Here is a 50240-nt window from a genome sequence, read left to right on the forward strand (position 1 = left end):
CCACGCGTTACTCACCCGTGCGCCACTCTACTCAGGGCCGAAGCCCCTTTCGCGTTCGACTTGCATGTGTTAAGCACGCCGCCAGCGTTCAATCTGAGCCAGAATCAAACTCTCCAGTTCAAATCTGTACTTAGATTCCCGCTTTCGCAGAAATCAGAATCTCAAAGACTCTTTCTTCCCACTCGCTATTCACTTGTCAATGAACCACCGGGGGGGGCTCCCCCCTGCCGCTTTCCAGCGGCGCGGTGCAGACTTATGCACCATCCACAACAAGCTGTCAACACATTTTTTTCTCAGGCGGAAAAATTTTTTTCCCGACCAGGGCTGTGTGGAAACTCGTTTGTCGCGAAGATGTAACATAGACATTTCAGCCCCTCTTGTCAACTCCCGCCCGCACTTTTTTGAATTTTATGCCCAACAGCTTTATATTATATGATAATTTTTCCAGAGCGTTTGGCTGATTTCATGAGCAAAATGCTCTAATCCAGGTTCACGACCAGGGTGGTTCCGGCCCGCAGACTTTTTTCATCGACCTTGTTCCAGCGCTTGAGATCATCCACGCTTACATTGTGTTTGCGCGCGATATTCCAAAGACTGTCCTTGTGCTGCACTGTATAGGTGGTTTGCCGCGCAGCCCCGGCCTTGCCCGCGCGACCGCCGGAACTTCCGGCAGCCGGTTCGCCTGAGGCGACGGCCCGGCCCGGAATGCGCAGAAGGCAGCCCGCGCGCACTTTATCCGGATTGTCGATCTGGTTGCATTCCTGCAATTCCCTGAGGCTGACCTTGTATTTACGGGCCACGGCATAGAGGGTCTCATCAGGCTGGAGCTTGTGACTGCGGCTGGCTGCAACGGCGGTTTCGTGCAGAGGAGCAGTCCGCGCATTGCCGGCTTTCAAGTGTGCTTTTCGGGACGCATGGCTCTGGCCGCGCCCTGCATTATGGGCATCCAGAGCGGCCACGGCTGTGGCGGACATGTTCGCCGCGCGCGGCACCAGCACGGTTGCTCCGGCAACAAGCTTGTGCCTGCCGGGATTGGCCGCCTTCAACTGAGCCACAGGCACGTTGCAGCGACGGCTGATTTTCTCCCAGGAATCCGCGCTGCTGGTCACCCTGGCCGGGCGCCAGTTCGCGTAGGCATTGGCTTGCGGGGAGCGCAAAAAGGCCATGGCCTGCCGCTCATACCGCGCGGGCACATAGACAAAGCAGGATCGCTCGGTGGAGCTGACCGGGCGCTTGTGGTGCTGGTTGTAGGCGGAAAATTCCTCCCAGCTCAGGCCGCAGGCCCGGGAAAAGGCCACTAAGTCCGTGCCCGGCCGGACCGTGAAACGCAGCACGCCGGGCGCTTTGTCGGGGTGAATGGGTTCAAAGCCCAACTGGGGCAGATTGCGCATGATCTTGGTCACAGCCAGAAAACGCGGCACATATTGTTTGGTTTCTTCCCGCAATTGGGCCTTGCTGTCCAGAACATGATTACGGGCCTTGACCTCGAAGAAATTCCGGCCTCCTGTGCCCTCCTTGGCCCGGCTCATTTTGCCTTCGCCCGCATTATACGCGGCAATGGCCGTGGACCAGTCCCTGAAATCGCCGTAAAGTTTTTGCAGGTAATCGGCCGCGGCTTCCGTGGCCTTGTAGGGATCCAGGCGCTCATCCATCCACCAGTCCTGATTCAAGCCGTACTTCATGCCTGTATAGGGCATGAATTGCCAGGCCCCGGCCGCGCCGGCCGGAGATTTGGCGTCAGGCTTGTAGCCGCTTTCCACAATGGCCAGATAGGCCAGTTCCTCAGGCATGCCGCGCGAGCGAAAGACCTTGCGGGAATAGGCCAGGTAGTGCTCGGCCCGCTTGGAGAACACGCTCATGGTATTGCGGCCCTTGCGCAGAAAATATTTGTATTGGCGGGCCACGTCCGGCATGGCCTCGGCGGGCAGATTTCTGTCGATCTGGCCGGTGGATTTCAGGGCCGCCATTTCCGTGCGGGTCAGAGGCGAGGCGTCGTCCCCGGACACGATCAGCGCAGGCGTGTTGACCTGCGGGCCGCCGCTCTGGCGCGTGCCGCAGCCGCCCGCCAGAGCAAGGCAGAGCATGGCGGCCCCAATGCAGCATCTGAAAAAAAACGGCCGAAGCCGTGGGGACTGTGTTGCCATACGATGGTCACTCCCGTTTGCCGCCCGGCTTGCCATTGGCCGGGAAGATGCGTACACAGGCCGAAACGCGGCGCTGCGTCCTGCAGCGGCCGGATTCCGCCTGCAGCCGCCAGCCAGGGGGCTGTTGAAACCTCGCGCCGGAGACGCCCATGCCTGAACACTCCGACGACGCCCCGCTTTTGCCGGGGCTGAAGCCGGTGCTGGAGTTGCTGCAAAGCGAGCCCCAGCGCATTGATCTTGTTTTCTGCAAAAAGGGCTTGCGCAGCCGCGAAGCTCTTGAGGTGCAGAACCTCTGCCGCCACAACGGCGTGCGCTTCAGCCTGGTGGAACAGGCGGCCCTGGATCGTCTTTGCCGCGACGCGCGTCAGGGGCGCGACGGCGTGGCCCATCAGGGTGTCGTGGCCCGCCTGGCCGTCACCGGCTTTTGCAGGCTGGAAAATCTGCTGACCGCCGTGTCCGGCGCGCCTTTGCCGCTGCTTCTGGCGCTGGATCAGGTGCAGGACCCCGGCAACGTGGGCACGCTCTGCCGCACCCTCTACGCTCTTGGCGGCGCGGGCCTGCTTTTGCCCCGGCACAACAGCGCGTATCTGGGCCCGGCTGCCCGCCGGGCCGCCGCCGGCGCCCTGGAGCATCTGCCTGTGGCCCGGGTGACCAATCTGGCGCATGCTCTGGATGCCGCCGAAGAGGCGGGGCTGACCGTCTACGGGACGGGGGGCGCGGGCGGGGCTCACGACCGCAACAGCCTGGACGCCTTCACGAGCAGCCTGCGCCTGCCTGCCGTGCTGGTGCTCGGCAATGAGGGCAAAGGCCTGCGGCCGGGCGTGGCCAAACGCTGCTCGCAGTTTCTCCGTATTCCTCTGGCCCGACCGTTTGATTCACTCAACGTGGCCCAGGCCGGAGCCGTGCTGCTGGGTTTGGCTGCGGCAGCGCGTGCCCGCGGCACTATTGGGTAGTTCGGCAGAAAGAAAAATAACTATAGAGTGACGATAAAATCAGCCTGCCGCGCTCTTTTTGGGCGTACTGCCACGGCTGAATAACAGAAAAAGGAGGACTTTGCAAAGTCCTCCTTTTCGTTTTTTACTCAATATAAAGTATAAATTCTTTCTAAAATTTATCTAGAATAGATGCGCTTTACCTTTTTACAAAAGTCAATGTTGCCATTTTGCCCAAAAACATTAGAGCATTTTGCTTTTGAAATTATTCAATTTCAAAAGCGGCGCTGCCATCATTTCGCGTCCAGGCTTCAGCCGTTGCGACGAAGGAAGCTACGGATGAAGACAGCAACTGGTTACTGCGGCAGCCAGTCAACGCAACCGCTGTCGCTATCCGTGCTCCAGCCGTTGCGACGAAGGAAGCTACGGATGGAGACAGCAATGAGTTACCACAAAAAACATGCAACGAAACCGCTGTCGCCATCCGTAAGGCTCGCAGACTCGCCAACGGCTGGCGCAAGCAAGCAAAGCTTGCTAACGGCTACCGCAACGCGGTCTGGACGCTCATTCGGCGCGGGCGTCCGCTCCCGCGGCCGCCAGAGCAATTTCAAAGTGAAATTGCTCTAGCGCTGCTGTCGATGCCCGTAGCTCGCTCCGCTCGAACGGGCACAGCCCCTGACGGGGCTGCCATCCGGCATGCCAAAGGCGCACGCCTCCCAGGCCGCAACGCCGCGGCTGCGCGGCAGGGGGAGGGGGCAGGGCCGCCCCGCGGCGGGCTCAGCGCACATAGGTGGGTATATTGATCAGGACTTCCCTGGTAAAGGAGATCATCCGCTCCATGAGCCAGGGCAGGGCCAGAAGCAGGGCAATGAACATGCAGACGATTTTGGGGATGAACGTCAGGGTCATTTCCTGAATCTGGGTGGCCGCCTGGATCACGCTGACCACCACGCCCACGCCCAGGCCCACAGCGAGCATGGGCAAGGCCATCATCAGACAAAGCTCAATGGCCTGACGGCCGAAACCAATCACGAAATCCGGGGACATCGCGCGCCTCCTTGCGGCAATTACAAGAGAAAGCTGTTGACCAGCGAACCCACCAGCAGATTCCACCCGTCCACCATCACAAAAAGCAAAAGCTTGAAGGGCATGGAAACCATCATGGGCGGCAGCATCATCATGCCCATGGCCAGCAGCACGCTGGAAATGACCATATCCAGCACCAGAAAGGGGATGTAGATCAAAAAGCCGATGGTGAAGGCCGTCTTGAGCTCGCTGATCACATAGGCCGCGGCCAGCAGCGTGGTGGGCACTTCTTCCTTGTTCCTGGGCAGTTCCATCTTGGTGATGGCATAAAAAACCGAGAGATCCTTCTCGCGGGTGTGCTTGAACATAAAGGTGCGCAACGGGGCCTGGGCCCGGTCCAGGGCCACTTTATAATCAATCTGCTCGTTGAGATAGGGCTGAAGGGCCTGATCATTGATCTGTTTGCCCACGGGATACATGATCACCACCGTCATAAAAATGGCAAGGCTGGCCAGAATCTGGGTGGGCGGCAGTTGCTGCACGCCCATAGCCTGACGCAAGAAGCTGAAAACAATGATGATCCGGGTGAAGCTGGTGACCGTGAGCATGATGGCCGGGGCCACGGAAAGCACGGTGAGCAGAAAGAGGATTTCCAGAAGCACCGAGACTTTTTCGGGAGCCGGCGCGCCGCCGGAAAGGGTCAGGGAGAGGGCCGGCAGGGTCAAATCCTGCGCGGCGCGGGAAATTTCAGGCAGGGCAAGAATCAGAAGGCTAGCGGCCGCCAGGGCCGCGCCGGGTTTCTTCCATGATCTTTTGAAAATCCGCATGATCCGGCTCATCGTGCGCCTGCTCCTCGGTCAGAAGGGTGATCTGCTGGTCCGTAACCCCCAGCAGCAACCTCCTATTCAAGAAGCGTACCACCATAAGCCCTTTGCGGGGCCCCAGCGGCAATTGGGCCTCCATGAGCAACGCGCCGCGCGGCAGGGCGCCGGGCCGCGGCAGAAAATTGAATCTGCCGTAGCGGCGCACCAGCCAGACCACCAGCCAGAGCGCGGCCAGCAGCAGAAAAAGAATGCCCACGGCCTGCAGGTAGCCGCTCCAGGAAAAGGACGACTGCCCCAGGCTCGAGGCATGGGGCGCCACAGCGGCCCCGGCCGTGTCCGCGGCCTGCCCGGCCCATTCCAGGCCGCGCAGAATCTGCGCCCCGGCAGATGCCACCGTGCCGTCCAGGCCCGCGGGCAACGGCGGGCCTGCCGCGGCAGTGTCCACAACGCCGCGCACTGCCTGCCCGGAAAGGCCGGTCCGGGCCTGCGCGGCCACGGCGATCCATGCGCTAGCCAAGTTGTTTCACCCGTTCAATGGGGCTGATGATGTCCGTGAGGCGCACGCCGAACTTTTCATTGATCACCACGGCCTCGCCACGCGCCACCAGCTTGCCGTTGACATAGACCTCCAGAGGCTCGCCCGCCAGTTTGTTCAACTCGACCACTGATCCCTGGCCCAGTTGCAGGAGCTCGTTGATCAAAAGCCGGGTGCGCCCCAGTTCCGCCGAAACGTCCAGCGGGATGTCCAGAATGAAGTCCAGCTCGCGTTTGAGCTTGTTGTCCCTGGGCTGGCGGGACATTTCGGTCATATCCTTGAAACGGGCGTCCGTGGCCGGGCTGCCGAAGGTTCCGCTGCCGGAGCCGGACGCCGCGCCGCCAAAGGTGGCCGGCCCCTTGTCCTCTTCCTCTTGGGCCAGAGCCTCGGCCCATTGCGCGGCCAGAGCGTCGTCGTCCACAGGCGGCCGCGCCGCGCTTTTGTCTTCGGCAGCGTGGGCGTCAGCGGCATCCACGGCAGCAGCGCCGCCATTGTCCGCTTCGGCCGCGGCGGCCTCTTCCTCCAGCTGTGCCGCCCACTGCGCGGCCAGGGCTTCCTGATCATCCTGCGACATGACGTACCTCGTTAAGCATATCTTGCGGGGCGTTGCCGCCCGCCCCCAGGGCTATTCCACGACAAAATCCGTAAAATAGATCCGGATCACGCGTTGCGCTCCGAAAATCTGGTTGAGCCGCGCCGCCACCTCCGTCTTGAGCAGCACCTTGCCGTCGGGCGTGGCAATGTCGTTGAAGGTCTTGCCCGCCAGCAGCATGATGATGGCGTCGCGGATGCGCGCGCTTTGCGCCTTGAGCTGGGCGGAAACATCCGCATTGACCTCCACTTCCATGCCCAGCTTGAGATAGCGCCGCCCGCCGGGATCGGAAAGATTGACGGTGATGAGGGGCAAGGGCAGCACCTGGCCCGCGCTGCGGGGCAGATCGCTTTGCCGCTCGATGCGGGCCGCGCCCGCGGCGTTCGGGTCAGCCTGGCCGCCCGTATCAGGCCCGCCCGCGCCCACTGCGCCGGAAGCGGGGGCGCCCTGTTCCGTCTGCCCGGAAGCGCCGCTTTTGGCCTGGCCGTCCGCAGTGCTGCCGGGCGCAGGCGCTGTCTGCGCGCTCTCGGGCGCATGCGCCCCGCTGGCCGGCGTGCGCAGAAAGAGCCACCAATACGCGCCCAGGCCCACGCCGCTGAATGTCATCAACAGAATTGCCAAAAGAATGACAATGCGTTTTATCCTGGATTTCTTTCTGGGCTTTTCCGCCTGCCCTTCGGGCAGGGCCGGATTTTCCCTGGCGCTGTCTTTGGCTGCCATAGATCACTCCATATAAACATGGCCTTCCAGAGCGTTTTGCTCATGAAATCAGCCAAACGCTCCGGCAGGGCGAAACCATGCCCGCGCGCGTCAGCCGTTGGCGGCTGTGCCGCCGTGCGGATGACGCAGCAGAAACAGGCGCGGGCGAAATTCTCTTGCAGGATTCGTGCCAAAAATCAGGCTTTAGCCGGGCGCGGCCCGAAAATATCCGTGCCGATGCGCACCAGGGTCGCGCCTTCAGCCACGGCCGCCGCAAAGTCTCCGCTCATGCCCATGGAAAGATCGGGCAGCGGCAGGCCGAGCCGCGCGCGCAGATTCTCACGCAAGGCATACAGGCGCGCGAAATGCGGTCGGGCCGCCTCCCCGGCGTCAAAGACCGGCGGCAGGCACATCAGGCCCCGCAACTCCAGATGCGGGCAGGCCTCAAGAATATAATCGGCCAAAGCGGGCAAATCCTCAGCCATGACCCCGGATTTTTGCGGCTCTGCCGCCACGTTGACTTCCAGGAGCACGCGCTGGCGCGCGCTCCCGGCAGCCTGCTCCTGTTCCGCCGCCGGGCAGGCGAGCCGCCGCTCCAGACCGTCGGCCAGCTTGCGCGAGTCCAGGGTGTGGATCAAGGCAAACGCGCCCGCCACCTGCGCGGCCTTGCGGCTTTGCACATGGCCGATCATATGCCAGCGGATGCCCCGGCAGGCCGGAGCCCGCGCGAGCTCGCCGCGTTTGGCCAGGGCTTCCTGCACATAGTTCTCGCCGAAATCCGTCTGGCCGGCCCCGGCCACGGCCGCCACCGCGGCAGCCGGATGCAGTTTGGACACCGCGATCAGAGTGACCTCTTCTCTGGCGCGTCCCGCGGCGGCGCAGGCCGCGTCAAGCCGCTCCAGAACATTCGCATAGCGCTGCCGCAATTCCATGCCGTTCATGCCGCTACTCCGCCATCAGCCCCAGCTCGCGCAGAAAGCCGGGATCTTCGGACCAATGCTCGCGCACCTTGACCCAGAGTTCCAGGTGCGCCTTGCCGCCCAGCAGTTCCTGAATCTCCTTGCGGGCCTCCATGCCGATCTCCTTGATGCTGCTGCCCGCCCGGCCGATGACCATAGCCTTGTGCATGGGCCGGGCGACGTAAATGACCGCATGGATGATCGTCTGGCCGCGTTCCTCGTCCTCTTCCCAGCTTTCCACGTCCACCGCCACGCCGTAAGGCACTTCCTGGTGCAGATGCAGAAAGAGCTTCTCGCGGATGATCTCGGCGGCCATGAAGCGCAGCGAAGCCGTGGAAATCTGATCCTCCGGGTACTGCGCGGGCCCTTCGGGCAGTTGAGAACGGATCAGGGCCTTCAGCTCCGGCAGGCCGTCCTTGCGCAGGGCCGAAAAGGGGAAGATCTCGGCCCTGGGCCACATTTCGTGCAAGCGGGCAAGCAGGGGCAGCATCCGGCTTTTGTCGCTGAACAGATCCACCTTGTTGGCCACCACGATCATGGGGCGCTCGTCGCTGGCCAGGGCCTCGGCCACGGGGGCAAGATCCCTGTCCAGAAACTCGGGGTGCCGGATGTACAGGTGGGCGTCCAGAACGGGCAGGATCACATCCGCCTGCCCGAGACTCTGCCAGACGGCCTGGATCATGGTTTTGCTCAGCCGCCCGCGCACCTGGGTCAGACCGGGCGTATCCATAAAGATAATCTGGGCTCCGGCATCGGTCAGGATGCCCACAATCTGATTGCGCGTGGTCTGCGGCTTGGGTGTCACAATGGTCACCTTCTGGCCCAGAAGCGCATTCAAAAGCGTCGATTTTCCGGCATTGGGCGGCCCCATCAAAGCCACCCGGCCGCAACGGCAGTCCATATCAGTCATATATGCTCCCCGGCGGCCCTGCCCGCGGCTTGCCGCCGTATCTCCGTGCCGCGCCCTGCAAAAGGCCGCGAGGGCACTGTGCGAAACTGTTGCGCGGCGAAAAACGCCCTAGAGCATTTTCTCTTTAAAAATGCTCTGCTGACGCGAAAGCGGCAGCCGCCGCAACGCGGCGTACATTCAGGCGAAAACCGCGTTTTTCGCCTGAATGCCACCTTTGACTTTCATAAAAAGTCAAAGGTAATCTGCTCTGATCCGCCGCGACCGCCTGGACGAAAACCGGCAGGGATCTGCCCGGCCCGGCCGCAACGGCCTCCCTGCCCGCTACCTCTCCCATATCCCACGGCCCGGGTCAAGGCCGGCCCTTTGCAACAGGGCCGGGTTGCTGTCTTGACGGCGCGCGGCGCAACGCATACTCTGCGCGCCATGTTTTCGCTGATCACCTATATGGCGCTGATTGTGGGCGTCAATTGCGCCTTTGCCGTGACGCCGCCGATCACGCTGCCCAACGGCGACCTTTGGCCGCCGGTCTCGCTGATCGTGGGCTTTGTTTTTGTGGTGCGGGATTTCGCCCAGCGCCGCGTAGGCCATCATGTGCTCTGGGCCATGCTGGCGGGCTGCGTGGCGAGCTGGCACATGGCCTCGCCCGAGCTGGCGCTGGCCAGCGCAGCGGCCTTTGCCGTGGGCGAGCTTGCGGACTGGGCGCTGTTCACCATTACCCGCAAGTCCTTTTCCCGGCGCATCCTGATTTCCAGCCTGCTGGGCGCGCCCCTGGACAGCCTGGTGTTTCTGCTGCTGATCGGCCTTGCCACGCCCTGGTCCGTGCTGACCATGAGCCTCTCCAAGCTGGCCGGTTCCTTCCTGGTCTTTTTTCTGGTGCGCCGCCGTGAACAGCGCGAGGCCGGGGCCGAAGCCGCCTGAGCGCGCCGCCCCTCAGGAGGGGAACCTCCGGCGCTTTCCCGTCTTCCGCAAAACAGACTCAGGCTCCGGCGGCCCTAAGAGCAGATTACCTTTGACTTTTTATAAAAGTCAAAGGTGGCATTCAGGCGAAAAACGCGGTTTTCGCCTGAATGTACGCCGCGTTGCGGCGGCTGCCGCTTTCGCGTCAGCAGAGCATTTTCAAAGAGAAAATGTTCTGGCCGCCTCCTCGGGATAGAGGGACTCTATCCCGGCCAGGAAGGCCGCGAAGCGGTTTTCCAGCACGGCCTGCCGGGCCCGCCGGGCCAGATCCAGAAAATACGTCAGATTGTGAAGAGAGTTGAGCCGGAAAGAAAGCAGCTCCCTGGCGACGTAAAGATGGCGCAGATACGCCCGCGAGAAATTGCGGCAGGCATAGCAGGCGCAGGCCGGGTCCAGCGGCCCGTCATCCTCGGCATATTCCCGCCGTTTGATGTTGATCTTGCCTTGCGAGGTGTAGAGCGTGCCGTTGCGCGCATTGCGCGTGGGCAGCACGCAGTCGAACATATCCACGCCCGCGTTGATCCCGTGAGCGATATCCAGCGGCGTGCCCACGCCCATCAGATAGCGGGGCTTGTGGGGCGGCAGCAAGGGCGCCGTGTGGTAGAGCAGATCGTACATCTCGGCTTTGCTCTCGCCCACAGAAAGGCCGCCGATGGCAAAGCCGTCAAAATCCAGAGCGCAGATTTCCTGCACGGAGCGCGTGCGCAGATCCTTGAAAAAGCCGCCCTGGGTAATCCCGAAAAGCAGATTCCGGGCTGTGCCGCAGGGGTAGGCCGCGCGGGCGCGCGCGGCCCAGCGCGTGGTCAGCTCCAGGGATTTTTCCGTATACGCGTAGTCGGCGCCGTACGGCACGCATTCGTCCAGCACCATCATAATGTCCGAATGGAGGTTGCGCTGGATGTCTATGACTTTTTCGGGCGTGAACAAGTGGCGCGATCCGTCCAGATGCGAACGAAACTCCACGCCCTCCTCGCGGATCTTGCGCAGGGAGCTCAGGCTGAAGACCTGAAAGCCGCCGCTGTCCGTCAGCACCGCGCCCGGCCAGGAAGCAAACTCATGCAGCCCGCCGCGCCGGGCCACCAGCTCGTCTCCGGGCCGCAGGTACAAATGATAGGTATTGCCCAGAATGATCGGCGCGCCGATCTTCTCCAGATCGTCCGGGGCCACGGCCTTTACCGAGCCCACTGTGCCCACCGGCATGAAAATGGGGGTGGCTATGACGCCGTGGGCTGTGCGCAGAAGGCCCGCCCTGGCCGCGCCGTCCGTATGTTGCAGCTCAAAAATGGGTTCACTCATGGCGCGCAGCCTATCTGCAAGAACCGCGTCGCGCAAGGGGCAGGCCGCAAGCTTCATGGGAGAGCGCCCACAACGTCGCAGCGGACGGTGCGGCACGCCGGGGCCGCAGGCATGCGCCGCGGGCTTTTTCTTGTGCCCCGGGCGCAATGCTGCTATGTTCCTTCTCTAAAATTTTTCTAGAGCGTTTTGCTCATGAAATGAGCTAAACGCTCTGGCGGCAGCGTTAGCTGACGCCCGCGCCGAATGAGCGTCCAGACCGCGTTCTGGACACGAAATGATGGCAGCGAAGTGATTGAAAATGGATATTTTCAATCAAAAAATACTCTAAAGCCTGTTGCACCATCGTCCCTGCGGGGCACGTTGAGGATCACCCGGCCGAAAGCCTTTCTTTTCGGTTTGCGACCCGCGTCGCTGCGTTACGGAGCATCTATGAGCGCCTGCCTGTTTACGCCCTCCCAATGCCATATCGACCTCGCCGCGCTGCGGCGCAATTTTGCCCGCCTGGGCGATTGCGCTTCACTCATGCCGGTGATCAAATCAGACGCCTACGGTCATGGTCTTTTGCCCGTGGCCCGCGCTCTGGACGCCTCAGGCGCGCGGCGTTTCGCCGTGGGCACGGTGAGCGAAGGCGTGGCTCTGCGCCAGGCCGGACTCGGTCAGGAAATCGTGCCGCTGATGGGCGCGTTCACGGACGAAGACTGGCGGGCCGCGGCGGCCTGCGATCTCACGGCTTTGATCGCCGATTTTGAAGACCTTGAAAAAGCGGCGGCCTCGTGTGCCGCGGGGCGGCGATTGCAGATTGCGATCAAATGCGACACGGGCATGAGCCGCCTGGGCTTTACAGCCGAAGATCTGCCCTGCCTGCTGGAGCGGCTGCGCGGGCTGCCCGGGCTTGAGCCGCGCCTGATCCTTTCGCATCTGGCCTGCGCCGACATGCCTGAAGAAACGGACTACACCAGCGCGCAGATCGAACGCTTTTCAGCCATGTGCGAGAGCCTGCGCGCGGCTTTTCCCGGCGTTGCGCGCTCCCTGGGCAATTCGGCCGGGGCCCTGGGGCTGCCCGAAACCCGCCTGGAGGCCTGCCGTCCGGGCCTTGCCCTGTACGGCGGCAATCCCTTTGCGGGCACGGCCTGGGAAAAGCGGGGCAGCGGTCTTGAATGGGTCATGAGCGTGAGCTCGCCGATTTTGCAGGTGCGCAGGCTCAAAGCCGGGCAGAGCATTTCTTACGGGCGCATCTATACCGCGCCCGCGCCCATGACCGTGGCCGTGGTGGCGGCTGGCTACGCCACAGGCTATGCCCGTAATCTTTCCAATCGGATTGATGTTCTGATCCACGGGCGACGCGCGCCTCAGGTAGGCCGGATCTGCATGAGCATGCTGATGGCCGATGTCACCGCCCTGCCGGAAACACGCGCCGGGGACACGGCCTGGCTGTTGGGCGGCGCTGCCGCTCCCGGGCAGAGGCCTGTCAGCGCGCAGGAAATGGCCGACGAGCTGGGCACGGTTCCTTACGAGATACTCTGCCTGATGGGCAGCGTAAACCCGCGCGTCTATGCCTGAGGGCGCAAGCCTCCGAATCTTCGCGCGCCGGCCACGCGGCATTTGACAGCCCCCTCCCTGTTCATATATGTTGATGGTAGTGCGCATCTTCGGGTTGCGCGCGTTACGGCGTTGTCCAATCCGCAATACTCCTGTCTCGTGCCTGCCTTAAGGGGAGAGTGCAATGCCCAGATGGGATCTTGTAAAAAAGATTTTTTCACCGGCCTCACCACATCAGCCGCGCACCCTGGCCGTGCTGAACGCCGCTTACAAGCACGACGCAGGAGTGAGCCTTTTTTTTGTGGACAGGCAGCGGCAACTGGAAAATGTCATCTGCTACATCAAGGCCGTTAAAAAAAATACAATCCTGCTCAAGTCCCGCAAGCATTTTCTGCCGGACATTCTCAACAATGAAAAATGCAGCATTTACTTCAAGCTGCCGTATGACATCATCGTCAACAATCTTAAGCTGCCCTCCAACACAGCCCGTTACGGCTTTTTATGCAAAAGCAGGATTATCAGCAATACGCTGAACAAAGAAACCGGCGCGTGTGAAATCCTGATCGAAACGCCGGGCCGATACATCCAGCGCGAACTGCGCCGCTTCGAGCGCGTTTACCCCAGCCTGCAGATGGTCAAGGGGCTGGGCTTCTGGCTGCCCTTCGCCCGCCTGCCCGCGTATCCGCAACAGGCAGGCCCGCCGGATTTTGTCTACACTGGAGAGTTGCCCCCGCAATTGCGCCTGATCAACATTTCCGCCGGCGGCGCCAGAGTGCAGGTGGACAAGGTGGAATTTCTCGAGCAATTCAACAGTCTGGACGGCAAGGAAGTGCTGCTCCTGATTTCGCTGTACATAAGCTCGGGCAGGCACATCAGCGAGCTCACGGTCTGCAAATGCATAGAAAGCACATACAGCATCATCCTGCGAAGGCTTACCCTGCGCCTGCAGTTCAAAAAAATCTGGGGAAACGACCCGGACCAGGCGAGTCAGCTCTGGACGCCGGTAGGCAGCGCGGGCGTGCCTGCCTTTCTGGACTGGGTCAACAACGACTTCAGTATTCTCATGGAAAAAACCGGCGATCAGCTCGTCTGACTGCTCCCGCCTCCATCCCGGTCGTCCCGGTCGTCCAGGGTCAGCCCTCATGACACTGCCGCCCGCGAAAAGCGCGCCCCAGACCACGCGCATCGATCGGGAGGCGGCGGCACGGCGGCTCCGGGCTTGACATCTGCCCTGCCCCCCCTGTATAAGACCTCTCCCTTGCTCGCGCCCGGACGGCGCGGGCTGTCAATCCATAAGGAGAACGACCATGCGGAAATTTGAAACCCTGTTGCTCCTTTCACCGGAGCTTTCCGCCGAAAACCGCGAGGGCATTCTGAACGCCCTCACGGCGGTGCTTGAGCGGGAAAAGGGCGTCATGCTGGAAGTGGATCACTGGGGCATGCGGGATCTGGCCTACCCGGTGCGCAAACAGATGCGCGGCTACTATGTGCGCCTGGTCTATGACGGCCCGGCAACTCTTGTGGCCGAGCTGGAGCGCAATATCCGGATTACCGACGGCATTTACAAGTTTGTGACCGTCAAGCTGGCCGACGAAGCGGCTGAGGAGGTTGCCTGATATGGCCTTCAAAAAGAAATTCGCCCCGCGCCGCAAGTTCTGCCGCTTCTGCGCCGACAAGGATTTGCCCCTTACCTACAAACGCCCCGACATCCTGCGCGATTTCATCACCGAACGCGGCAAAATTATCGCCCGGCGCATCACGGGCACCTGCGCCCATCACCAGCGCCTGCTGACCCGCGAAATCAAACGCGCCCGCCAGATGGCTCTGCTCATCTACACTGCCACGCACGACTCCGTCGTCAAGAAAAAGAGCACGATCTAAGGGGGCGCACATGAAACTGATACTTCGCGCCGATGTGGAAAATCTCGGCAACCTTGGCGATGTGGTCAACGTCAAGCCCGGTTACGGCCGCAACTTCCTGCTGCCGCAGGGCCTGGCCATGGTGGCCAGCGCGGCCAACCTGAAAGTCTTTGAGCAGGAGCGCAAGAAGCTCCAGGCCCGGATGGACGCCCAGCGGGCCGAAGCCCAGAGCATTCAGGGCCGTCTGGAAGCCCTGGAAGTCATTATCCCCATGCATGTGGGCGAAAACGAGAAGCTCTACGGCTCGGTGACGTCCGCCATTATCGGCGACGCGCTTGCCGCGCTGGGGGTGGAAGTGGATCGCCGCCGCATCCTGCTGGATGCGCCTATCCGCACTCTGGGCGAACATCCGGTGCGTATCCGTCTCCACGCCGGCGTGATGGCCGTGGTGCCGGTGAAGGTGATTTCCGATCATCAGCCTGAGGAAGAGGAAGCCGCGCCGGAAGCTCCCGCCTCCGGGGCCGCCGCTGAAGAAGCCCAGGCCGAAGCCGCGCAGTAGGTTTTTTGTGGCTTCACCTCATGACAGCACTGCCGCCCCCGGCCGCGAGGCCGGGGGCGGCGCGTCTTCTCGCGCCGGGCAGGGCGAGAGAGCTTCCGGCAACAGGGCCGAAAGCGATCTGCTGCGCCGCGTGCCCCCTCACAGCGCCGAGGCCGAGCAGGCCGTGCTGGGCGGCGTGCTGCTGCGCCCTCAGCTCATGCACAGCATTGTGGACATGCTGAGCGCCGAAGACTTCTACCTTCCCGCGCACACGATCATTTTCCGCGCTTTTCTCGAACTGTACCGCAAATCCGCGCCCATTGATCTTATCTCCACGGCCGAACAGCTCAAGAGCCGTAATGAGCTGGAAGACGCGGGCGGCGCGGTGTATTTGGGCGATCTCTCGCAGGCCGTGGTCTCCGGGGCCAATGCGGAATATTACGCCACCATCGTCAGGGATAAATCCTTGCAGCGCGGGCTGATTGAGGCCTGCTCCGGGATCATCGGCAACTGCTATGACGCCTCGCGCGAGGTGGCCACGCTGCTGGACGAATCCGAGCAGGCGATTTTCTCCATTTCCCAGCGCACCACAGGCCGCGACTTCACGCCCACCAGGGAACTGCTGGACAAAGTTTTTGAAAATCTGGCCAAACTGGCCGACGCCAAGGACGTGCTCACCGGCGTGACCACCGGCTACACCCGCCTGGACAAGCTCACCGCCGGTTTGCAGCCCTCGGATCTGATCATCGTGGCCGCGCGCCCGAGCATGGGCAAAACCGCCTTTTCGCTGTGCATGGCCCTCAACGCGGCCGTGCGCCAGGATGTGCCCGTGGCCGTGTTTTCTCTGGAAATGAGCAAGGAACAGCTCATGCAGCGCATGCTGGCGGCCTGGGGCAAGGTGGATCTCTCCAAACTGCGGCGGCCCTCGCTGCTCAGTGACGATGACTGGCAGCGCCTGTATACCGCCGCGGACGTGGTGGCCCGCGCGCCGGTTTATATTGACGACACTCCGGCCCTGAGCACGCTGGAGCTGCGCGCCCGCGCCCGCCGCCTCAAGGCCGAGAAAGGCCTGGGCCTTGTGGTGGTGGACTACCTCCAGCTCATGCGCACCAGTCGCCGCACGGACTCGCGCGAACTGGAAATCTCGGATATTTCCCGTTCCCTCAAGGGTCTGGCCAAAGAAATCAACGTGCCTGTGGTGGCGCTTTCCCAGCTCAACCGCAAGGTGGAAGAGCGGGGCGACAAGCGCCCCATGCTCTCGGATCTGCGCGAATCCGGAGCCATTGAGCAGGACGCCGACGTGATCATGTTCGTCTACCGCGATGACGTCTACAAATATCAAAAGCCCGCCGAGCGCCCGCCCCAGGGCGTGGCGGAAATAATCATCGGCAAGCAGCGCAACGGGCCCGTGGGCGTGGCCGAACTCATGTATATTTCTCCCTACACGTCCTTTGAAGACATTGCCCCGGACTGGTCGCCGCCTCCCTCGGAAAGCCGGAGCTAGGCCTTTAGAGCATTTTGCTTTTGAAATTATTCAATTTCAAAAGCGGCGCTGCCATCATTTCCCCGCAAGCGGGACAAGCCCCCGCAAGCGGGGCAAGCGCCTGAAAAGCGTGGTTTTCAGGCTCATTCGGCGCGGGCGTCCGCTCCCGCGGCCGCCAGAGCGGTTGCCGTTTTCAACAGCAAACCGCTCTAGCCCCGCCAATGAGAAAAAGCCGGCCTGCCGGGTGCGGGGCGCGGGCGAAAAACACGCAAGTTGTGCGCTCAAACACTGCATATTGTCAGTGATGCGCCCCTGTTGTGCCGGAAGTTTCTGCATCATGCCGCAGCATGAGCGGCACAGGCCGCTGCTGATTTTTCCTTCAAAATCAGCTAAAAGCCTTGACCTGCCTTACTTTTCCGGCCCTGGGGCGCAGTCGGTCGCTCTGCGCTCAAAGCGCATTTACCGCGCAAAAACGCGCAAGAGCAACTTTTTTCAGGCTCATTCGTTGACAAGCAGTTCAAAGCGTGTTTCTGTCGTAAGCAAGGGCCGCGTACCGGCAATACGTTTTGCCGGATGGAAGCGCGGGAAGATTGTTTTTTTTGAGAGGGTGTTTCATGTCCAAGTCCATTTATGTCGGGAACCTTCCCTGGTCCGCCACTGAAGAACAGGTACAGGATCTTTTTGCCGAATACGGCAAAGTTCTGTCCGTGAAACTTGTCAGCGACAGAGAAACCGGACGTGCCCGCGGTTTCGGCTTTGTGGAGATGGAGGACGGCGAAGCTGACTCCGCCATTGAAGCTCTGGATAACTTCAGCTTCGGCGGCCGCACGCTGCGCGTCAATGAAGCCAAACCGAGGGCTCCGCGCCAGCCCCGTTACTAGGGCATCCCGACGGATTATCCGAAACGCCCCGGCCAGCCGGGGCGTTTTGCATGCCGCATTGGAAGCGGCAAGATGAAACGGCTGCGGCGTCTGTGGCCCGCAGCCGTTTTTCCCGGTCTCGGCGCGCAAAATGCGCCTCTCGCAAAAACAGCGCAAAAACCCATACGCCATAGAGCATTTTGCTTTTGAAATTATTCAATTTCAAAAGCGGCGCTGCCGACGCCGCGCAATTTCAGATCCGGACGTGCAGGGCCGCCTTGCCGAGCGCCGCGAATTCTGCCATGATGCGCGCATTGACGCTGCCGTTGTTCCAGGCTCTTTTGTGCCTTTGCGAATCGCAGAGCTCCGGGAAGCGGCGCGTTGCAACCATCGTGCGGAAAGTACGGTTTCTTGCGGCCTCCATGCCGCAGGGCGGCGGCTGAAGCGCGCCCCGGCGCGGCTTTTGGCGCATTGCCTGTGCACCATGCTCTCGCCGCGCGCCACTATTTTCCGGAGGAGGCAATCATGCTCAACCCCGATCAATGTGTTCTCTACAGCGGCGGCGCAGCCGGAACAGAGCAGTTTTTTGGCGCTCTGGCGGAGAGCTGGGGCATCGAAGAAGTGAACTACAGTTTTGAAGGGCATCAGATGGAACGCAAGCGCGGCGTGCGCGTGCTCACGTCTGAAGAACTGGCTCTGAAAGACGTCAGCCTGACCTACGTTTCCAAACTGATGCATCGCGAATACACGCGTGCGCCCCTGTTCCGCAAGGTATTGCAGTCCATTTGCTGGCAGGTCAGCAGCGGCGATCAAATTGTGGTGGTGGGTTCCATTCAGCCCGACGACACGGTCAAGGGCGGCACCGGCTGGGGGGCGGAGTTCGCCAAAATCTGCAATAAGCCGCTGCTGGTCTTCGATCAGCCCAAAAGCGCCTGGTTCATCTGGCAGAAAGACTGTTGGCGCGCGGTGGAGAAGCCGGTCATTGAGCACGCCCACTTCGCGGCCACAGGCACGCGCTTTCTGGAAGACAACGGGCGCATTGCCGTTCAGGATCTTTTTGCCCGCTCCTTTACCCGCTGAGACCTTGCGCTGAACGCTCTGGCAGGGCGAAGCCATGCCAGAGCGCGCGTCAGCCGTTGGCGGCTGTGCCGCCTTACGGATGACGACAGCAGAGCCAGGCGCAGGTGAAGTTTCCTTGCGCCGTGAAGCGCCGGAGCGAGCGTTTCAAATGCAAAACGCTCCAGGATGATTCGCAAATTGTTTGTCATTTTCCGGCCGCGCCTGCCGCTTTGTCCGGCGGTGCGGCCGTTGTTTTGCCCATCAAGGCCGGAGGCCGCTTATGAGCCACCAGTTCACTGAAGCCGAACGCGCCGTGCTGCGCATTGTCCAGGCTGATCTGCCGGATTCCCTCACGCCCTATGCCGACATGGCCCGCGAGGCGGGCATCAGCGAGGCTGAGGTTCTGGAATTGCTGACCCGGCTGAAGGCCTCGGGCGCCATCCGCCGCTTCGGAGCCAGCATCAAGCATCAGAAAACCGGCTGGACGCACAACGCGATGGTGGCCTGGAAGGTGAACGAGGCGGAAGTGGAAGAATGCGGTCGCATTGCCTCACGGCACGACCGTATTTCCCATGTCTATTACCGCCCCTGCTCGGCGCCGGATTGGCCCTATACCTTGTACACAATGGTGCACGGGCGCAGTGAAGCGGAATGCCTCAAGGTGGTCGAGGATCTCTTGCGCGACAGCCCGCTCAGGGAATACGCCATCCTTCGCAGCCTCAAGGAACTGAAAAAAATTTCCATGACCTATTTCGCCTGACGGCCCCTGGGCCCTGCCGGCAAAAGCGGCGCAGCGAGTAGTATTTTCATGCAAGAGGAGAATGACAGATGGACGATCGTTCCCGCCAGTTGTTTGCAAAAGCCTGCGCTCTGATCCCGGGCGGCGTCAACAGCCCGGTGCGCGCCTGCCACAATGTGGCCAGCCTGCCGCTTTTCATTGCCGAGGCTCACGGCTGCCGCCTCACGGATCTGGACGGACGCGAGTATATTGATTTTGTGCTTTCCTGGGGCCCCATGATTCTGGGCCATGACGATCCGGACGTGACGCGGGCCCTGCGCGATGCCGCGGGACGCGGCACCAGCTACGGCGCGCCCTGCCCGGATGAGGTGGCCCTGGCCGCCGAAGTTGTGGCCGCCATGCCCGGCCTGGAAATGGTGCGCATGGTCAATTCCGGCACCGAGGCCACCATGAGCGCCCTGCGCCTGGCGCGCGGCGTGACCGGGCGCAACAAGCTGGTCAAATTCACGGGCTGCTACCACGGCCACGCCGATCCCTTCCTGGCCGCCGCCGGCTCGGGCGTGGCCACCTTTTCCATTCCCGGCACGCCGGGCGTGCCTGCCGCCGTGGCAGCCGACACCCTTCTGGCCCCCTACAACGATCTTGAGGCCGTCAAAGCCTGTTTTGCCGCGCACGGCGCGGATATTGCGGCCATCATCGTGGAGCCCGTGGCCGCCAACATGGGCCTGGTATTGCCCAAAAGCGGCTTTCTGGAAGGCCTGCGGGCCCTGGCCGATCAATACGGCAGCCTGCTGATTTTCGACGAGGTGATCACCGGCTTCCGCGCGGCCTTCGGCGGCGCGCAGGCTCGCTTCAATATTGATCCGGACCTGACCACCTTCGGCAAAATCATCGGCGGCGGCCTGCCTGTGGGCGCTTTCGGCGGCAAGCGCCGCTTTATGGAGCATGTGGCCCCGCAGGGGGAGGTCTACCAGGCGGGCACGCTGTCGGGCAATCCGCTGGCCATGGCCGCGGGTCTGGCCACGCTGCGCAAGCTCAAGGAGCTGGATTACCCTGCCCTGGAAGCCCGCACCAAAGCCTTTGCCGAGGCTTTGGGCGATATTTTGCGCGCCAAGGGCGTGCCCGTGCAAATGCCGACGCTGGCCTCCATGTTCTGCCCCTTCTTCTGCGAAGATCCGGTTGAAAACTTCCTTCAGGCCCAAGCCTCCGATCAAAAGCTCTTCACCGCCTTCTATAAACAGATGCGCGCCCAGGGCATCTATCTTGCTCCTTCGGGCTTTGAAACCGGCATGGTTTCCTTCGCGCACGGCGACGACGACTTCAGCCGCGCGCTGGATGCGGCCCGCAAGGTGCTTTTTTAGAGCCTTTTCCGATTGAAACGCTCCGATTTCAATCAGAGTCCAGGCCGCCCGAGACAGCCCATCAGGCCTCCGCGTTGAGAGCGACAATGACCAAGCAGCCGGACAACACCACGGAAAGCGCGGCCTCCCTGGCCTGCCATGTGCTGAGCAAAAGCGGCCTGCCCCTGGCGCGCCGGCTGGCCGCGCGGCTGGCGCACGAGCCCTGGCGCGCGCCTTCGGGCGTCGCAGCGGCGGCCTGCCTGATCTGCGCGCCGGCCCGGCTGCGCCTGCGGGACGTCAGGCCCTTTGAGCGTCTTGGGGATTTTCTGGCGCAGGAATACCGGCGTCATGCGGCGCATATTTTTATAGGTTCCACGGGCATTGCCGTGCGCGTGCTGGCTCCTCTGCTCAGGCACAAAAGCCTGGACCCGCCCGTCGCGGTTCTGGACCCGGACGGGCGCTTCGTCATCAGCCTCCTGGCCGGGCACTGGGGCGGCGGCAATGAGCTGACCCGGCACCTGGCGCGCTTGCTGGACGCCACGCCCGTGATTACCACGGCCTCGGATCAACCGTCCGCCTTGCCCGAAGAATACGCCGCGCGGGACCAGGCGCCGCCGCGCGCGCTGGATCTGCTGGTCCGCGACGCGGGCCTGCGCATTCTGGATTGGCACTGTCTGCCCCAGGCTCAGGCCGCCCTGCTGGAAGGCCGCAGGCTGCGCCTTTGGGATCCCTGCTCGGCCCTGCCCGGAGCCGCGCCCCCGGCTTTTGAGCGTTTGCCCGGCACTGAGGAAGACGCGCAGCCGCCCCGTGCCGCTTTCCCCGGCTCCAGTGCCGGCGCATGTCCGGCAGATCCGGCTGCGTGCCCCGGCCCCTTGCTGGCCGCGCACTGGCGGCGTCTCGCGCCGGCTCCCGGCCTGTTGCGTCTGGCCGTGCCCCGGCTGTATGTGGGACTGGGCTGCCGCAAAAACCTGCCGCCGGAAGCGATTCTGCCCGCGCTGGAAGCCTTGCTGGCCGCTCATGGCCTGGAGCTGCGCGCCGTTGCCGGTCTGGCCACAGTCACGGAAAAACTGACGGAAGCGGCCCTGCTGGCGCTGGCGGAACGCCTTGGCATCCCCCTGCGGGGTTTTGCCGCGGCAGAGCTGGCCCGCTGCGCCACGCCCAATCCTTCCGAGGCTGCCGGGCGACGTTTCGGCCTTGCGCCTTTCAGCGTCTGCGAGGCAGCGGCCCTGCTGGCTGCCCGCCACGGTCAGGCGAACAGCCCTTCCGCGGCTTTTGCTCACGCGCCTGCCCCGGGGCAGGCTTCAAGGCTGCTCATTCCCAAGCACGCGACCCAGGCTCGCCTTACCCTGGCGGTGGCGCTTGCGGTCCAAACCCCACAATCTCCATGAATGCCGCACCTCTGTATGTCCTGGGTCTGGGCCCCGGCGATGGGGCCTGCCTGACGCCCCAGGCCCGCGCCGCCCTTGAGCGGGCCGAATGCGTGGCAGGGTATCATCTTTATCTTGAACTGACCCCGCCGGAACTGCTGCGCGGCAAAACCGTCATCGGCACCGCCATGCGCCACGAAGAAGAGCGTTGCGCCGCCGCGGTGGATGCCGCGCTTTCCGGCCGCTGCACGGCTCTGGTCTGCTCCGGCGATCCCGGCATCTACGCCCTGGCCGGGCTGGTGCTGGAAATGCTGGAAGCTCGCGACTTGCTTGAGCGCGTGCCGCTCACGGTCGTGCCCGGCGTGCCCGCCGTCTGCGCGGCCGCTGCTCTGCTCGGCGCGCCGCTGACGCACGATTTCGCCTGCGTGAGCCTCAGCGATCTGCTCACGCCCTGGGAAACCATTGCGCGAAGGCTGCACGCCGCGCTGGCAGCGGATTTCGTCTGCGTGCTCTATAACCCGCGCTCCAGGGGCCGCCGCTGGCAGCTTTCCGAGGCCCTGGCCCAGGCCCGGCGGCTGCGGCGGCCGGACTGCCCGGTGGGACTGGTGCGCAAGGCCTTCCGGCCCGGTCAGGAAGTCGGCGTGCACCGGCTGGACAGCTTTGACGAGGCCTGGGTGGATATGCTCTCCCTGGTGATCATCGGCAACAGCGAAAGCCGAGCATTGGGCGCGTATATGCTCACCCCGCGCGGCTATGCCCGCCGTGGGTCATGAACGGGCTTTCGCTGCATTCCAGGAGCTTTTTGCAGCCCCATTGACACGCTGCCGCCCTGCACGTAGATTCAATGGTAATTCTTGTATGCTCTTTCGTAAGGAGAAAATCCGCCATGAAGAAAGTTCTGTTTCTGTCCTGTATTCTGACCCTGATCCTGGCTCTGCCCGCGCTTGCCGCCCAGCCGCCCGTGCCCACCGAATCCCTGCCCTTCAAGGGCTCCAAAAAGACGGTCATGTTCCCGCACGCGCCCCATGCCAAGGTGGAGTGCGTGACCTGTCACCATCAGGTGCAGGGCAAGGAAAATTTCCAAAAATGCGCCACTGCCGGATGCCATGACGACCTCACGGCCAAAAAAGGCGAAAAGAGTCTTTTTTACGTGGTCCATGCCAAGACCGGACTCAAGCATCAGACCTGCCTGGAATGCCATACCAAGGTTGTGGCCCAAAAGCCGGAATTGAAGAAGGAACTCACGGCCTGCGCCAAGTCCAAGTGCCATCCCTAGAGCAGATTACCTTTGACTTTTTATGAAAGTCAAAGGTGGCATTCAGGCGAAAAGCGCGGTTTTCGCTTGGATGTACGCCGCGTTGCGGCGGCTGCCGCTTTCGCGTCAGCAGAGCATTTTCAAAGAGAAAATGCTCTAGGGCCTGTTCACAATAAAAATGCTCCACGGCAGAGCATCCGGGGCGCTCTTCCGCCGCACGGAATTCTTTCCGGCAGTGGCTGAAGCAGTTCTGGGATGTTTTTCCAAAGCCGCTTTCGAGCGGCTTTTGCCGTTTCCGGGGCCTGCAACAGGCTTGCCGCCCACCCTGTTTCAGTAAAATTTGCGTATTTACCCATAAACTGATACGTTTTTTTGTCGTTTTATACATGACAGCACCGAATTTCACGTTGTGTCGTCCTCCGGCGCCCGTGCGCCGATGATTTAACCCCATGAGGTTGCGCATGGCTGCCCAAAACATTGCTGACAACGATGAGGACATCATCGACCTCACTGAGCTTATAGAAAAAGGCGAGGTCCCGGCCAATGAGGCGGCTGTTTCCGCCGGACAAGCCGAAGAGGCTCTCAGCGCCCAGCTCCAAAGTCTCAATGATCTGCCCCAGCAGGCCGACAAGGAGATCGATGCCCTTCTCGCCCAGATGGAAGTCAAGGATGATGGAGCTCCGGCCGATGAAGCCGCAACGACGCGCAAAGTCGATCCTAATGAAGAGCTTGACATGCCGGGCATGGGGGAAGTGGATAAGCTGCTCGACACATTGGACATCCCGCCGCAGCCGCATGAGGATGGCGCGGCGCAGGCCGCGCCCGGGAGTCACGCAGATTCAGGAAGTATAGACAGCGTGGTGGATGATCTGCTCAATTCCATGAGCCCTGCGCCGCCCGCGCATTCGGGCTCCGATCAGAAGCCAGACGTGCATGAGCTGCTTTCCGCGGCATCCGCCCCCGAGGCGACGGGCGATGCCCTGCCGGATGATCTGGAGGCCCTGCTGCAAGCTAACTCGCCGGGCGCAAATCCTGCGGCAGGCCCGTCTGCGCCCCGGAGCCCGGAGCCTGATCTGACCGCGGATCTGGACGATTTGCTGGCAGCGGCCGAAAAACCCGCTCCGCCCTCGGGCGCCGCCTCGCCCGCCGCGTCCAAAGCGCCGGATATCACAGCGGATCTGGACAGCCTGCTGGCCGCCATGACCGCCGGGCAGGATGACGTGCCGCCACAGCCGGCCCGGCCCAGGGACAAAGCGCGGGACGCCGAGACTCCGGCGGCTCAGGCCGTCGCAGCGCCGCAGCCCGCGCCCGAAGCCGCGCAGGCGGCCGCAGCCGCGAACATCACCGAAACAGAGCCGGAACTGAACCCGGAAATCGCGCAGCCAGCCGCGCCGGAAACCGCGCCCCAAAGCCAGCACGAGCCTGCCGCGGATCTGGACAGCCTGCTGGCTGCCATGACCGCCGGGCAGGATGACGCGCCGCCACAGCCGGCCCGGCCCAGGGACAAAGCGCGGGACGCCGAGACTCCGGCGGCTCAGGCCGTCGCAGCGCCGCAGCCCGCGCCCGAAGCCGCGCAGGCAGCCACAGCCGCGGACATCACCGAAACAGGGCCGGAACTGAACCCGGAAATCGCGCAGCCAGCCGCGCCGGAAACCGCGCCCCAAAACCAGCATGAGCCTGCCGCGGATCTGGACAGCCTGCTGGCCGCCATGACCGCCGGGCAGGATGACGCGCCGCCACAGCCGGCCCGGCCCCGGGACAAGGCGCAGGATGCCGAGCCTCCGGCGGCTCAGGCCGTCGCAGTGCCGCAGCCCGCGCCCGAAGCCGCGCAGGCAGCCGCAGCCGCGGACATCACCGAAACAGAGCCGGAAGCGGGATTGGAAATCGCGCAGCCAGCCGCGCCGGAAACCGCCCCCAAAAGCCAGCATGAGCCTGCCGCGGATCTGGACAGCCTGCTGGCCGCCATGACCGCCGGGCAGGATATGCCTTCTTCCCTGGAAGACATGCCGCTCACATCGCATGCGGAGGAGCACGCTGCCGCGCGGGCCTCGGAAGCAGCGCATGAAACGGATGCGGCGCAAGCCTCCGCGCCGCATGAGTCCGCGCACACCGCAGCCGATCTCGCGGAGCACGCTGCCGGCGAGGAGCAGGCTTTTGCGCCTGAGGCCAATGACGAGCTGGATCTGGACATGCTGCTCCTGAGTCCGACGCAGCAGAGCCCAGGCGAGGCCCATGTTTCGGAAGCGGCTCCCGACACTGCTCCGACGTGCGCCGGGCCTTTGCTTGACGGCGACGCCGAGCCCTTGACCGCGCTTGACGATTTGTTGATCGCCGCCCTGCCGGAACAGGCCGCGCAGGCTCCCGCCGACCGGCACGCTGCCCCTATTCCGGCAAAGCAAGCGCCCAAAAGCCAGGCCCCGCAAGGGCCTGAAGCCGACCGGGCCACCGCTGAAGAGCTTGTGAGCCTCAGCGTGCGGCTTCGCCACTGTGAGGCGGAACTTGCGGATGCCAGAGCGCGGATTGCCGCTCTGGAAAGGGCTTCCGGAGCCGCGGCGGCCTCCCTTGAGGACCTGTTGCGCGACGGCAGCCCGCTGCACGACCGTTTTGCCGGGCTGATCGCTTCCTCTGTGCGTCAGGCCATGCAAAGCGCGCCCGCGGGCATTACCGAGCAGGTTCTGGACGAGCGTTTGCAGGCCGTCAACCTCTCCAACAAAAGCATTTCCGCCCGGATGGACGCTCTGGAAACCCGTCTAGATCATCTGGAACCGCGCTTCAACGCGCAGGTGGAAAAGGCCGCTGCCGGCGCTGCCGCACGAATTCTGCGCGAGGAAATCGCTACTCTTGTGCAAAGCTGAGCAAGCTTGCAAGGGTCAAAGTACAGTACAGCAGGGCAGACGCATCTTCTGCGCCAGCCCTAGATGGCGGCAGCAGGGCTATCGACGGCAGAGCGGCAACGGCTTACGTCTCTGCGGCATCGAAAAATGCCTGCTGTCGCGCGGGATGGCGCAAGCGGTCCAGACAAGGCCGCTCATCGTATCCCGTCTGTGCCCTGCCGCCTGCTCTGCAAGGCGTTTGCAACCGCGCCGGCCAGCTCCCGCGCGCTTGCCAAGGCTTGGCTGAACGCTTATGCTTTTGCGCGGTTTCACGGCATGCCGCCGGGATCGGCATCCGCCGCGCTGCTCTGCGCAGCGCATCCTAGAGCAGATTACCTTTGACTTTTTATGAAAGTCAAAGGTGACATTCAGGCGAAAAACGCGGTTTTCGCCTGAATGTACGCCGCGTTGCGGCGGCTGCCGCTTTCGCGTCAGCAGAGCATTTTCAAAGTGAAAATGCTCTAACTACCGACAAAAAGGGCGGGGGCTTGCGGTTTCCGTTCTTTTACCCGTCCAGGCAATACCCGCTGTGGGTCCGGCCATTCCCCAACGGGCGGGTTTTTCTTTCGGCCGTTGCCTGCGTTGGCGGGAACGGCGCGCTTGAGGCTGCTATGGATAAAGATCGCAAGGAAGCCCTGCAGGTAGCCAAAGAGCTGACTGCCAAGTTTATTGAGACGCGCACTGTTTCGCCGGGCAATTTTGCCGAGATTTTTCCCTCGGTCTATCGGGTAGTGTATGCTGCTGTGCGTGAAGGCGCCAGTGAAGACGACAACAAAGGGACAAATGCGTGACTTCCTCCCCGCCCCCGTCCCATCTGCCGCCTCCCCTGCGGCATGACGCCGCCGTAGCGGGCATGTTCGGGCGCATTGCCCGTCTCTATGATTTTATGAACAGGCTGCTGAGCCTGGGCGTGGATCAGCACTGGCGGCGCGTGCTGGCCCGCAACGTGCGCCTTGGTCAAAAGGGCATGGTGCTGGATCTGGCTGCCGGCACGCTGGACGTGGCTTTGGCCGTGCGCCGCGAGCACCCCGCCGCGCTGGTTCCGGCGCTGGATTTCTGCCCGCCCATGCTCAGCCGGGGCCGCGGCAAACTCAAGGGCGCAAACGCCCTCCGCGTGCTGCCCGTGGCTGCGGACGCCAAACATCTGCCTCTGCCCGACGCCTCGGTGGATTGCATAACCATGGCCTTCGGCATCCGCAACATTCTGCCGCGCGAAGCGGCTTTTGCCGAAATGCTGCGCGTGCTCAGGCCCGGCGGTCGCGCCTGCATCCTGGAATTCGGCTCGGGACGCGAACAGATCTGGGGCGGGCTGTACAATTTTTATCTGAATCGCATCCTGCCGCGCATCGGCCAAGTTTTTTCCAAAGATCCGGCGGCCTATGAGTATCTGGCGGAAAGCATCTGCGCCTTTCCCACAGCGCGCGAACTGGAAGCGGAAATGGAACGCGCAGGCTTTGCACGCGCCTGGCATCTGAAACTCACTTCAGGCATAGCCTGCCTGCATCTGGGGGAAAAGGCCTGAAATCGGCGGAACAAGGTTCCCGTAACGCATGCGCGAGCCCTGACGGCATTGCGCACACGCAAGAGGGCCGGGGCGTTTTCGCGCATAGTGTTTTTGAAACGCCCGCTCCGGCGCGGAACGGCGCAAGAATATAAGAATTTTTTGCAAACTCAGGCCAGCCCAATCGCCAACAGCCCGATCCCCATGGCCGCCAGGCCCGCAAGACGCAACCGGGAAGCGGGCAGGGGCAGAAGGCTGAGCAAGGCGCGACGCATGCCCGAGGGAAAAAGCGCCCAGCACAGGCCCTCGAGCACAAAAGCCAGCCCCAGGGCGCGCAGAAAGAGGCCAAAGTCGAAGTTCATGTTCTCCAGTAGACAGAAAAACGCCCTTTTGTAAAGGAAAGAAGATCATGATCAGCTTTGAGTCGCTGCAAAAACGACAATATCCCCTGGCCGTGGTGGGGCTCGGCTATGTGGGCCTGCCCCTGGCTGTGGCCCTGTCGCGACACATGGACGTTCTCGGCTTTGACGTCAATGCCCGGCGTATTGCGGAACTGACCCGGGGCCATGACCGCACCCGCGAAGTGGACGACGAAAAGCTCAAAGCCGCCGCAGTGCGCTACACCGGCGATCCGGCTGCGCTCAAACAGGCGGCCGTGATCATCGTGGCTGTGCCCACGCCCATAGACGACCACCGCTCCCCGGATCTTTCGCCGGTCGTCAGCGCCACAACCACTGTCGGGCAAAACTTGACCGCGGGTTGCGTGGTGGTCTATGAGTCTACGGTATACCCCGGTCTCACCGAGGAAGTCTGCGTGCCCATTCTGGAGCGCGAATCCGGGCTGCGTTATGGCCGCGACTTTACCGTGGGCTACTCGCCGGAACGGATCAACCCCGGCGACAAGGTGCACACGCTGGAAACCATCACCAAGATTGTCGCAGGCTCGGATCAGGCCACGGCCGATCTGCTGGCGCGGATTTACGGCTCCGTGGTCAGGGCGGGCATTCACCGCGCTTCCAGCATCAAGGTGGCCGAGGCCGCCAAAGTCATCGAGAATACCCAGCGCGACCTGAATATCGCGCTGATGAACGAGTTGGCCGTCATTTTCGAGCGCATGGGCATCGACACCCTGGAAGTGCTGGAAGCCGCGGGCAGCAAATGGAATTTTCTGCCTTTCCGGCCCGGTCTGGTGGGCGGGCACTGCATCGGCGTGGACCCCTATTACCTCACCTACAAGGCCGAGGAACTGGGCTTTCACCCGGAAGTGATCCTGGCAGGCCGCCGGATCAACGACAATATGGGCAAATATGTGGCCGAATGCGCGGTCAAGCGGCTGATCAGGCGCGGCCGGGTGATCAGCGGCGCGCGCGTGGGCATTCTGGGTTTCACGTTCAAGGAGAACGTGCCGGATCTGCGCAATACCCGCGTGGTGGACGTCGTGCGCGAGCTCAGGGATTACGGCGTGGAAACGCTGGTCAGCGACGCTCAGGCCGACCCGGCGGAAGCGCTACGCGAGTACGGGCAAACGCTTGTCCCCCTGGAGGAGCTTCGCAACCTGGACGCCCTGATCCTGGCTGTGGGGCACGCGGCATACGCAAGTCTCTCGCCCGAGGATCTCAAAAGCCGCTTTGCGGACCCGGCCGCTGCGGTGCTGCTGGACGTGAAAGCCTTTTTTGATCCGCAGGCCATGCGCGCGGCGGGCCTTGCCTACTGGAGGCTGTAAAACCCGTGGCCCTGCTGATCTGCGCGGCCGCGCGCGAGGAGCTCGCGGCCCTGATGCCGCACTGGGAACGGACTGCGACGCCTGACGCGGCCGGGCCGGATCTCGCGGCGGAAATGCGCTTGTGGCCGGTGCGCCTGAAACATAGGCAGGCTCTGGCCTGCCTCACCGGCGTGGGCCCGCTGAACGCAGCCCTGGCCTTGGGGCTCTGCCTCGCCAGAGCCGAAGCCGAAGGGCGGCCCGTTGACGCAGTGCTCAACGCCGGGCTGGCCGGCAGTTTTAACCTCGCGGATCTGCCCTTGCGCTCCCTGTGCCTGGTGCGCGAGGAAATCTGGCCGGAATACGGCCTGCACGACGGCCACAGCGTCACGGCCGAGGCTTTCGCTTTTCCGCTCTGGCGGCGTCCGGCAACGGACGGCAGCGGGCGGGCGGACGTGCGCGACCGCCTGTCGCTGAGCAATGCGGCCGGGCTGGCGGCTCTGGGCTTCAGAGGCCCGGAGGCTGCGCTTCCCTTCCGGGCATGCCGCTCGCTGACCGTTGCCGGGGTCAGCGCCAGCTTTGACAGGGCGCGCAACCTCTGGAACCGCTATCACGCGGAATTGGAAAATATGGAAGGCTTTGCCGTGGCCTATGCCTGCGCCCGCCAGAGCATCCCCTGCGTGGAGATCCGCTGCGTATCCAACAAGGTGGGTCCCCGCGCAAAAGATGAAAAAGACTTTCCGGGCGCGCTGGCGGCTCTTGGCCGCATTCTGCCCGCCCTTAACCTGATCTGAAGCACAGCCATGATCCTACTCAAAGCCCGCCTTGCCCTGGAACTGCCCCCCATCAACCGGGCGCTGGCCCGGGCCGTGGACACGCTGCCCGAACCCGTGCGCCCTGTGGCCCGGCATATCTTCGAGGCCGGAGGCAAACGCCTGCGCCCGCTGCTGACCGTGCTCACGGCCAGGCTGCTGGGCTATGCGGCCGAGGATATTTACGAGCTGGCCGCGACCATGGAAATGCTGCACGGCGCCACCCTTTTGCACGACGATGTGCTGGATAACGCCCTGAGCCGCCGGGGCAGGCCCGCAGCCCATACCCTGTTTGACGTGCCCACCGTGATCCTGGCCGGGGACGCGCTGCTCGCCGGGGCCAACGCTTTGGTGGCCGGATTCGGCGACCCGCGCCTGACGCGCTGCTTTTCCGAGGCCACCAGCCGCACCGCGGCCGGGGAGATTCTGGAAATCGCCTCCCAGGGGCGCGTGGATTTGCCCGCCGCCGAGTATCAGGAAGTGGTGCGCGGCAAAACCGCCTGGCTGATTCGCGCTTCCTGCGAATTGGGGGCCCTGCGCGCCGGGGCTGATGCGGCTGCCGTGGCCGCTGCCGGCGCATACGGCGAAAATCTGGGCATGGCCTTTCAGCTGGTGGACGACGCCCTTGACTTCGCGCCCTCGAGCGTGACCGGCAAGCCCACGGGCGGCGACGTTCGCGAAGGCAAACTGACGCCCCCTCTGCGGCTCTATCGCCTGAGCCTGAACCGGGAAGAACGCGCCGCCTTTGACGCGGCCTTCAGTTGCGGCCTGATGACCGAACATGACGCCGAAGCCATTGCCGGGCGCATCCGTGACGCGGCTTTCGACGCGCAGACGCGTCTGGACGCGGATGCCTACCTGGACGCGGCCCGCGCGGCTCTGGACAATCTGCCCCATCTGCCGGAACGCGATCTCATGCGCCAGATGGCCGACTATGTGCGCGACAGGAAGAAGTAGTTTTTTTGCAACGGAAGCAGATTCCTTTTTGAAATGTGTCAGATTTCCAGGGTAATCCGGTCGCGTGCGGCCTTTGAAAGTCAATCTGCTCTGAGAGGAGGCCAGTATGCTCTATCGCATGGAAACAGGCCCGCATGCCGGGCTGGAAGATACCCGGGGCCGCAAGACGGCCCAGCAATTGCGCAGGGCCCTGGGCCTCGCCGTGGGCGGAGTGCGCCAGATCAAAGTCTTCACCGTGGACGGCCTGGATGCGGCCCAGGTTCGCCGCCTGCTGGACGAGGGCATCTGGCACGATCCCATTTTGCAGCAAGCCTCATTGGAGCCCCTGCCCCTGCCCGCTCCCGGGGAAGGGCCCGCGCCGGACTGGTTCGTGGAAGTGGGCTTCCGCCCCGGCGTCACGGACAACGAGGCCCGCACGGCCCGCGATACCGCGGCCCTGGTGCTGGGCGTGCCGCGCGACAGTTTGCGCGTCTACACGGCCATACAGTACCGCATCTGCAATGATCCGGCCGCACCGCTCACGCGCGAACAGGTGCAGGCCCTGGCCCGCGATCTGCTGTGCAACACGCTGATCCAGCGCTTCCGGGTCAAAAGCCTGGCAGAATGGCGCGGGAATCCGGGTTTTGCGCCGCAGGCGGCCAGGGTCACCGGCCAATCCAACGACACTGTGGAAACCGTGGCCCTTTCCCGGATGGACGACGCCGCCCTGCTCAAAGCCAGCCGTGAAAACACCTGGGCTCTCAACCTCGACGAATTGCGCAGCATCCGCGCGCAGTTCACTGATCCCGCCGAGATCGCCCGGCGCAAGGCCCTGGATCTTCCCGCCGATCCCACGGACGTGGAAATGGAGGTGCTGGCCCAGACCTGGTCCGAGCACTGCAAGCACAAAATTTTTGCCGCGCGCATCGACTATCTGGATGAAGACACCGGGCGGCATGAGAATGTGGACAATCTGTACAAGACCTGCATCCGCGACGCCACGGCCATCCTGCGGCAGCGCATGGGCGCCAATGATTACTGCAAATCCGTGTTCACGGACAATGCCGGGGTGATCGCCTTCATTAACGGCTACGACGCCTGCATCAAGGTGGAAACCCACAACAGCCCTTCGGCCCTGGACCCGTACGGCGGCGCGCTGACCGGCATCGTGGGCGTGAACCGCGACCCCATGGGCACGGGCCTGGGCGCGGAACTGGTCTGCAATACGGATGTCTTCTGCTTTGCCTCGCCTTTTTACGACAAGGCCCTGCCGCCGCGTCTGCTGCACCCCCGCCGGGTGCTGGAAGGCGTGCGCGAGGGCGTGGAGCACGGCGGCAACAAATCCGGCATTCCCACTGTCAACGGCTCCCTGGTCTTTGACGAGCGCTACCTGGGCAAGCCCCTGGTCTACTGCGGCACGGTGGGGATCATTCCCACGCAGATCAACGGTCGCCCGGGCTGGGAAAAGAAAGCCCGGGTGGACGATGTGATCGTCATGACCGGCGGCCGGATCGGCAAGGACGGCATCCACGGCGCCACCTTTTCCTCCGAGGAGCTGCATGAGGGCTCCCCGGCCACGGCCGTGCAGATCGGCGATCCCATCACCCAGCGCAAAATGTACGACTTCATCCTGCGCGCGCGCGACCTTGGCCTGTACAACGCCATTACGGACAACGGCGCGGGCGGCCTGTCCTCTTCGGTGGGGGAAATGGCCGGGGATACGGGCGGCTGCGTGCTGGACATCGCCAGGGCCCCGCTCAAATACGACGGGCTGCGGCCCTGGGAGATCCTGCTTTCCGAAGCTCAGGAGCGCATGACCCTGGCCGTGCCCCCGGACAAGCTGGCGCAATTCATGGAGCTGGCCGCGCGTATGGATGTGGAGGCCACGGCTCTCGGGCATTTCACGGCTTCAGGCTTTTTCGAGGCCCGCTACGGCGAGCGGGTGGTGGCCTCTCTGCCCATGCGCTTCATGCACGACGGCGTGCCCCAGCTTGAGCTGGAAGCCGTATGGAAAACGCCGGACACGCCGGATACCCGGGTAGAGGTCACGGGGCTGGACGCGCGCGGCGAGGCTGCATTTTTACGGCGCATGCTCGGGCGTCTGAATATCTGTTCCAAAGAATACATTATCCGCCAATATGACCATGAGGTGCGCGGCGGCAGCGTGATCAAGCCCCTGGTGGGCGCGCTGCGCGACGGCCCGGCCGACGCGGGCGTGCTGCGCCCCCTGCTGGAGTCGGACGCCGGGCTGGTCATTGCCCACGGCATCTGCCCCAAATTCAGCGATTACGACACCTACTGGATGATGGCCAACGCCATGGACGAGGCCGTGCGCAACGCGGTGGCCGTGGGCGGCAATCCCGACGCGCTGGCCGGGGTGGACAATTTCTGCTGGTGCGACCCGATCTGGAGCGGAAAAAATCCCGACGGCCGCTATAAGCTGGCGCAACTGGTGCGGGCCTGCAAGGCCTTGCGCCAGTTTTCCCTGGCGTACGGCCTGCCCTGCATCTCCGGCAAAGACTCCATGAAGAATGACTACACCGGCGGCGGTGAACGCATCTCCATTCCGCCCACAGTGCTTTTCTCCGTGCTGGGCGTGATCAACAATGTGACCTGCGCGCAAACCTCGGATTTCAAACGCGAGGGCGAGCATATCTATCTTTTGGGCGGCACCTGGCGCGAAATGGCCGGCAGCGAGGCAGCCGACGAATTGGGCCTGAAGGGCGGACGCGTGCCGCATGTGGACGCGACCACGGCCCTGCCCCGCTATCGCGCGATCAATGCGCTCATGGGCCAGCGGGCCATTGCCGCCTGCCATGACTGCTCGGACGGTGGTTTGGCCGTGGCCCTGGCCGAAATGTGCATTGGCGGCCGCCTGGGCGCGGAAGTGGATCTTGATGCCGTGCCCGCCCTGGAAGACATGAGCCGCACGGAGCTGCTCTACAGCGAATCGGCCAGCCGTCTGCTGGTCAGCATCAGGCCCGACCTGGCCATGCTGCTTGACGCCCTGGGGCAATGGCAGATCTGCCGTCGCATCGGCACGGTCGCGGGCGACGGGCATCTGACCCTGAAAAGCGGCGACAGCGTTGTGTTGCGCGAAGATGTGGAAGAGCTGGCCCGGGCCTTCAAACGCACCCTGGACTGGTAAGGGCTCAGGGCTGACGCATCTAGAGCAGATTACCTTTGACTTTTTATGAAACAAAGGTGGCATTCAGGCGAAAAACGCGGTTTTCGCCTGAATGTACGCCGCGTTGCGGCGGCTGCCGCTTTCGCGTCAGCAGAGCATTTTCAAAGAGAAAATGCTCTAAACTTTTTCTAACCAACTGATAATAAAACTTTTTCAGCAATTTGACAGGCTCTCATTTTTTGCGGTATAGTCTATGTAATGAGAAAAGGCATTCCCCATGCCGGTTGGTGGCGCACAACGCGCGGGCGCGTTTCCAGGGTCAGCCCTCATTAAGCCACCTGCTGCAAAGCCGCCTTTTTCCGTCCGGCGGCGTGGCAAGGCCAACATTGACCTTGCGGTATGTTCAATACAGCTTCGCCCAATGTTTGCCTTGCGCCTTGCCGGCCGAAAAAATTCGGCTTTTCGCGGACGGTGTTTTAATGAGGGCTGACCCTGGGCCACCGGAAAAACCCTTGGGGTCAGAGTCGCGGGCGCGACTTGTCCGGTTCCGCATCGCTTTGCGCCGGACAGCCTTGAACACCAACCAAGGAGTAATCATGAAGTATTCACGCTGGCTTTCCATGGGAGCAGCCCTGGCCCTTTGCCTGGCTCTTGCCGCCCCCATGAATGCCGACGCGGCTTCACAAAGCGCTCCCACTGCCAAAAGCCGGAAATCCGGCACAGAAGCCCCTGCTCCCTCCGTGAAAAAAAGCAAAAAAGTCGTCTCTTCCGCACGCAAAAGCAAGGCTGCCGTCAGCAAGAGCAAAAAGGCGCGCAAAAAGCAGCGCAGCAGAGCTGCAGCCAAAAAACAGCTCAGGGCCAAGGCCAAAACTGCCCGCAAGAGCGCGGATAACCGCGCAATCTGGCTTAAGCGCGCCCAGGGCAGCGAATTGCTGACAGGCAAGGCATCCTGGTACGGTCGTGACTTCCACGGCGGTTCCACGGCCAGCGGCGTTGATTATGATATGTACACCTTCACCGCGGCTCACCGCACCCTGCCCATCGGCACTGTGGTCAAGGTCACGGATCAGGATAACGGCAAAAGCGTCATGGTCTGTGTCACGGATCGCGGCCCCTATGTGCGCGGCCGGATCATCGACCTCTCGTATGCCGCCGCCAGGCAGCTTGACTTGAGCAGGCGCGGGGTGGGCAAAGTGGATCTGGAAGTGGTCAGCGACGAAAGCGGCACCCCGCTCAAGGCTGATCAGGCGTATTATGTGCGCTATGTGGCCGCCAAAGGCCATGAAAAAGTCGGGCCGTTCCGCGCCTTCGCCGACGCCGCCGCCATGCACGAGGCCTTGCGCCAGATGCATCCGGAAGCCGAAGTGGTGCTGGGCAGCTCTCGCTGAGATCGTCGTACCACAGCAATGCAAACAAGGCCTCCCGGCAGATGCGGGAGGCCTTGTTTACAGCTCGCTTCAGCTTTGCGGCTCAGGCTTACAGCCGCTCCAGGACTTTGCGCCCCATTTCCTCGCAGCCCACCAGCGTTTTGCCCGCTTCCATGATGTCGCCGGTGCGGTAGCCGTCGGCCAGGGTCCGGCGCACGGCCGCTTCAATGCAGTCAGCTTCGGCGCTCAGTCCCAAACCCAGGCGCAGGAGCATGGCCCCGGACAGAATCGTCGCCAGAGGATTGGCTTTGTCCTGCCCGGCGATATCCGGCGCGGAACCGTGGACAGGCTCAAAGAGCCCGGGCCCGGAAGCGCCCAGTGAGGCCGAGGGGAGCATGCCCAGGGAGCCGGTGATCACCGAGGCTTCGTCGGAAAGGATGTCCCCGAAGATATTGCCGGTCAGGATAACGTCGAACTGCGAGGGATCGCGCACCAGTTGCATGGCCGCATTGTCCACATACAGGTGCGAAAGCTCCACGTCGGCGTACTCCCTGTGGGTTTCGAGCACTACCTCCTTCCAGAGCCGCGAGGTTTCCAGCACATTGCTCTTTTCCACGGAGCAGACCTTTTTGCGGCGCTTGCGCGCGGTCTCAAAGGCCACCACCGCGATACGGCGGATTTCCTCTTCCGTATAAATCATGGTGTTGAAGCCCGTGCGCAGGCCGTCGCGCGTTTCCAGGCCGCGCGGCTCGCCAAAATAAATGTCGCCCGTGAGCTCGCGCACCACAATGAGATCAAGGCCCCTGGCCGCCACGTCCGGCCGCAGCAGGCAGGCTCCGGCCAGTTCCGGCAGCAGCAGGGCCGGGCGCAGATTGGCGAAAAGCCCCAGAGCCTTGCGGATGCCCAAAAGGCCTTTTTCCGGCCGTTTTTCCGGCGGCGCGGCATCCCACTTGGGGCCGCCCACCGCGCTGAGATAGACCGCATCCGCCTTGCGGCATTTCTCCACGGTTTCGGCGGGCAACGGTTCGCCCGTGGCGTCCACGGCCGCGCCGCCGATCAGGGCTTCCTCAAAATCAAAGATGTGGCCGAATTTTTGCGCCGTGGCCGCCAGCACGCAGGCTCCCTGGGTCAGAATCTCCGGGCCGATGCCGTCGCCGGGCAAGAGGCAGATGGTCTTGTTCATAGGCAATTTCCTTAACTTTTTCAGGTACTCCACGTTGTTCCGCGCTCATGACCGGCAACGGCCGGCAACCGCGCAATCTCCCGCCAGGCAAGGCAGACGCCCCACAGGCCAACACGCTTGCCCCTGCCCCTGGCGGGGCAATACGGATGCAGCAGCACAGGCCGTGAGCCCTGGGCAAAACAGGCGCATAGGCAGGCCGGGAAGCAAAAGGCGTTTTGAAAGCAGTTTCCCTGTGAAACGGCTCTAGCGCCCGTCTCCCAGGCGCTCCTTCACATAGCCTACCAGGCCCCCCCTGGCCAGAATGGCGGCCATGGATTTGGGCAGCGGCGGGCAGACGATTTCCGCGCCGTTGGTCAGATCGTGGATGCGGCCCGTGGCCGCGTCGATTTCCAGCTCGTCGCCGTCCCGGATTTTGTCCACCTCGTCGCCCACTTCCATGAGCAACAGGCCCATGTTGAAGGCGTTGCGGTAAAAAATGCGCGCAAAGCTGTGCCCGATGACCACGGGCATGCCCGCGCCCAGAATGGCAATGGGCGCGTGCTCCCGCGAGGAGCCGCAGCCGAAGTTGCGCCCGGCCACCAGAATGTCGCCCGGCCGCACCCGCTTGACCCACTCCGGGTCCAGTCCGGACATGCACTTTTCGCCCAATGTCGCGGCGTCGCTGGTGACCAGAAAGCGCGCCGGGATAATCGCGTCCGTGTCGATATGTTCGCCCACTTTGTGGGCCTTGCCCTTGTACTCCATAATGTGATTCCTCCGGCGGAAATACCGGGGCAGGAAAGCCTTTTCCCTCCCCGGGCCCGCATCTTTCCCGAAACTTTTCCCGCACTGCGCCCCTGCTTCAGGGCTGCCGCATGCGCTGCGTCTGCCCTGGCCCCTGCTCCCATCCGGCCTTACAGCGCGTCCGGGGAAGCGATCCTGCCGGCCACGGCGCTGGCCGCCGCCACCAGCGGCCCGGCCAGGTAGACTTCGGAAGAGAGGCTGCCCATGCGGCCCTTGAAGTTGCGGTTGGTGGTGGTCACCGCGCGCTCGCCATCGCCCAGAATGCCCGTATGGCCGCCCAGGCAAGGCCCGCAGGTGCACGGGCCCACAATGCAGCCCGCATCCATGAACACTTCCATCAGGCCCTCCTTGAGGCATTGCTTCCAGACCGTGGGGGTGGAGGGCAACACGATGCAGCGCACCTTTTTGTCCACCTTGCGGCCGCGCAGCACTTCTGCCGCGTCGCGCATGTCGCTGATCCGCCCGTTGGTGCAGGAGCCGATGACCACCTGCTGGACAGGCGTATCCCTGACCTCGGACACGGGCCGGACGTTGGACGGCAGATGCGGGCAGGCCACCACAGGCTCCTGGCCGGTGACGTCGATGTCCAGCACGCGCTCATACGCCGCGCCCGCATCCGCGGCCAGATCCCGAGTCAAACCCGGATGGTCGGGATCGTGGCCGTGCTCGGCGCAATAGGCGCGGGTCTGGGCGTCCACGGCGAACAATCCCACCTTGCCGCCGGCCTCAATGGCCATGTTGGCCATGGTCAGGCGGCCTTCCACAGGCAAGGCGTCAATGACCGGGCCGCCGAATTCCAGGGCCTTGTACAAGGCTCCGTCCACGCCGATGGTTCCGATCAGCAGGAGTATAAGATCCTTGGCGCGCAACCAGCGGGGCATGACGCCCGTGAAATTGACCCGGATGGTGGGGGGCACCTTGAGCCAGGTTTCGCCCAAAGCCATGGCCGCCGCAATGTCCGTGGAGCCCATGCCCGTGGCAAAAGCTCCGATGCCGCCATAGGTGCAGGTGTGGCTGTCCGCGCCGATGACCAGATCGCCCGGCCCCACCAGGCCCTGCTCGGGCAGCAGCGTGTGCTCCACGCCGCAGTCGCCGCCCTCGTAATAGTGGGTAATGTTCTGCTCCTGAGCGAAGGCGCGGCTGATCAGCACCTGATTGGCCGAATCAATGTCTTTCTGGGGCGTGAAATGATCCATGACCAGGGCGATTTTATCCTTGTCGAAAACCCGTTTCGCGCCCATGCCGCGAAAAGACTTGATGGCCAGCGGCCCGGTGATGTCGTTGGCCAGCACCAGAGAAACCCGGCATTGGACAATCTGGCCGTCACGCTCCACGGTGTCGTCGGTATGAGCCTGCAGAATCTTCTGCGCAAGCGTCTGAGGCATGTTCAAACTCCTTACAAATATGCATCTGAGCGGGCGGCGCAGCCTGACGCAGCCCGGAAGACAAAAGACGCCCGCTAATCATGCTGGCAGTGGATGCGCGCGCCTTCCTCCTCTCTCTTGGCCAGATGGTTCAGCGCGTCCACATAGGCCTTGGCGCTGGCCACGAAAATATCCGGGTGCGTGCCCCGGCCCACGGCGGAATACGCCTTTTCCCTGATCCGAACGGTTACTTCGCCGAGAGCGTCCGTGCCGCCGGTGATCGCATTGATGGCGTATTGCTCCAGTTCGGGCTCGCGGCCCACAATGTCAGCGATCACGTTGAAGAGCGCGTCCACCGGCCCCACGCCGAAACCCGCGCCGCTCTTTTCCATGCCGTCCACATCCATGAGCACCGCGGCCGTGGGCGGCACGCCTCCGGCATCCGAGCTCTGCACGCTCACATGGCGCAGGCGCAGGCGATCCGGAATACGGTAAATTTCCTGCTGGATGAGGGCCATGAGGTCGTCGTCATGCAGGGTTTTTTTGCGATCCGCCAGTTGCTTCACGGCCTCAAAGACCAGATTGAGCTGTTCCTCATCCAGCTTGTACCCCATGCTCTCGAACTTGTTGCGCACCGCATTGCGGCCCGAGTGCTTGCCGATGACCAGACTGCTGGCGCTGCGGCCCACGGACTGCGGGGTCATGATCTCGTAGGTTTCGCGGTTCTTGAGCATCCCGTCCTGATGAATGCCGGATTCGTGCGCAAAGGCGTTGGCGCCCACCACGGCCTTGTTGTTGGGAATGGGCTGGCCGATGATCATAGAAAGCAGGCGGCAGGAGGGATAGAGCTGCTCGGTCCTGATATTGTGATCCAGAGCGTAGTAATCGCGGCGCACGCTCAGCGCCATGACGACCTCTTCCAGCGAGGCGTTGCCCGCGCGCTCGCCGATGCCGCTGAGCGTCACTTCGGCCTGGCGCACGCCCACTTTGAGGGCAGCCAGGGTATTGGCCACCCCAAGGCCCAGATCGTCATGACAGTGCACGCTGAAAACCGCCTTGTCGCTGTTGGGCGTATTTTTGATCACATAATCCACGAGCGCGGCGAATTCCTCCGGCTGGGCGTAGCCCACGGTGTCCGGCAGGTTGATGGTGGTGGCCCCGGCCTTGATGGCGGCCTCCACGATGCGGCAGAGGAAGTCGCGCTCGGAACGCGAGAAATCCTCGGCGGAAAATTCCACGTTATCCGTGTAGGCAGCGCAGCGCCGGACCCCGGCCACCGCCATTTTGAGCACCTCTTCCGGCTCCTTGCGCAGTTTGTGCTTCATGTGCAGGGGCGAGGTGGACAAAAAAATGTGAATGCGCGGGTTGCGGGCGCTTTTCACCGCGTCCCAGCAACGGTCGATATCGTTTTCCACGCAGCGGGCCAGACCGGCCACTTGTATCTCCCCGGCCTGCGCGGCAATGGCCCGCACGGCTTCAAAATCGCCGGGGCTGGAGGCAGGAAAGCCCGCTTCCATAATATCCACGCCCAACACTTCCAGTTGATGCGCAAGGCGCAGTTTTTCCTGTAAATTCATGGTGGCGCCGGGCGATTGCTCGCCGTCGCGCAAGGTAGTATCGAAAAAGTAGACGCGGTTATGCATGACGATCTCCTCTGGTCTGATGCCGCTCCCCCGTACAAACACGGCTGCTGTCAGGGGAACCGCCGGGGCGCTTTCCTTTTTAGAGCATTTTGCTTTTGAAATTATTCAATTTCAAAAGCGGCGCTGCCATCATTTCCCCGCAAGCGGGACAAGCGCCTGAAAAGCGTGGTTTTCAGGCTCATTGCTTCAGCCGTTGCGACGAAGGAAGCTACGGATGAAGACAGCAACTGGTTACTGCGACAGCCAGCCAACGCAACCGCTGTCGCTATCCGTAAGCAAGCAAAGCTTGCTAACGGCTACCGCCGGCGCGGGCGTCCGCTCCCGCGGCCGCCAGAGCGTTTAGCTCATTTCATGAGCAAAACGCTCTACAATGCCCGGACCACCGGCAGCGCAAGCGCCGGAGGCACGGGCGCGGCCCGGCGCGGCCGCCTCACGGGAGCCCCTCCGCAAAAAAAAGCCTGAACCCAACGGCAACGAGTGGATATATCTTGCGTAACGGCCACCGTACAGGGCGGCTGTCCGGGGAGCGCGTCTTTCCGCCCGAAAGGCGGCGGGCCGTTACGCAACCTTACTCGCTTTGCGGCGACAGGGCGCGTAGCAACTGACGATTGCGGCGGGGGAGCATCACAAAGGTGTAAACAAGGCCGCCTGCGATGTACAAAGCGCAGAGCACAAAGCCCATGAGCCGGGGCAGCGAAACCACCAACGCGAGGATGAACAAAAAGGCGATCATGGTACGGATGGGATGAGCACGCAGAAAATCATATTCCTTAAAGGAAAAGTAACGCACCCGGCTGACCATCAAAATGCCTGCGCCCACAGCCAGCAGCAGCGCCAGATAGGCAGTCAGCGGCTGCAAAAAGCCGGGGAACAGCGCGGCGAAAAAGACAAAGGTCACCACCGTGCAGCCCCCTGCGGGGATCGGCAGACCGATGAAAAAACGCTTGCCCACGGCAGCGGTGCTGACATTGAAGCGCGCCAGGCGCAAAGCCCCGCAGGCCGCATAAATGAAGGCCGCGGCCACGCCCAGGCGACCGAAGGCCTCCAGTTGCCATTGCCAGAGCAGCATGGCCGGGGCAAGGCCGAAAGCCACAAGATCCGCAAGGGAGTCGTACTGCACGCCAAATTCGCTGGCCGTGTTGGTCAGGCGGGCCACCTTGCCGTCCAGACCATCCATAAGCGCCGAAAGCAGGATGGCCATGCCCGCGGCTTCAAAACGGCCCTGCACTGCCCAGACCATCGACAAAAAGCCGAGAAACATGCTCAGCGTCGTGATCATGTTGGGCAGGAGGTAGACCCCTTTATGCGGCTTTTTCTTTTCCATGCTTTTCCAAACCGGCCGCATCATGCGGCGCAACGCCGGGGCGCGGCTTACCGGGCCCGGGCAAGAACGCTCTGCCCGGCAAAAACTTCTTCGCCCATTTGCACAGCCGCAGCATAGCCTTGCGGCAGATAAAGGTCAACTCGCGAGCCGAAACGGATCATGCCGTAACGCTCGCCGCGGCCCAGCGCGTCGCCTTCGGCCACGCGGCAGACGATGCGGCGCGCCACGAGGCCCGCGATCTGCACCATGATCCAGACCTGGCCGTCGGCCCCGCGCAGGCGGTAGGCGCAGCGTTCGTTGTCCGTGGCGGCCTTGTCCATGGCGGCATTGAAAAATTTGCCGGGCCAGTAGCGGATTTCCTCCACCACGCACTCCACGGGCGAGCGGTTGACGTGCACGTTGAAGACATTCATGAAAATGCTGATGCACTGCCTGGGCTCGCCGCTCGGATCAAAGGGGTCCGGGCGCTGCTCAATGCGGATGATCCGCCCGTCAGCCGGGCTCACGGCCAGACCTTCGCCCTGCGGCACGACGCGTTCGGGATCGCGGAAAAAATGAATGCTGAACCAGCAGGCCGCCAACAGGAGCAAAGCCAAACAACTCCAGTCCAGAAAAGCGAAAACCAGGGCCGAAAGCGCGGTCAGGCCGATGCAGGGCCAGCCTTCTGGGGTAATGCCGCAGTGTGCGGGGCGCATAATGACTCCAGCGGGTGCGCCGCGCTGTCCGGCGCGGCGGTACAATTATAGGGAAAGTATATCTATAGACTGTGCCGGGGCGCAAGGCAAGATGCCTGGCCCTGGAAGGATTCACTTTGAGAGCGAAATTCCTTTCTCAACCGTGTAGAATTACAATGAATTTTTTAAAAAAATCATCGCAAAGGCGAATCCCTCGCAGCGTCGGAGTCGCTGCGCCGCCCCTTGCGGCCTGGCGCGCTCACGTCTATACTGGCGGCATGAATACAGCCACAAAGACTCTCTGCCTCGCCCTTCTGACGGTCTTTGCATTGACCGCCTGCGGCCCCAAAGACATCGGGACGGGCACCTCCTCGGAGTATGCCGCGGCCTCGCCGGGCATGGCCCCTGAAGAGCAGTTGCGTTACCCCATGACCGGCATGAGCAATACCCAGCGCATGCTCTACCATGTCAACCGGCCGGACGTCATGAGCCGCATGCAGCAATGGCAGATGAGCCGCTTCAGCGGTCTGCGCGGCGACCAGCCCACTCCCGAGGACCCGGCGTATCGCGCGGTTCCCAGGCAGCGCAGCCCCTTCAGGCAGTAGCGCCCGTCATGGATCCCGTCACCCATGCCGCCAGCGGCGCCGTGGCCATGCTGGCTCTGCCGGGCCGCCCCGCCACGCGCTGGGCCGTGCCGCTGGCCGCTCTGGTTGCCGCCTCGCCTGATTTGGACATCCTTTTCGCGTCCGGCCCGCTGCAGTTCCTCCTGCTGCACAGGGGCATCACCCATTCCCTCGCCGCCTTGCCGGTCATGGGCCTGATTCTGGCCGTCTGCTCCTGGCCTCTCTGGCGCGCGGCCACGCCGGCGCGCTGGAGCTTCGCGCGGGTCTGGCTCCTGGCCTGCGCCCTGGTGCTGCTCCATATCTGGCTGGACGTGGTGACCACCTACGGCACCATGATTTTTCTGCCCTTTTCGCACGAGCGCGTTCGCCTCAACGGCATCTTCATCATTGATCTGCTGCTGACGCTGCCCCTGCTCTGGGCTGTCTGGCGCTGGCGCAACAAGCGCGCGCTCATGCTCCTGGCCCTGGCCTGGATTTTCGTATATCCGGCCCTGGGCGTGGGGCTCAACGCCTGGCATACGGCCCAGACCGAAGCGCGTCTGGCGGCCGAACACCGGCTTGTGAGCCGGGTGACAGTGCTGCCGGACGCATTGGCGCCCTTTTTCTGGCGGGCGCTCTTTGAGGAAGAAAACGCCAAGGGGAAAAACGTGCGCGAGCAAGGGCTCAATGCCCTGGGGCAGGCGCGCACGCCGGAACGCGCCTGCACGGCAGTGCCCAACGCGCTGGCAGCGGATCTTTCGCGCCAGTCCGTGACCTGCGAGACGTTTTTCGGCTTTGCCGTGCTGCCGGTCATCACCCCCCTGCGCCGGGAGGAATGGCCGCAAGACCCGGCGCAGCAAGCCCGCGAATTTTTAATCCATGATCTGCGCTTTGGCAGCAATCTGGAATTTGTACAAAAACTCATGGCCATGCGCCCGCATGCGGACATCCCTTTTCAACTCATGGTGGAAGTGGAATTTGGACAGGGCGACAGTCCGGCCCTCCGTCCCCAAAACGCCCCACAGGCGGCAGGGAGCGGAGCGCGGCTGCTGCGCGAACGCCTGCGCTTTTCCGACAGCGGTCGCGATTCGCGCTGGGGGACGCCGCGCCCTCCCCGGCCGCCGTCGTTCTGGCCCTGGCTGGTTGGCCTGCGCTAGAGCATTTTTTCTTTGAAAATGCTCTGCTGACTCGAAAGCGGCAGCCGCCGCAACGCGGCGTATATTCAGGCGAAAACCGCGTTTTTCGCCTGAATGCCACCTTTGACTTTCATAAAAAGTCAAAGGTAATCTGCTCTAGGGTCAGCCCTGCCACAGCCTTGCCTCGAGCCGCGAACTGCAGTATGTGCTGTAAAAATCACACAGACTGCGCTGCCCATGCGGCATGTGCCGGCGCTTCTCCGAATCCCGCGCATCATGGGGCACATCGAAGAAGCAGGGGCGGTTTTGTCTGCCGCGACCGCCTAAGCGCGTCGGCGACAGGCGCGGGCAATCTCAGGCAAGCGTGCCCCACGGCGCCAGGCATTTTCACTTTGAAAATGCTCTAAAAGCACTATGATCCAAGGACGCAGCATGGAACATTCCTTTTCGCATCTGGACGCCCAGGGCACTGTAACAATGGTCGATGTGGGCGGGAAGACCCCGGGCAGGCGCGTGGCCATTGCCGAAGCCATTGTGGAACTGGCGCCGGCCACCCTGGAGCTGCTGCAAAAGGCCGCTCTGCCCAAGGGCGATGTGCTGACCTGCGCCAAAATCGGCGGGATCATGGCTGCCAAGCGCGTGGACGAGCTGATCCCCCTCTGCCATTCGCTGCAGTTGAGCTTCGCCGATATTCGCTTTGAGGTGCGCGACAGGCCGCCCCGGGTGCGCATTGAAGCCGAGGCCCGCAGCGTGGGCGCCACGGGCGTGGAAATGGAAGCCATTGTAGCCGCTCAGACCGCCGCGGCCATCATCTATGACATGTGCAAGGCCATACAGCGCGACATAGTGATCAGCCGGGTGCGCCTCTTGCACAAAAGCGGCGGCAAAAGCGGCGAATTCAACGCACCGGAATTACCCTTATGAGTATGCCCCAGATCGATCCCGTGGCTTTTTCCATCGGCAGCCTGCAGTTGCGCTGGTACGGCCTGATGTACCTCTTCGGTTTCGCGCTGGGCTGGATTCTGGGGCGCCGGCGCGCCTCGCGGCCCGGCTCTGGCTGGCGGCCCGCCGATGTGGACGATTTGCTGACCTGCGTCATGCTGGGCATCATTCTGGGCGGCCGCCTGGGGTATGTGCTCTTTTACGATTTGCCGGCCTACATCCACGATCCGGTTGAGATCCTGCGCATCTGGAACGGCGGCATGTCGTTTCACGGCGGCCTGCTGGGCGTGCTCGCGGCATTCTGGTATTTTGCGCGCAGCCGCAAAAAATCCTTTCTGGAAGTCTCGGACTTTGTGGCCCCTCTGATTCCCCAGGGCCTTTTTTTCGGACGCCTGGGCAACTTCATCAACGGAGAGCTCTGGGGCAAAGTCAGCGACGCGCCCTGGGCCGTGGTCTTTCCCGGCGGCGGCCCGCAGCCGCGCCACCCTTCGCAACTTTATGAGGCGCTGCTGGAAGGGCTGGCGCTCTTCATCATCGTCTGGATGTATTCGGACAAGCCGCGCAAGCCCGGCGCCGTGTCCGGCCTGTTTGCCGTGGGCTATGGTGTATTCCGCTTTCTTGTGGAATTCGTGCGCGTGCCGGACCCCCAGTTGGGCTATCTGGCCTTTGGCTGGCTGACCATGGGTCAGGCGCTCTGCGTGCCGCTTATTCTGGTGGGCCTCTGGCTGCTGCTCAGACCAATGAAGTCCGAGCAAAAAAGGACCCGGCAAAAGGGCAGGCCCTGAAAACGGGCTCTTGCCTGTGTGGCTCTGCGTTTTGCCGCCTGCCCGCTGCCCCCTGCGGCGACGCTGCTTGAGCTGCGCTGCCTCGCCGCCTGTTGACAGGCCCGGTCTTTTCTGGGAAGCTGTCTGCCGTTTACGCATGTCTTTTACGGAGGCCACATGGCGAAGGAAGGTTCCATCGAAGTTGACGGCGTGGTGCAGGAAGCCCTGCCCAACGCCATGTTCCGCGTGGAGCTGGAAAACGGCCACGAGGTATTGGCCCACATTTCCGGCAAAATGCGCAAGTTCTATATCCGCATCCTGCCCGGCGACCGCGTCAAGGTGGAGCTCTCCCCTTATGATCTCACGCGCGGCCGCATCACCTACCGCATGAAGTAGCGCGGGGCGCGTCTGCGCTTTCTCCTCTGCCTGTTCCCGGAGTCTGCGGCGCCATGCGCGTCTTCTGAAGCCACGCCCGCGGCTTGCGGCCAGGCCCGCCACCGGCGTCCTGCATCCGGCTGTTGCGGCTGCCCCGCATACGCCGCAGCTTTGCAACACGGCCCTGTGCCCGGAGGCGGGAACAGGATCAGATCGCTCCGGCCAGGCGCAGCAGAAAGACGCAGAGCAACGCCCAACATCCTGCCAGCACATCATCCAGCATGACCCCAAAGCCTGCTGGCAGCCAGTTTTCAGAGGCGCGTACCGGCCAGGGCTTGCGAATGTCAAAAAAGCGAAAAAAGACAAAGGCTGCCACAAAAATCCCGATTCCCGGATGCTCAAAAGGCAAGAGCACAATCCAGACGCCCACCAGCTCGTCGATGACGACTTCGCCCGGGTCCTTGCGGTTCAGCAGAATTTCCGCGCGTGTTGCGGCCAGCGCGCCCAGCACAAACAGCAGAATCACGGCCAGTATGCGTCCCCCCAGAGAAAAAGGCAGAAATACGAACGGCGCCAGCACACAGGCCAGGGCCGTGCCCCAGGTGCCCGGCGCTTTGGGAGCCAGACCGGCTATGCCCAAACGGCAAAACGACAATATCCATGCATCCCGGGAACGCATACACTCTCCAATGCGGCGTGCCGCTGTTTGTGCCGGGCTTGCGGCAAAAACGCGCCTCTTGCTCTGCATCGCAATGGGCTCTGAGCCGCAGGGGCCGGCCTGCTGACTGCGCGGAAGATAAAGCTGACGCGGCCGGAACCGCCAGCCAGAGAAAGGAAAGCCGCACCCGGCACTCGCTCCCGCGGCAGCGGAGAAGCGCCGGAGCGCAGCCGCCAGTTGCAGCGCGTGCGCATTGCGGGTTGCAAAACATTCGCGCAAGCCGTGCAATACATGCCGCCCTGCCTCGGGCCGCCCTCTCTCTTGTCTCTGCCCGGCGCACCGAAGCCCGGCGGCAAGTCCTCCGTCCAGGGCCTGAATATACGAGCATTCCTCACGCAAAGCCAGCAGAGCTGACGCAGCTTATGCGGCAGCCCTGCGCAAAGCCAGCCGGGAATGTTGCCTAATCCGCGGTTTTGGCATAGAACTCGGCATGATGAGGCAAGGGCATGGACAAAAATCACAGTGAGCTTTTCGGTCGGCTCAGTTATGACGAAAGCCTGAGCTATGAACAGTTGCTGGACACTGAAGCAGGCCTGACCACAGCTTTGGAAGAGCTGTTGCTGCGGGCTGGAGCCGCGCACCTGGATTTTACCCCCCTGGGCGATGCGTTGCTGTTTCAATGCGCTTTTGAAGCGCATAAACTCTATGTATACCGTAAAATTGCCCAGGAAACGGCAAAAATCCTGCCCCAGGGCGTAACGGGGCGGCTGCTCTGCCTGGACAAAAGCCTGGACGCCCTGCACATCTATTGGATGCAGACAGGGCAGTGGCAGGAAGAAGCGCGCCCTGTGCCGGAGAACCCGCCCCAAAATCTGCAAAACCGGCGTATCGCCTGTGCAGACGGAACACGCGAGGAAGACTGACGCGGACCCATTGGCGGCGGAAAAGCCGTCATAAGAGCTCCCCGACCGGCTCGACGCAAGACGCCGCGCCAGGCGGTCGGTTGCAAGCCGAGAACCCGGCAATGCCCGGATGGTGGAATTGGTAGACACAAGGGACTTAAAATCCCTCACTCACAGAGTATGTCGGTTCGAGTCCGACTCCGGGCACCAAGGAATAGCAAGGGCTGCGAGGATGCAGCCCTTTTTGTGTGCTTGATTTTTGTATCACCATGTATCACCTTTTTGTGCGCCCCGTGTCCGGAGGCTGCATTTCACCAAGCGCGGGCATGAGTGCGCCAGCATGTGCCTGCCCTCCTGCGGTGACATGGGCATAGACCGCCCCGGTGGTTGCCACGCTGCTGTGGCCAAGCTGTGCGGCCACAGCAGCAAGGTCTGCCCCGCGCGCCAGCATTTCCGTGGCCGCTATGTGACGGATGTCATAGGGCCTGAGTGTGACCCCGGCGCGCTTGCACGCCAAAACCCAGGCTGTCCGGAAATTTAGGACGCGCTGCCCTTTGCCCCGGTGGCATACCCACGGGATACCAGCGGCCATGTCTGCTTCATACCGGCGCCGGGCTTCCTGCATATAAGCGGGGTGGGGGACGACTGTTTTCAGGCGGCCACTCTTTCCCTGCCGGACGATGACCACGCCGCGCCGCCAGTTGAAGGCATCCCATGTCAGGCTGAAAAGCTCCACCTGGCCCGGACGCAGGGCAAGAAAAAAGGCGGTTTTCACCGCCCATTGCAGGTATTCAGGCAACTCCGGATAGAGCCTTTTCAAGTCCTCCATTTTGGGCTGGAACACTGGACGGGCGAATTTCAGCTTCTTGAAATCCCGCCATGGGTTGAAGCGGATGAGCTCCTGATCGACGCCCCATGCGAGGATTGCTCGCACCATGGCCTGAAATTTATTGATGGTATTGTTTCCCACGCCACGGCTGCGAAAACTCTCACGCATCCGCTCAAGATCCTGCCGGGTGAGGGATTCGGCATACTTGTCACGCAGAAACTCTCCTGTGCCGGGATGGTGAACGCCGTCCTTCTCGTAGCCCGCAAGAAAATAGACGATCTTTCGCTTGGTCACGATGTTGAGGTCGTAGCGGCTGCGGCAGAAGAGCATGGTCAGCTCGCCAAGGGTGAGACGTTCCTCCTCCTGCGTCCGTGTCTGAAGGCGGTCAGCCTCAAAAGCGCTGGCCTCCTGCTCGGTCTTGAAGTAGCGCCGCTTTTCCTTGCCGTTCTCGCGCCACTTGCAGAAAAAGAGGTCGCGCTTGTTGGCCTTGTGAATGCTCACTGTGTCCCCCTAGAAGCCGCACCCCCTGGCGAAGTCCTTGGGGGAAAGGGTTTTTTGCGCAGGCTTGTGCGTTTGGGATGTCTGTACGATGCCAGCCAACTCCTTGATGCGCTTGTCCAGCGCGGCCAATTTGCGCATAGCGGCGTCACGCTCGCGCAGGGCGGAGAGGAGCTCGGCATAGCGCTCGGCTGCAAGGTGGTCTGTCATGCGGCCTCCTTGTCCGTGTCGAGGAGTCGCTTGAAGCCCACGACCCAGACCCAGGGATTTGCGTTCCAGCCGAGGCCGCGCTTTGTGGGCGGTTCTTTCGTCCAGCACGCGGAGTCGGTCATAGCTTTTCCTCCGGTATGGTCTCAGGTACAGCTGTCTGGTTCATTTCTTTTCCCTCCTCAATGCAACCAGTATGCACGGTAAAAGGTCGATATTTTTTGACTCATTATTCCCTCTCCCTGGATGCCGGTGATGCAATCCGCTTCCCCAATGTCAATCGGTAGCAACGAGGCAGATTGAGATCGTTTGAGGACGTGGTAATATCAATCCCCACCAGTTCAAAAACCATCGTTGTGCGGGTGTATCCCCTTCTGAACCTCACGGCTCCGTATGATTTGGCGAACAGACGCCGGGTCCAGTACGGTTTGACCTCTCGGTATTCATGGTGCTTTTCCCCTGTGGATATTTTGTCGTACCAATGGTGAGTCAATACGAGGTCAAGGACGTGCATGGCTATTTTCTTTCCTGATATTTATCTGGATCAAAGCCGGTCATTTCCCAGTATGTCCGCTCGCAGTAACCTGATTTCCTCCCGCAGGCGCAGGATTTCATCAATGTCAGCAATGACCACGTCCGGGGAGTTGGCGGCGATGTGGTCGGCGTCTTCGGCGCACTTGGGGTTGCTGGTGCTGCTCTAGAGCATTTTGCTTTTAACTTTTTACATAGCCACAGGATTTAAACCATCCTTCAGCGTCTTTTTGTGTGATACAACTTAATGCTTTTCCAATGGACTTGTACAGTTCATCACATGTTTTTGCTTTCATACCCCGAAGTAATTGTTTCACTTTGCTCCACATCTTTTCAATGGGATTTAAATCCGGGCTGTATTCTGGAAGGAAAATATACTTGCAGCCTTTTTCCCTTATCAAGTTTTGGGCGGTTTTTGATTTATGGACATTCAAATTATCCATTATAACAACATCGTTAGCTTTAAGCGTTGGAAGAAGAAATTTTTCAATATAAGCATTGTACATTTTTCCATCCAGTGCCCCATCAAAAACAACACTGCAAGTCTCTCCCGTTACCCGGATTGCTGAAAGTATGCTTATCCTTTCCCAACGTCC

Annotated in this window: 53 protein-coding genes, 1 tRNA gene and 1 rRNA gene; 30 read left to right on the forward strand and 25 right to left on the reverse strand. The window is 62.4% G+C overall.

Annotation, left to right across the window (positions count from 1 at the left end):
* Window positions 1-120: ribosomal RNA gene (locus G7Y52_RS08425) — 16S ribosomal RNA — on the reverse strand; the annotation flags it as partial.
* Window positions 121-479: 359 nt separating this feature from the next.
* Entirely contained in the window at window positions 480-2084 is a 1605-nt protein-coding gene (locus G7Y52_RS08430; RefSeq protein ID WP_165070089.1) for a lytic transglycosylase domain-containing protein, read from the reverse strand.
* 209 nt (window positions 2085-2293) lie between these two features.
* On the opposite strand from G7Y52_RS08430, the gene G7Y52_RS08435 reads away from it, so the two are divergent.
* Window positions 2294-3097, forward strand: a complete 804-nt coding sequence (locus G7Y52_RS08435) for a TrmH family RNA methyltransferase (protein ID WP_165070093.1) — start codon at window positions 2294-2296, stop codon at window positions 3095-3097.
* Window positions 3098-3853: 756 nt separating this feature from the next.
* On the opposite strand, the gene fliQ is transcribed toward G7Y52_RS08435, so the two are convergent.
* The 7 genes from fliQ to era all read right to left on the reverse strand — a co-directional run bounded on the left by fliQ (window position 3854) and on the right by era (window position 8621).
* Window positions 3854-4123 carry a flagellar biosynthesis protein FliQ gene (fliQ, locus tag G7Y52_RS08440; RefSeq protein WP_165070096.1) on the reverse strand — a complete coding sequence of 90 codons (270 nt, stop codon included), beginning with the start codon at window positions 4121-4123 and terminating at the stop codon, window positions 3854-3856.
* 20 nt (window positions 4124-4143) lie between these two features.
* Entirely contained in the window at window positions 4144-4929 is a 786-nt protein-coding gene (fliP, locus tag G7Y52_RS08445; protein WP_241159674.1) for a flagellar type III secretion system pore protein FliP, read from the reverse strand.
* Window positions 4874-5443 (reverse strand): flagellar biosynthetic protein FliO, encoded by a 570-nt coding sequence (gene fliO, locus G7Y52_RS08450; protein WP_165070100.1) that lies wholly within the window; start codon window positions 5441-5443, stop codon window positions 4874-4876. Before fliO ends, fliP begins: the two co-directional genes overlap by 56 nt.
* Window positions 5436-6035 (reverse strand): flagellar motor switch protein FliN, encoded by a 600-nt coding sequence (gene fliN, locus G7Y52_RS08455; protein WP_165070104.1) that lies wholly within the window; start codon window positions 6033-6035, stop codon window positions 5436-5438. Before fliN ends, fliO begins: the two co-directional genes overlap by 8 nt.
* Window positions 6036-6086: 51 nt before the next feature.
* Window positions 6087-6773 (reverse strand): flagellar basal body-associated FliL family protein, encoded by a 687-nt coding sequence (locus G7Y52_RS08460; RefSeq protein WP_165070107.1) that lies wholly within the window; start codon window positions 6771-6773, stop codon window positions 6087-6089.
* 176 nt (window positions 6774-6949) lie between these two features.
* Window positions 6950-7693, reverse strand: coding sequence for a YggS family pyridoxal phosphate-dependent enzyme (locus tag G7Y52_RS08465; protein ID WP_165070111.1), 744 nt, complete (start codon window positions 7691-7693; stop codon window positions 6950-6952).
* A 4-nt stretch (window positions 7694-7697) separates the two neighbouring features.
* The gene (gene era / locus G7Y52_RS08470; protein WP_165070136.1) at window positions 7698-8621 is read right to left on the reverse strand and encodes a GTPase Era; all 924 of its coding nucleotides are present in this window, start codon (window positions 8619-8621) and stop codon (window positions 7698-7700) included.
* Window positions 8622-8699: 78 nt separating this feature from the next.
* Here era and G7Y52_RS08475 point away from each other — a divergent pair, with 78 nt between their 5' ends.
* The gene (locus tag G7Y52_RS08475; protein ID WP_165070141.1) at window positions 8700-9539 is read left to right on the forward strand and encodes a hypothetical protein; all 840 of its coding nucleotides are present in this window, start codon (window positions 8700-8702) and stop codon (window positions 9537-9539) included.
* Between the two features lie 198 nt (window positions 9540-9737).
* On the opposite strand, the gene tgt is transcribed toward G7Y52_RS08475, so the two are convergent.
* Window positions 9738-10874 carry a tRNA guanosine(34) transglycosylase Tgt gene (tgt, locus tag G7Y52_RS08480; protein WP_165070146.1) on the reverse strand — a complete coding sequence of 379 codons (1137 nt, stop codon included), beginning with the start codon at window positions 10872-10874 and terminating at the stop codon, window positions 9738-9740.
* Window positions 10875-11303: 429 nt separating this feature from the next.
* Here tgt and alr point away from each other — a divergent pair, with 429 nt between their 5' ends.
* The 7 genes from alr to G7Y52_RS08515 all read left to right on the forward strand — a co-directional run bounded on the left by alr (window position 11304) and on the right by G7Y52_RS08515 (window position 17175).
* Window positions 11304-12434, forward strand: coding sequence for an alanine racemase (gene alr / locus G7Y52_RS08485; RefSeq protein ID WP_165070167.1), 1131 nt, complete (start codon window positions 11304-11306; stop codon window positions 12432-12434).
* A 163-nt stretch (window positions 12435-12597) separates the two neighbouring features.
* The gene (locus tag G7Y52_RS08490; protein ID WP_165070171.1) at window positions 12598-13506 is read left to right on the forward strand and encodes a hypothetical protein; all 909 of its coding nucleotides are present in this window, start codon (window positions 12598-12600) and stop codon (window positions 13504-13506) included.
* Window positions 13507-13720: 214 nt separating this feature from the next.
* Window positions 13721-14029, forward strand: coding sequence for a 30S ribosomal protein S6 (gene rpsF, locus G7Y52_RS08495; RefSeq protein WP_165070175.1), 309 nt, complete (start codon window positions 13721-13723; stop codon window positions 14027-14029).
* 1 nt (window position 14030) lies between these two features.
* Window positions 14031-14294 carry a 30S ribosomal protein S18 gene (rpsR, locus tag G7Y52_RS08500; RefSeq protein WP_165070178.1) on the forward strand — a complete coding sequence of 88 codons (264 nt, stop codon included), beginning with the start codon at window positions 14031-14033 and terminating at the stop codon, window positions 14292-14294.
* Window positions 14295-14304: 10 nt separating this feature from the next.
* Entirely contained in the window at window positions 14305-14832 is a 528-nt protein-coding gene (rplI, locus tag G7Y52_RS08505) for a 50S ribosomal protein L9 (protein WP_165070182.1), read from the forward strand.
* A 121-nt stretch (window positions 14833-14953) separates the two neighbouring features.
* Window positions 14954-16315, forward strand: a complete 1362-nt coding sequence (gene dnaB / locus G7Y52_RS08510) for a replicative DNA helicase (RefSeq protein WP_165070386.1) — start codon at window positions 14954-14956, stop codon at window positions 16313-16315.
* Between the two features lie 593 nt (window positions 16316-16908).
* Window positions 16909-17175 (forward strand): RNA-binding protein, encoded by a 267-nt coding sequence (locus G7Y52_RS08515; protein WP_165070186.1) that lies wholly within the window; start codon window positions 16909-16911, stop codon window positions 17173-17175.
* Between the two features lie 232 nt (window positions 17176-17407).
* Here G7Y52_RS08515 and G7Y52_RS08520 read toward each other — a convergent pair whose 3' ends face one another.
* Window positions 17408-17626 carry a hypothetical protein gene (locus G7Y52_RS08520; protein ID WP_165070190.1) on the reverse strand — a complete coding sequence of 73 codons (219 nt, stop codon included), beginning with the start codon at window positions 17624-17626 and terminating at the stop codon, window positions 17408-17410.
* 53 nt (window positions 17627-17679) lie between these two features.
* Here G7Y52_RS08520 and G7Y52_RS08525 point away from each other — a divergent pair, with 53 nt between their 5' ends.
* From G7Y52_RS08525 to G7Y52_RS08550, 6 genes are all read left to right on the forward strand, one after another.
* Window positions 17680-18234 carry a hypothetical protein gene (locus G7Y52_RS08525; RefSeq protein WP_165070194.1) on the forward strand — a complete coding sequence of 185 codons (555 nt, stop codon included), beginning with the start codon at window positions 17680-17682 and terminating at the stop codon, window positions 18232-18234.
* Between the two features lie 259 nt (window positions 18235-18493).
* Entirely contained in the window at window positions 18494-18973 is a 480-nt protein-coding gene (locus G7Y52_RS08530; RefSeq protein WP_165070197.1) for a siroheme decarboxylase subunit beta, read from the forward strand.
* Between the two features lie 68 nt (window positions 18974-19041).
* Window positions 19042-20313 (forward strand): glutamate-1-semialdehyde 2,1-aminomutase, encoded by a 1272-nt coding sequence (gene hemL, locus G7Y52_RS08535; protein WP_165070202.1) that lies wholly within the window; start codon window positions 19042-19044, stop codon window positions 20311-20313.
* 86 nt (window positions 20314-20399) lie between these two features.
* Window positions 20400-21680, forward strand: coding sequence for a cobalamin biosynthesis protein (locus tag G7Y52_RS08540; protein ID WP_165070205.1), 1281 nt, complete (start codon window positions 20400-20402; stop codon window positions 21678-21680).
* On the forward strand, window positions 21677-22432 hold the full coding sequence (cobJ, locus tag G7Y52_RS08545; RefSeq protein WP_165070208.1) for a precorrin-3B C(17)-methyltransferase: 756 nt from the start codon (window positions 21677-21679) through the stop codon (window positions 22430-22432). The genes G7Y52_RS08540 and cobJ overlap by 4 nt, the downstream gene beginning before the upstream one ends.
* Before the next feature lie 113 nt (window positions 22433-22545).
* Entirely contained in the window at window positions 22546-22935 is a 390-nt protein-coding gene (locus G7Y52_RS08550) for a cytochrome c3 family protein (protein ID WP_165070211.1), read from the forward strand.
* On the opposite strand, the gene G7Y52_RS08555 is transcribed toward G7Y52_RS08550, so the two are convergent.
* Entirely contained in the window at window positions 22901-23101 is a 201-nt protein-coding gene (locus G7Y52_RS08555; RefSeq protein ID WP_165070215.1) for a hypothetical protein, read from the reverse strand. The two genes, G7Y52_RS08550 and G7Y52_RS08555, sit on opposite strands and share 35 nt — an antisense overlap.
* A 274-nt stretch (window positions 23102-23375) precedes the next feature.
* Here G7Y52_RS08555 and G7Y52_RS08560 point away from each other — a divergent pair, with 274 nt between their 5' ends.
* The 3 genes from G7Y52_RS08560 (at window position 23376) to G7Y52_RS08570 (ending at window position 27309) form a co-directional block, all read left to right on the forward strand.
* Window positions 23376-25769 (forward strand): hypothetical protein, encoded by a 2394-nt coding sequence (locus G7Y52_RS08560; protein ID WP_165070219.1) that lies wholly within the window; start codon window positions 23376-23378, stop codon window positions 25767-25769.
* Window positions 25770-26398: 629 nt separating this feature from the next.
* Window positions 26399-26578: a hypothetical protein gene (locus G7Y52_RS08565; RefSeq protein WP_165070223.1), complete on the forward strand. Its 180-nt coding sequence runs from the start codon at window positions 26399-26401 to the stop codon at window positions 26576-26578.
* Complete coding sequence (locus G7Y52_RS08570; protein ID WP_277424296.1) at window positions 26575-27309, forward strand: ubiquinone/menaquinone biosynthesis methyltransferase; 735 nt, start codon at window positions 26575-26577, stop codon at window positions 27307-27309. Before G7Y52_RS08565 ends, G7Y52_RS08570 begins: the two co-directional genes overlap by 4 nt.
* 149 nt (window positions 27310-27458) lie before the next feature.
* On the opposite strand, the gene G7Y52_RS08575 is transcribed toward G7Y52_RS08570, so the two are convergent.
* Window positions 27459-27650, reverse strand: a complete 192-nt coding sequence (locus G7Y52_RS08575; protein WP_165070227.1) for a DUF2065 family protein — start codon at window positions 27648-27650, stop codon at window positions 27459-27461.
* A gap of 47 nt (window positions 27651-27697) precedes the next feature.
* Here G7Y52_RS08575 and G7Y52_RS08580 point away from each other — a divergent pair, with 47 nt between their 5' ends.
* The 4 genes from G7Y52_RS08580 (at window position 27698) to G7Y52_RS08595 (ending at window position 33883) form a co-directional block, all read left to right on the forward strand.
* Entirely contained in the window at window positions 27698-29011 is a 1314-nt protein-coding gene (locus G7Y52_RS08580; protein WP_165070256.1) for a nucleotide sugar dehydrogenase, read from the forward strand.
* Between the two features lie 5 nt (window positions 29012-29016).
* The gene (gene mqnB / locus G7Y52_RS08585) at window positions 29017-29781 is read left to right on the forward strand and encodes a futalosine hydrolase (protein WP_165070279.1); all 765 of its coding nucleotides are present in this window, start codon (window positions 29017-29019) and stop codon (window positions 29779-29781) included.
* Window positions 29782-29790: 9 nt separating this feature from the next.
* Window positions 29791-30756 carry a polyprenyl synthetase family protein gene (locus G7Y52_RS08590; protein ID WP_165070283.1) on the forward strand — a complete coding sequence of 322 codons (966 nt, stop codon included), beginning with the start codon at window positions 29791-29793 and terminating at the stop codon, window positions 30754-30756.
* A 106-nt stretch (window positions 30757-30862) separates the two neighbouring features.
* Window positions 30863-33883, forward strand: a complete 3021-nt coding sequence (locus G7Y52_RS08595; RefSeq protein ID WP_165070286.1) for an AIR synthase-related protein — start codon at window positions 30863-30865, stop codon at window positions 33881-33883.
* Window positions 33884-33926: 43 nt separating this feature from the next.
* Here the strand turns inward: G7Y52_RS08595 and G7Y52_RS15485 are convergent, their stop codons facing one another.
* Window positions 33927-34058 carry a hypothetical protein gene (locus G7Y52_RS15485; RefSeq protein ID WP_277424297.1) on the reverse strand — a complete coding sequence of 44 codons (132 nt, stop codon included), beginning with the start codon at window positions 34056-34058 and terminating at the stop codon, window positions 33927-33929.
* A 400-nt stretch (window positions 34059-34458) separates the two neighbouring features.
* Between G7Y52_RS15485 and G7Y52_RS08605 the strand changes: the two genes are divergently transcribed.
* A complete protein-coding gene (locus tag G7Y52_RS08605; protein WP_165070293.1) occupies window positions 34459-35250 on the forward strand; it encodes a septal ring lytic transglycosylase RlpA family protein in 792 nt (263 codons plus the stop codon).
* 88 nt (window positions 35251-35338) lie between these two features.
* On the opposite strand, the gene leuB is transcribed toward G7Y52_RS08605, so the two are convergent.
* The 6 genes from leuB to G7Y52_RS08635 all read right to left on the reverse strand — a co-directional run bounded on the left by leuB (window position 35339) and on the right by G7Y52_RS08635 (window position 42221).
* Window positions 35339-36412: a 3-isopropylmalate dehydrogenase gene (leuB, locus tag G7Y52_RS08610; RefSeq protein WP_165070296.1), complete on the reverse strand. Its 1074-nt coding sequence runs from the start codon at window positions 36410-36412 to the stop codon at window positions 35339-35341.
* A 243-nt stretch (window positions 36413-36655) separates the two neighbouring features.
* On the reverse strand, window positions 36656-37156 hold the full coding sequence (locus G7Y52_RS08615) for a 3-isopropylmalate dehydratase small subunit (RefSeq protein WP_165070301.1): 501 nt from the start codon (window positions 37154-37156) through the stop codon (window positions 36656-36658).
* 149 nt (window positions 37157-37305) lie between these two features.
* Window positions 37306-38580 (reverse strand): 3-isopropylmalate dehydratase large subunit, encoded by a 1275-nt coding sequence (locus G7Y52_RS08620; protein ID WP_165070304.1) that lies wholly within the window; start codon window positions 38578-38580, stop codon window positions 37306-37308.
* A 74-nt stretch (window positions 38581-38654) separates the two neighbouring features.
* Window positions 38655-40202 (reverse strand): 2-isopropylmalate synthase, encoded by a 1548-nt coding sequence (locus G7Y52_RS08625; RefSeq protein ID WP_165070307.1) that lies wholly within the window; start codon window positions 40200-40202, stop codon window positions 38655-38657.
* Between the two features lie 568 nt (window positions 40203-40770).
* Entirely contained in the window at window positions 40771-41526 is a 756-nt protein-coding gene (gene pssA / locus G7Y52_RS08630; protein WP_165070310.1) for a CDP-diacylglycerol--serine O-phosphatidyltransferase, read from the reverse strand.
* 47 nt (window positions 41527-41573) lie between these two features.
* Window positions 41574-42221 (reverse strand): phosphatidylserine decarboxylase family protein, encoded by a 648-nt coding sequence (locus G7Y52_RS08635; RefSeq protein WP_165070313.1) that lies wholly within the window; start codon window positions 42219-42221, stop codon window positions 41574-41576.
* A 257-nt stretch (window positions 42222-42478) separates the two neighbouring features.
* Here G7Y52_RS08635 and G7Y52_RS08640 point away from each other — a divergent pair, with 257 nt between their 5' ends.
* From G7Y52_RS08640 to infA, 5 genes are all read left to right on the forward strand, one after another.
* Window positions 42479-42805: a chemotaxis protein gene (locus tag G7Y52_RS08640; RefSeq protein ID WP_165070317.1), complete on the forward strand. Its 327-nt coding sequence runs from the start codon at window positions 42479-42481 to the stop codon at window positions 42803-42805.
* 8 nt (window positions 42806-42813) lie between these two features.
* On the forward strand, window positions 42814-43959 hold the full coding sequence (locus tag G7Y52_RS08645; RefSeq protein ID WP_165070320.1) for a metal-dependent hydrolase: 1146 nt from the start codon (window positions 42814-42816) through the stop codon (window positions 43957-43959).
* Between the two features lie 411 nt (window positions 43960-44370).
* Window positions 44371-44862, forward strand: coding sequence for a cyclic pyranopterin monophosphate synthase MoaC (gene moaC, locus G7Y52_RS08650; protein ID WP_165070323.1), 492 nt, complete (start codon window positions 44371-44373; stop codon window positions 44860-44862).
* A complete protein-coding gene (gene lgt / locus G7Y52_RS08655) occupies window positions 44859-45665 on the forward strand; it encodes a prolipoprotein diacylglyceryl transferase (protein ID WP_165070327.1) in 807 nt (268 codons plus the stop codon). Before moaC ends, lgt begins: the two co-directional genes overlap by 4 nt.
* A gap of 156 nt (window positions 45666-45821) precedes the next feature.
* Window positions 45822-46040, forward strand: coding sequence for a translation initiation factor IF-1 (gene infA, locus G7Y52_RS08660; protein WP_006008898.1), 219 nt, complete (start codon window positions 45822-45824; stop codon window positions 46038-46040).
* Between the two features lie 187 nt (window positions 46041-46227).
* Here the strand turns inward: infA and G7Y52_RS08665 are convergent, their stop codons facing one another.
* Window positions 46228-46698: a phosphatidylglycerophosphatase A gene (locus G7Y52_RS08665; protein WP_165070330.1), complete on the reverse strand. Its 471-nt coding sequence runs from the start codon at window positions 46696-46698 to the stop codon at window positions 46228-46230.
* 485 nt (window positions 46699-47183) lie between these two features.
* On the opposite strand from G7Y52_RS08665, the gene G7Y52_RS08670 reads away from it, so the two are divergent.
* The gene (locus tag G7Y52_RS08670) at window positions 47184-47600 is read left to right on the forward strand and encodes a hypothetical protein (protein ID WP_165070333.1); all 417 of its coding nucleotides are present in this window, start codon (window positions 47184-47186) and stop codon (window positions 47598-47600) included.
* A gap of 103 nt (window positions 47601-47703) precedes the next feature.
* Window positions 47704-47789: transfer RNA gene (locus tag G7Y52_RS08675), tRNA-Leu, on the forward strand.
* A 64-nt stretch (window positions 47790-47853) separates the two neighbouring features.
* Here G7Y52_RS08675 and G7Y52_RS08680 read toward each other — a convergent pair.
* The 4 genes from G7Y52_RS08680 to G7Y52_RS08690 form a co-directional block, all read right to left on the reverse strand.
* On the reverse strand, window positions 47854-48909 hold the full coding sequence (locus G7Y52_RS08680) for a tyrosine-type recombinase/integrase (protein ID WP_165070336.1): 1056 nt from the start codon (window positions 48907-48909) through the stop codon (window positions 47854-47856).
* A gap of 9 nt (window positions 48910-48918) precedes the next feature.
* The gene (locus G7Y52_RS08685; protein WP_165070340.1) at window positions 48919-49116 is read right to left on the reverse strand and encodes a hypothetical protein; all 198 of its coding nucleotides are present in this window, start codon (window positions 49114-49116) and stop codon (window positions 48919-48921) included.
* On the reverse strand, window positions 49113-49238 hold the full coding sequence (locus tag G7Y52_RS15490; RefSeq protein WP_277424298.1) for a hypothetical protein: 126 nt from the start codon (window positions 49236-49238) through the stop codon (window positions 49113-49115). The genes G7Y52_RS08685 and G7Y52_RS15490 overlap by 4 nt, the downstream gene beginning before the upstream one ends.
* A 588-nt stretch (window positions 49239-49826) precedes the next feature.
* On the reverse strand, window positions 49827-50240 hold a 414-nt coding region (locus G7Y52_RS08690; RefSeq protein WP_165068458.1), incomplete at its 5' end, for a transposase.

Origin of the sequence: Desulfovibrio sp. ZJ200, assembly GCF_011039095.1 — a bacterium.
GTDB lineage: Bacteria > Desulfobacterota > Desulfovibrionia > Desulfovibrionales > Desulfovibrionaceae > Desulfovibrio.

What these genes read in the sequence shown, in the direction of transcription:
- G7Y52_RS08430 (WP_165070089.1), bottom strand. Translation starts at nt 2,084, where the DNA reads ATGCTCTGCCTTGCTCTGGCGGGCGGCTGCGGCACGCGCCAGAGCGGC.
- G7Y52_RS08435 (WP_165070093.1), top strand. Translation starts at nt 2,294, where the DNA reads ATGCCTGAACACTCCGACGACGCCCCGCTTTTGCCGGGGCTGAAGCCG.
- fliQ (WP_165070096.1), bottom strand. Translation starts at nt 4,123, where the DNA reads ATGTCCCCGGATTTCGTGATTGGTTTCGGCCGTCAGGCCATTGAGCTT.
- fliP (WP_241159674.1), bottom strand. Translation starts at nt 4,929, where the DNA reads ATGCGGATTTTCAAAAGATCATGGAAGAAACCCGGCGCGGCCCTGGCG.
- fliN (WP_165070104.1), bottom strand. Translation starts at nt 6,035, where the DNA reads ATGTCGCAGGATGATCAGGAAGCCCTGGCCGCGCAGTGGGCGGCACAG.
- G7Y52_RS08460 (WP_165070107.1), bottom strand. Translation starts at nt 6,773, where the DNA reads ATGGCAGCCAAAGACAGCGCCAGGGAAAATCCGGCCCTGCCCGAAGGG.
- G7Y52_RS08465 (WP_165070111.1), bottom strand. Translation starts at nt 7,693, where the DNA reads ATGAACGGCATGGAATTGCGGCAGCGCTATGCGAATGTTCTGGAGCGG.
- era (WP_165070136.1), bottom strand. Translation starts at nt 8,621, where the DNA reads ATGACTGATATGGACTGCCGTTGCGGCCGGGTGGCTTTGATGGGGCCG.
- tgt (WP_165070146.1), bottom strand. Translation starts at nt 10,874, where the DNA reads ATGAGTGAACCCATTTTTGAGCTGCAACATACGGACGGCGCGGCCAGG.
- alr (WP_165070167.1), top strand. Translation starts at nt 11,304, where the DNA reads ATGAGCGCCTGCCTGTTTACGCCCTCCCAATGCCATATCGACCTCGCC.
- G7Y52_RS08490 (WP_165070171.1), top strand. Translation starts at nt 12,598, where the DNA reads ATGCCCAGATGGGATCTTGTAAAAAAGATTTTTTCACCGGCCTCACCA.
- rpsF (WP_165070175.1), top strand. Translation starts at nt 13,721, where the DNA reads ATGCGGAAATTTGAAACCCTGTTGCTCCTTTCACCGGAGCTTTCCGCC.
- rpsR (WP_165070178.1), top strand. Translation starts at nt 14,031, where the DNA reads ATGGCCTTCAAAAAGAAATTCGCCCCGCGCCGCAAGTTCTGCCGCTTC.
- rplI (WP_165070182.1), top strand. Translation starts at nt 14,305, where the DNA reads ATGAAACTGATACTTCGCGCCGATGTGGAAAATCTCGGCAACCTTGGC.
- G7Y52_RS08515 (WP_165070186.1), top strand. Translation starts at nt 16,909, where the DNA reads ATGTCCAAGTCCATTTATGTCGGGAACCTTCCCTGGTCCGCCACTGAA.
- G7Y52_RS08520 (WP_165070190.1), bottom strand. Translation starts at nt 17,626, where the DNA reads ATGCGCCAAAAGCCGCGCCGGGGCGCGCTTCAGCCGCCGCCCTGCGGC.
- G7Y52_RS08525 (WP_165070194.1), top strand. Translation starts at nt 17,680, where the DNA reads ATGCTCAACCCCGATCAATGTGTTCTCTACAGCGGCGGCGCAGCCGGA.
- G7Y52_RS08530 (WP_165070197.1), top strand. Translation starts at nt 18,494, where the DNA reads ATGAGCCACCAGTTCACTGAAGCCGAACGCGCCGTGCTGCGCATTGTC.
- hemL (WP_165070202.1), top strand. Translation starts at nt 19,042, where the DNA reads ATGGACGATCGTTCCCGCCAGTTGTTTGCAAAAGCCTGCGCTCTGATC.
- G7Y52_RS08540 (WP_165070205.1), top strand. Translation starts at nt 20,400, where the DNA reads ATGACCAAGCAGCCGGACAACACCACGGAAAGCGCGGCCTCCCTGGCC.
- cobJ (WP_165070208.1), top strand. Translation starts at nt 21,677, where the DNA reads ATGAATGCCGCACCTCTGTATGTCCTGGGTCTGGGCCCCGGCGATGGG.
- G7Y52_RS08550 (WP_165070211.1), top strand. Translation starts at nt 22,546, where the DNA reads ATGAAGAAAGTTCTGTTTCTGTCCTGTATTCTGACCCTGATCCTGGCT.
- G7Y52_RS08560 (WP_165070219.1), top strand. Translation starts at nt 23,376, where the DNA reads ATGGCTGCCCAAAACATTGCTGACAACGATGAGGACATCATCGACCTC.
- G7Y52_RS08565 (WP_165070223.1), top strand. Translation starts at nt 26,399, where the DNA reads ATGGATAAAGATCGCAAGGAAGCCCTGCAGGTAGCCAAAGAGCTGACT.
- G7Y52_RS08575 (WP_165070227.1), bottom strand. Translation starts at nt 27,650, where the DNA reads ATGAACTTCGACTTTGGCCTCTTTCTGCGCGCCCTGGGGCTGGCTTTT.
- G7Y52_RS08580 (WP_165070256.1), top strand. Translation starts at nt 27,698, where the DNA reads ATGATCAGCTTTGAGTCGCTGCAAAAACGACAATATCCCCTGGCCGTG.
- G7Y52_RS08590 (WP_165070283.1), top strand. Translation starts at nt 29,791, where the DNA reads ATGATCCTACTCAAAGCCCGCCTTGCCCTGGAACTGCCCCCCATCAAC.
- G7Y52_RS08595 (WP_165070286.1), top strand. Translation starts at nt 30,863, where the DNA reads ATGCTCTATCGCATGGAAACAGGCCCGCATGCCGGGCTGGAAGATACC.
- G7Y52_RS08605 (WP_165070293.1), top strand. Translation starts at nt 34,459, where the DNA reads ATGAAGTATTCACGCTGGCTTTCCATGGGAGCAGCCCTGGCCCTTTGC.
- leuB (WP_165070296.1), bottom strand. Translation starts at nt 36,412, where the DNA reads ATGAACAAGACCATCTGCCTCTTGCCCGGCGACGGCATCGGCCCGGAG.
- G7Y52_RS08615 (WP_165070301.1), bottom strand. Translation starts at nt 37,156, where the DNA reads ATGGAGTACAAGGGCAAGGCCCACAAAGTGGGCGAACATATCGACACG.
- G7Y52_RS08620 (WP_165070304.1), bottom strand. Translation starts at nt 38,580, where the DNA reads ATGCCTCAGACGCTTGCGCAGAAGATTCTGCAGGCTCATACCGACGAC.
- G7Y52_RS08625 (WP_165070307.1), bottom strand. Translation starts at nt 40,202, where the DNA reads ATGCATAACCGCGTCTACTTTTTCGATACTACCTTGCGCGACGGCGAG.
- pssA (WP_165070310.1), bottom strand. Translation starts at nt 41,526, where the DNA reads ATGGAAAAGAAAAAGCCGCATAAAGGGGTCTACCTCCTGCCCAACATG.
- G7Y52_RS08635 (WP_165070313.1), bottom strand. Translation starts at nt 42,221, where the DNA reads ATGCGCCCCGCACACTGCGGCATTACCCCAGAAGGCTGGCCCTGCATC.
- G7Y52_RS08640 (WP_165070317.1), top strand. Translation starts at nt 42,479, where the DNA reads ATGAATACAGCCACAAAGACTCTCTGCCTCGCCCTTCTGACGGTCTTT.
- G7Y52_RS08645 (WP_165070320.1), top strand. Translation starts at nt 42,814, where the DNA reads ATGGATCCCGTCACCCATGCCGCCAGCGGCGCCGTGGCCATGCTGGCT.
- moaC (WP_165070323.1), top strand. Translation starts at nt 44,371, where the DNA reads ATGGAACATTCCTTTTCGCATCTGGACGCCCAGGGCACTGTAACAATG.
- lgt (WP_165070327.1), top strand. Translation starts at nt 44,859, where the DNA reads ATGAGTATGCCCCAGATCGATCCCGTGGCTTTTTCCATCGGCAGCCTG.
- infA (WP_006008898.1), top strand. Translation starts at nt 45,822, where the DNA reads ATGGCGAAGGAAGGTTCCATCGAAGTTGACGGCGTGGTGCAGGAAGCC.
- G7Y52_RS08665 (WP_165070330.1), bottom strand. Translation starts at nt 46,698, where the DNA reads ATGCGTTCCCGGGATGCATGGATATTGTCGTTTTGCCGTTTGGGCATA.
- G7Y52_RS08670 (WP_165070333.1), top strand. Translation starts at nt 47,184, where the DNA reads ATGGACAAAAATCACAGTGAGCTTTTCGGTCGGCTCAGTTATGACGAA.
- G7Y52_RS08685 (WP_165070340.1), bottom strand. Translation starts at nt 49,116, where the DNA reads ATGACAGACCACCTTGCAGCCGAGCGCTATGCCGAGCTCCTCTCCGCC.
- G7Y52_RS15490 (WP_277424298.1), bottom strand. Translation starts at nt 49,238, where the DNA reads ATGACCGACTCCGCGTGCTGGACGAAAGAACCGCCCACAAAGCGCGGC.